The sequence below is a fragment of the Natronomonas sp. genome (assembly GCF_047616845.1).
Taxonomy (GTDB): domain Archaea; phylum Halobacteriota; class Halobacteria; order Halobacteriales; family Haloarculaceae; genus Natronomonas.
On the sequence record NZ_JBLGBY010000002.1, the window covers coordinates 1 to 55259 of the forward strand.

Sequence of the window (55259 nt, forward strand, 5' to 3'; positions counted from 1 at the left end):
TCGGCGACGCCCGTGCGCGTGCTGATGAACTGTACGAGTACGCCTTCCTGCCGCCGAGCGTGACCAACGACGAACTGAACGAGCAGATTGAACCGGCGACCGAGGAGTTCGCCGATGCCGAATTCGATTTCACCGAATGGCTCGACGAGGGCGCGGACGCCCCCCGCACTGCCGAACCCACGGCACCCGAGCCGGTCGAAACGGCCGAGACTGCCGAAACAGTGATGATCGACCCTGCAGGCTTCGAGTTCGACGATTGGGTTCGAGCCGGCGACACGGAACTCGACCTGATCGAACCGGAGCCGGAAGCCGACGAGTCTGTCGAAACGGACGTCCCCGACGCTCCAGACCAGCCGTCACCGTCCATCCCACGACCCAAACTCGGCATCAGCGTCCACCCCGCCAAGGCCGCTACGTTCGCGCTGTTCCTCGCTGTCGTGGCGCTGTCGGCGCTTTCCGCCTCCGGAATCCTGCCTACGCTCGGCCCCGCTGCCGGCCTCTGAACGAGGCCTCTTCGTTTTGGCTCCACTCCGCACCAGGAATCATAGGCTACCCGACTGCCACTGCATCCCCGTCTCGGACGCACGGCTCCTTCGATACCCCCTGTGAGTCGCTCGTGTCTTTGCACGACCTGATACTGCCATTTGATATCGTCACATACGATTTATTTGCTGCCATCCGGCACGCCTTCTCCACCCCGTTTCGCTGCCAGCAAAGCGGTTCGCGCCGGATGTCGCGGTTTCGAGTGCTCGCGACCCGTGCCATCCGTCGCGAGACCCTGTTCTAGCGTTGCGCCGAGGCCATCGAGCACCGCGGCACGGTCGGTGCGAACGGTTTCCTGCGGGAACTGCGCGATGGTCTCGCTTGCGGCATCGAGGGCTTCACCCTCCGGGACGACCCGGTGAGCCCAGTCTTTCGCGGTCGCAGGGGCGAGCTCCCGGCCGGTGAGTATCAGCTCCAGTGCCCGCCCGAGGCCGACGACGTGAGGCAGTCGTTGCGTTCCGCCGTCGACGAGTGGCACGCCGAACCGCCGCTCGAAACAGCCGAAGGTGGCCGCCTCGCTTGCGACGCGCAGGTCACACCACAGCGCCATCTCCAGGCCGCCGGCAACACAGTGCCCCTCGATGGCCGCGATGGTGGGTTTCGACACGCGCGTCCGCGTGAAGCCGAGCCACCCCTCCGGGCGGTCTTCGAGATCCATCGCTTTCAGATCCGCACCCGCTGAAAAGGTACCTTCGCTGCCTGTCAGAACGCCGACGACCGCATCATCGTCCTCGTTGAACCGCTCCCAGGCGTCGCCGAGTGTTTCGGCGGTTGCGTTGTCGATGGCGTTGCGTCGCCCCGGGCGGTCGACCGTGATTACGGCGACTCCGTTCTCGATGTCGTATTCTACCGTCATAGCTGTCGAGTCGGTCGATTTCTGTATAAATGAGATGCCTGGCGAATATGCGGTAAACCGCATAGTACGATATCAAAACAGCTGGCAATACGAAACGCGGTCGCTCTTCATGTCAGTTCACACGTCGAGAATCCGCCGTCTCAGCCGAGCTGCTCGCCGACGATGCGGTCGGCGTGGTCGATAAACGCTTCTTCCTCCCCCGTCGGGATGGTCGCGCCGGCAGCGACGTCGTGGCCGCCGCCATCCCCACCGACTGCTTGGGAAGCCTCCCGCATCACGACCGACAAATCGAGCCCTCGGCTCACGAGCGGGCCCGTGCCGCGTCCGGACACCTTCGTCTCCGTGTCGTTCTTGCGAGCGAACGCGATGATGGGGATATCGCGGCTGACGCCGTCGGCGCCCATCGACATGCCGGCGATGATGCCGACGATGGTTTCGCGGATCTCTTCGCCAGCGTCGAACCACTGGAGGTGGTCTTCGGTCGTGACGCCGTGGGTTTCGACCCACTCGATGCCCTCCGAGAGGTTCCGGCGGTGGTTCCGGAGGAGCTCCCGCGCCTGGTCGAGCGCCGCCGTCCGGTTACCGAGACAGACTGCGAGTCCGACGTCGGCTCGTTCGTACCGTGCGGTGGCGTTCAGAAGCGTCGAGAACTCGCTTGCATCCCGGAGTTCGGTGCCTTGCGATTCCTCCGTGAGGATGTAGGTCGTACTAACGAGGCGGTCGATCTTGAACGCCGGGACACCGCGGCTGATGGCGTGTTGGACGAGGGCGCTCGCGACGGTTTGGCGCTCGTCGTCTGTCAGGTCGACCCAGCGTTTCCAGGCGTCGTCAGCGCGACACGCCACGTCGAGGCCATCGAGGAACGAGATGGTGCCACGCTTGTCGTTCGTGATGCCCGGTATCCGAACGTCGGTAGCGTATTCGAGCAGTTTCGGGATGGGGCGGGTCTGCTTGCCATACACTGCGAGGTCTTTGATCTCCTCCAGAACGCCGGCGTCGACGCCCTCCTCGACGATACCTGCGTTGGCACCGTGGAGTTGGCCGCCCGAGGCCTGCATATCGCCGACGGCCCCGACCACGGCGAGGCCCGCGAGGTCGCGATTATCGAGGGGGTCGTCGGTATCCGACGCCTGTGCAAGCGCGCGTGCAAGGACGTACGCTGCACCCGCACCCGAAAGCTCCGAAGCCCCGTCGATGCCTTCCAGCAGCGGATTGAGATGATACGTCGTCTCCGGGTTGGCAGGCTGGTGATGGTCAGCGATTACGGGGATGAAATCGCCGGCCGATTCGTGTTCGGCGATGATATCCAGTTGGCCGCTGCCGAAGTCGGTGAAAAGCACCGTCTCGTATCCTCGCTCGGCGATGCCAGTGATCGATTCGGCGTCGAGCTGCTTTTCGAACACCGTTTCGAAGGGTATCTCGGCCCGTTCGAGCGCTGTCGAGGCGACAGCGGCGCTGGTCAGACCGTCGGCGTCGATGTGAGAGGCCAACAGCACGCGGTCTGCGTCCAGCAGTCGCTCGGCACACGCGTTCGCGCGGGCCTGCAGTTCCGGAACGGGCGCGTCGGCGGCAGCCATCGTGCGATTACTAACGCGCTTGTGGATTTAAACCTCCGCACCGGCGGCTCATACGGATTGTTGTAGTCGTTTCCCGGTGAACGCCGAGCCGTCCCGGCCGCTCGCCGGTAATTTGATACACAATCCGTATCAGAGCCTGTCGACGACCGCCGCTGCGAGCGCTTCGAACGAGGCGATGTCAGGAACGACGTCGACTTCGATGCCGCTGGCTTCGGCGGTCTCCCGCGTCGGCTCGCCGATAGCGCCGACGACGGCCCGGTTCAGCCCTTCGATGGCCTCGCTTCGGACGCCACGTTCGGCGGCGGCTGCGAGGAAGTGTTCGACCGTGAGCGAGGAGGTGAAGCAAGCGCCGCGGAGGTTACCTGCGGCAGCGACGGCCGCGGATTCGCCGGCACCGTCGGGACGAACGAGGCGGTACAGCACCGTCTCGTGGACGTACGCGCCCGCGTCGTTCAGCCCGTCGGTGAGCACGGGAGAGCCGTGGTCGGAGCGAGCCACCTCGACCCGCGCTCCGGGGACGGCGGCCCGCAGTTCGGTGACCAGCCCCGTCGAGGAGAACTCCTCCGGCAGCCGGTCGACGGGATAGCCCGCGGATTCGAGCGCTTCAGCCGTCGAGGAACCGATAGCGACGACTTCACCGCTCGGCTCCCAGCCGCCGTCGGCGGCCAACTCGACGCCCGTCTTGCTTGTCAGGATGGTGAACGCGGCATCTTCTCTGGGTGTCTCACCCGTGGGCTCGACAGCTAGCATCGGGTCGGAAAGCGGCTCAGCGCCGAGCTCGCGCATGATTTGCGTCGCTTCGGCCGCGCGCTCGTCGTCTGGCCGGAAGAACGCAACCGTCTCAACCATGGTCTCCGTCGCCCCCCTGAACCGCCGCCAGGCTGATTTGATATCGCAACATACGATTTATCACTCTCCGTTCCCGTCAGATGGGTCGTTCTCCAGAAACGCCAGCACACGTTCGCGTGTGGCTGCAACACCGCCGATAACGGTGATTGCTGGTGGCTCGATGCCGTCCTCGTCACGGACATCGACGATGGTGTCGAGCGTGCCGAGTGCGACCTGCTGATTCGGCCAGGTCGCGCGTTCGACGAGCGCGACGGGTGTATCCGGCGCCATCCCCGCAGAGAGCAGCTCTCCGGTGTACATCGGCAGTTTACCGACGCCCATGAACACGACGAGCGTGCCGCCCGTCTCGGCCAGGGCGTGCCAGTCGATGGCCGACTCCTCCTTCGTCGGGTCTTCGTGGCCGGTGACGAACGTCACCGACGAAACATGGTCGCGGTGTGTAACCGGGATTCCGGCCACGCCAGCGCCTGCAATCGCGCTCGTGATTCCCGGGACGTACTCGAACGGTACCTCGTTGGCCGCGAGATGCTCGGCTTCCTCGCCCCCACGGCCGAAGACGAACGGGTCGCCACCCTTGAGCCGGACGACGGTTTTCCCCTGGCCAGCGAGTTCGACCAACCGCTGATTCGTGTACTCCTGCGGCGTCCACTCGCCGCCAGCGCGTTTGCCGACGTCTTCGCGTTTCTCCTCGGGGATCGAATCGAGGATCTTCGGGCCTGGAAGCTTGTCGTGGAGCACGACGTCGGCCTCTTCGATGAGTCGCTTGGCTTTCACCGTCAGCAGTTCGGGGTCGCCAGGGCCGCTGCCGACGAGATACACCTTCCCCGTCATGGGGCCTCCTTGCGGGCCTGCTGGACGAGTTCAGCGGCCCCCTCGTCGGCCAGTTCGTTGGCGAGCTTTCGGGCGGCTTCGGGGTGGCGCTCCACCGGCAGGTCACGCGTCGTCGAGATCTCCTCAGTGCCGTCCTGGGAGAGCACTCGCACCGTCGTGTGGACGTATTCGCCCTGGATGATCGCGTGCACGCCGATGGGGGCAACACAGCCGCCACCGAGCGTGCCCAGGACGGTTCGTTCGACGGTGGTTTCGACGCGCGTTCGCGGGTGGTCGAGTTCATGATGCAGCGTTTGAGCGACCTCACCGTCGAGGGCGGTGACGGCGATGGCTCCCTGGCCGGGCGCCGAGACGAAGGAGGCGGGCAGCCGCTCGTATTCGATCTTGTCGAGCAGTCCCATCCGTGCGAGCCCGGCCTCCGCAAGCACGATGGCGTCGAAGGCGGTGTCGTCCTCGCGGCCGAGTGCCTGCCGCTCGATCTCCGTGAGGTCGTCGAACCACTCGTCGACCGTCCGGCTGTAGGTGTCACCGTTTTCCTCGTCCTCTTCGGCTTCCATCCGGCGTTCGTGTTCGGCCTGCAACGACGGCGCGAGGAGTTTCTCCACGCGCGTGTCGACGTTCCCGCGGAGCGGCTTGACATCGAGGTCGGGGCGAGCAGTGAGCAGTTGGGCCTGTCGGCGCAGACTCGACGTTCCGACCGTCGCGCCCTCGGGCAGTTCGCCCAGCGTGAGGCCATCGGGCGTCACGAGCACGTCACCCGGCGCGGCCCGCTCGGGGACGCCCGCAACGATGAGGTCGTCCGGGAACTCCGTGGGCATGTCCTTCATCGAGTGGACGGCGGCGTCGACGTCGCCCTCGATGACCTTCTCGTCGAGGCTGCGGACGAACGCGCCGGTTTTGCCGAGCCGGTGTATCAGCTCGTCGCGCACCTGGTCGCCGGTGGTTTCCACCTCCACCAGTTCGACCGACCGCCGGCGGCTTTCGAGTGCGTCAGCCACCGTCCTGGCCTGGCGCAACGCGAGGTCAGACCCCCGAGTTGCGAGGCGAATCGTCTCTGTCATAGTCGTTGGTGCGTGGCGGCCGTTGAAACCCCCTTCGCCTCCGTCGGCCAGCAGTGACCGCTCGCATACCTCGATTGCTTATATACTGAATCAACTACCGATATATCAAATCGTCAGTATCGGGTTGCTTCGTGATATCCAGCGTCGCCACTGTTGTACCCGCGACAGTCGGTGGCCGCACAACTGCACCCAGAAGTTCACTTCTGTCGAGAAACGAGAGGCGTCAGGCGTGACTGCCGGTCTCGGCGCGCTCGCGAATGATGTCTTCCAGCTCTTCGGAGTCGTTGATGCTGTCGATCTCTTCGCGTTCGATGAGCGCCGTGCCTTCGACCGACTTCTGGCGAGCGCGGTCGACGACGTACACCGACCGCGTTCGCGTGACCTCCCCGACCGAGGACATGATACGGGCGCGTTTCTCTGCCGTGCGGTTGAAATCCGAGTGGCCAGTCAACATCTTCCGCTCGCGGGACTCGTCCTCGCTGACGGCCTTAAACGGCGCACGCAGTGTCGGATGTACCTCGAATCCGACTCGGGTAAGTACTGTGATCAGGTGTGCGTCGTCGGGGTCGGCCTCGGGTTCGTCGGGGTCGTCGATATCGTCGCGCACTTCGTCGGCCCCCTCGAGCACGTCGACGGGGGTGGCGAGCGGCTCGTCGAAGATGTCTTCGAGTTCGGCGGCAACCTCGACGCTCGCGTTCATGCCGTCTTCGTACTTCGAGACGGTGCGCCGGGAGACGCCGAGTTCGTTGGCGAGTTTGCCCAGCGACATTTCCTCGCTCGACCGGATATCCGACAGCAGGTCACCATCGATGTTGACGTAGAGGCCGCCCGGTGCGGCGTAGATAAGCGGCGGTACCTCCTCGATGAACAGATCCATCGCGGTGTCCGGCGAGAAGACAGGCACGCCGTGGCGGAAGTAGACGACGCCGGGTTTCAGCTCCTCGTTGCGGGTGCGAAGGCCGATGACAATCGGCGTCGCGTCGAGATACTCGCCGAGGCGGCGCATCTCGGCGCCTGTGTAGCCGTCGAAGGCGTCGATGTTGGCGAGCAGTTTCAACAGCAGTACGTCATCACCGCGTCGTGCTGCGATATCGAAGCTCTTCGGCCGGATGGCACACCGGTCGCTCACCGTGAAGCCAGCGTCCTCGAGCATCGCGGTGATGTTGCCGACCAGTGCAGACCGGGACATAGAGGTATGTAAGCGTTTCGCCGGTTAAAGGTGTTTCCCCGGTTCAAACCGGCGTCATCGGGCGGTTGTGCGGCCGCTCTGCGGGGTCAAACGTCCGACATTGACACCAACCGAAACCCCGTTACGCTGCCGCATCCTACCCGGGGTAGTGACCGTCATCGGGCTCGACGACACCGACTCCCGCGAGCGCGGGATGTGCACGACGTACGTCGCCGACGCCGTCGCACGGCGACTCGCCGATAGCGGCGCGTCCGTCGAGCGGGTGCTCCTCATTCGATGCAATCCCGCAGTCGAGCACAAGACGCGAGGCAACGCCGCCCTAGCGATTCACACCGACGCAGCGCCTGACGCCGCCCTCGAAACCGCGAGCGCCGTCATCGACGAGGCTGCTGAGACGGCTGACGACCGCACGAATCCCGGCTTGGTCGTCGCTCCCGGTGCTCCCGACGCCGTCCCGGAGCCGGTCGCGGCGTTCGCCCGTCAGGCAGTTCAGGGCCACCTCACTCGCGAGACGGCCCGAGAGCGCATTGACGATGCCGGATTCCACGCTCGGGGCTGGAAGAACGGACGCGGCGTCATCGGTGCGCTCGCCGCCGTTGGCGCCTGGAGCGCCTTCCAGGAGTGGACGTACGAACACATCACCTACCGTACTCCGGAGCGGTGGGGAACCGACCGAGACGTGGATTTCGACTCGGTTTTCGAGGCGGCTGACGCCCACTATCCGACAGTGTGGGACACGGTCGATAGAGCCAGCGGCGAAGCGGTCTGTGTGCCCCGAACACCTGGGCCCGTTCTCTTCGGTATTCGCGGTGACGACGCCACTGCCTGTCGTGCGGTCGCCGACCGTACCGAGAGCGAACCCGTCGACTGCGCCCGAACGTTCTTTACGAACCAGGGCACCGACGGACACCTTCGTGAGGGGAGCGTTTCGACTGCACGCGACGGCTATTCGTATTCCCTCAACGGTACGGTGTCATCCGACCCGGAGACCCGTCGCGGCGGCCACGTATTTTTCCAGTTGCGCGACGACGATGAGACGCTTCAGTGTGCGGCCTTCGAGCCGACGAAGCGGTTCCGAGACCGGGTGCGGAGCCTCCGTGAGGGTGACCGTCTCACCGTCTGTGGCGAGGTGTCCGACGGCACCCTCAAACTGGAGAAGTTTGCCGTCCGGAAGCTGAATCGCACGGAGTACGTGACGCCGACGTGTGCGGAGTGTGAACGGACGATGGAGTCCGCCGGTCGCGGGCAGGGCTATCGGTGTCGAGATTGCGGAACGACCGCCGACGGTCGCGTCGAGCGGACGCTTGACCGTGACCTCACAGGTGGCTGGTACGAGGTGCCTCCGCGGGCGCGTCGACACATCGCGAAACCGCTCGTGAGGGGCGGGTTCGACGCCATAACGCATCCCGAATCGTGACTGTGGTGTGTGAACGTTCGGCAGTATTTATTACGGATCGGTGATACATCGATATATGGCGAGCAGTTCAGCCAGTCGGGAGCGCATCGTCTGTTCGGCCTGTAAGCTGCCGTTCTACGCCGACGAGGAAACCTGTCCGTACTGCGGTGGGGACGTCGCAGAGGAGGGGGAGTCCCCCGCCGACGAGGGTGAGTTCGTGTTCGGCGGCCCCGGCGAAGATGAGAGACCGCGAACCACGTGTCCCACGTGTGGCCTTCCCCACTACGAGGATGCAGACGGCTGTCCGTACTGTTCGTACGCCGGGGGCGGACGGGCCACAGCACCGTCGGCGAGTAAGGAACCCGCGAGTCCAGAGCCCAGCGCCGACGAGCGAACCAGCCTGTTCGGCCGGCTCAAAAGCGCACTCGGCTTCTGAGTCCGCTCGGTCAGCCTTTCAACCCACTCCCCGACAGCGGCACGACCACGTCGTCGTCGGGGTCGATGATGCCCTGTTCGCGATACTCACGCAATGCGGCGGGTGCGACGGCACAGGTCGGTTCCGTGTAAAAGCCGGCGGCGTGCAGCGTCTCGAGCTCCGTCGCGACCGCCTCCTTCGAGAGGGCGATGGCGTCGCCATCCGTCGCCTCGATCGCATCGAGAATCTGCTGTTTCTGGATGGGGTCGCGAATCTGGATGCCATCGGCGACGGTGTTGTCACCGGCCATGGCTGACTCGCCGTGTAGCTCCGCCGCGATTGGTGCATAGCCGGCGGCCTGCGCGCCGAGGAGTGTCGGCAGGCTGTCGATCCACCCCGCCTCCCGGAGTGCGTGAAAGCCACGGTACGCGCCGAGGAACATCGTCCCGTGGCCGAGCGGCATCACGACGGCATCCGGCACCGACCAGTCCCGCTGGTGGGCGATTTCGCACGCCATCGTCGCCGTGCCCGCGAAGAAGGCGGGGCTCCACGCGTGGCTGGCGTACCAGGCGTCGCCCGTCTTGACGGCCTCGATGCAGGCGTCGGTCACGTCCTCGCGGCTCCCCTCGACGCGGACGACGTCTGCCCCGGCCCGGCGGATGGCCTTCACCTTCGATTCCTTGACGCCTGCGGGGACGTAGATTTCCGCTGAAATCCCGGCTCGCGCCGCGTACGTGGCGATGGCCGCGCCGGCGTTGCCCGACGAATCCTCGACGACCCGCTCGGCACCGACCTCGACGGCGCGTGAAAGCGTCGTCGTCGCGCCGCGGTCTTTGAACGACCCCGTCGGAAAGACGTACTCCAGTTTGAACGAGGCGTCCCACGTCGGCGCGTCGATGAGCGGGGTGTACCCTTCGCCGAGGGTGACGTGGCGGTCGACGGGGAGGAACTCCTCGAAGGCCCACAGCCCCTCGCGGGGGTCGATATCGGCTTCAGTCGGGTCGTCTGCTGCCGGGAGTGGTTGGGCGGCGAACCGAAGCGGTGACCCGCACTCACACCGCCACCGGTCGTCGTACGTCCGTCCGCAGTCCGGACAGCGAAGGCTCATACCGGAGCGACGGGCGCCGCTGGCGTGTTGGTTTCGGTGGCTGGCGAGCAGGCGGAACGTCGGCGCCGACGGCGGTGTTCCGCGCTCCCGCCAAGACCAGCCGTCGGCTGTCGGTCAGCGCACGGGCTGTCTGATTGCGTTTTCAGTGATAAACCGTCGGGCGGAGGGTGCGCTCGAAACCCAGTTAGAACGTGTCGATGTCCGTCCCCAGCGAACAGATATATTCGCCGGTCGCGACCTGCGGAAGCCGGCGGTGCCGCCAGAAGATACCATCCGAGTTGGCGGTGACCTCGTCCTTGACCGTGCCGAAGGGGTCGGTGATTTCGAACAGCGTGTCGCCGCGGGCGACCTCGTCCCCGAGCTCGACCGCGAACGAGACGAGGCCGCCAGAAGGGGCGCCGTACTGCTCGAAGCCGGTTGCCCGGGTCTGCGGCACCGGCTCGATGTCGCCGTCGAGGAAGCCGTAGTGGTGGAGGACGTTGAAGACGCCCTTGACTCCTTTCTGAATCGACTCCTCGTCCCAGCCGACGGCACCGCCGAGTTCGGGGTCGATGGTCGGAATACCCTCATCGGGTGCGGCGCGGGCGAGCTGGCCGTCCGGCCCTTTCTGGTCGAGGATGTGCCCGCAGCCGAACACCTTCGCCAGCTGGAGGCAGTCCCGGTGGAGTCGATGTCTCGGGCCACAACGCACACGCGTTTCGTTTATCATACACGAGGTCGACCCCTGATGGAGGTCGAGCACGAGGTCGGCCCGGCTTGCGGCCTCGAAGGTGGCCGCCGCAATGCGTTCGGAGGCGGTGCCCGACGTGTCGCCGGGGTATGTCCGATTGAGCTTCGTATCGTCTATTGGGTTGCGGTGTTCGGCGACCTGGAAGCCGTAGTAGTTGACGATGCCGACGATGAGGATCTCGCCGGCGATGTCGGTTGGGTCGAGTTGCGGAACGAGTCGCTGGACGACCCCGAGGCCGTTGAGTTCGTCCCCGTCCGAGACGGCCTGGATGTAGAGTGTCTTCCCGTCGCGGGCACCGTTGACGACCGCGACCGGAAGACCCACCTCGGAACCGTCACGTGCCTCGCCGACCGACAGTCGCCCCGTGTCCATCTCACCGGGGGCTGCGTTCGCCGTGCCGAGGGTAGTCATTACTACCAATCGTCTCCCGGGTGTTCTTAGGCCTACTGATACCCGCCGGCTTTTCCGTCTGTTCACACGATGCAGGAGCGGATTTCCGCGCTGAATCTGAACGGCTTATGTATCCGCCGCCGCTAGTCGGCCTGTGTCCGCCGACAGCCCCGATCGACCCGGTGTCGCCGCCATCGTCGCCGAACTGGAGGTGCGACGCCACGTCCGCACCGCCGTCGTCGTCGGCGTCGTGTTCGCACTGGCGGTGTTCGTCCTCTTTGCGTACCTTCCGGGCACCGACGAGTCGCTCCTCTACTGGACGGGCCTGACGTTCGTGCTCGCCTCCGCGGTCGTCGGCCTCGTGGCCACGGTGCTCGTCGGTCACGCGGCGTATCGCCGAACGCTAGAGGTCAACGACATCGACCCCGGACGCCGCTCGCCGACGACGCTCGCCATCGCGTTCGGCCTGCTCGGCTGGGTGCTCGTCCCGGTGGTCGTGACGCTCGCCTTCGAGCGCCCGAACGAGGGCTTTCGGCTCGTCGTCGCGCTTCTCACGAGCGGCTTCGTCGTCCTCGTCGTCGGCGCTCTGGGGCTGAAACTTACGACAGCACTGTCGCTGACCCACGAGTGGCGCCCGTTCGATGCCGCCGTCGGGGCGGTCGCCTATACCGCACTCGTCGCCGGGCCGGCACTCGGCTGTCCTTCGGGTGGGTTCTGTCTCGGAACGCCGAACACGCTGGTCGCCGCGACCGTGGGCGTCGACCCGGCCGCTGTCGCGCCCGCATACGCGCTTGTCGCGCTCGGTGGGGGCTTGCTCGTCGGTATCGCGCTGGGATTCCGGTCGGTGACGCCGCCGAACGCGTTCTTCGCCGGTATCGTCGCGACGGTTGCCACACTTCCGGTTGTCGCGGCAGCCACCGGTTCCCCCGAAACCGTCCGGTCGACGGCGCTGTATCTCCCGATTCTTTTGGGTGGCGTTGCCGCGCTCGGAAGCGCTATCGTCGTCGCTGTCCGCGACGCATCGGACGCCGAGTGACCGTTCGTCCACCGAAACCGGGCCGCTGCGTCTCGCTTACGCGAACGATAACCCTTTTCTCCCGGGCATAGAAATCAGTAGCACATGTCCGACGAGCTCAAGAAAGGGCTGGAGGGTGTCCTAGTCGCCGAGTCGTCGCTGAGCTATATCGACGGCGACGAGGGCAAACTGGTTTACCGTGGCTACACGATCGACGATCTCGCACGAAACGCGAGTTTCGAGGAAGTCGTCTACCTGCTGTGGCACGGCGAACTGCCGACCGCCGACGAACTCGAGGCGTTCAAAGCATCGATGGCCGAGGAACGGCATCTCGACGACGGCGTCCACCGACTCGTCCGCGACCTCGCGGAAGCCGACGAGGAGCCGATGGCCGCACTGCGCACGATCGTCTCGAATCTCTCGGCGTACGACCCCGACACCGGCGTCGACCCGACCGACGAGGATGCGAACCTCCGGAAGGGTCGCCGTATCATCGCGAAGATTCCGACCGCGCTGGCGGCGTTCTCCCGTATCCGAAACGGCAACGACCCCGTCGAACCCGATGCTGACCTCGACCACGCCGCGAATTTCCTGTACATGCTCAACGACGAGGTGCCGGGCGATGTCCTCGCCGAGACGTTCGACATGGCACTCGTGTTGCATGCAGACCACGGCCTGAACGCGTCGACGTTCTCCGCGATGGTCACGTCCTCGACGCTCGCTGACCTGCACGCCTCCGTCACTTCGGCGGTCGGTGCGCTCTCCGGTAGCCTCCACGGCGGCGCCAACCAGGACGTCATGGAGATGCTCAAAGAGGTCGACGACTCCGACAAAGACCCCCTGCAGTGGGTCACCGACGCTCTCGAAAACGGCCGCCGAGTCCCCGGGTTCGGGCACCGCGTATACAACGTCAAAGACCCCCGTGCCCGCATTCTCTCGGAGAAATCCAAGGCACTCGGCGAAGCCGGCGACATGAAGTGGTACGAATACTCCCGTACCATCGAGGATTACCTGACCGAACAGAAGGGCCTGGCGCCGAACGTGGACTTCTACTCGGCGTCGACGTACTACCAGATGGGCATCCCGGTCGACATCTACACGCCCATCTTCGCAATGAGCCGCGTCGGCGGCTGGATTGCCCACGTCCTCGAACAGTACGACGACAACCGACTGATTCGGCCGCGTGCCCGCTACGTTGGCCCGAACGACCAGACGGTCACGCCGATCGACGAACGGTAACCGCTCGTTCTCCGACCTCTTCCAGCAGCTCCGCAGAGCAGTCTTCTGACGACCTCGCCGACGCCGGCCGTGTAAGACGAGCCTCCCGACTCCGCTGACCGGTGGGGCTTTCCGTTGCCGGCGTGTAGTTCGAGCCAATGACTGAGGAGTACGGTCTGCTCGAAGTTGAGGACGACGAGCAGCCCGGTGACGAGTGGGAGGAACTCGATGTCGCCGACACGGAAGCCGACCGCATCGCCCGTCGGCAAGACCGCGAGTTCCTCGAGTTCCGCAAGCGCATCAAGAACACCGAACAGTTCAAAGTCGAAGCGTCGGTGTTCGACGACGCGACTCTTGGTGCACTCTACAAGCTCGTTCAGGACGGCTACATCGATGCCTTCGGCGGCCCGATTTCGACCGGCAAGGAAGCGAACGTCTACACCGCTTTGGCGCCGGACGGCGAGGTGGCGGTGAAAGTGTACCGCATCAACGCCTCCGACTTCCGGCAGATGCGTCCGTATCTCGACGGCGACCCGCGGTTCGAGGGCATCGGCTCCGACAAGAAGAAAGTCGTCGTCGCGTGGACGAAAAAGGAGTTCGCGAACCTCGAACGCGCACGTAAGGGTGGGGTTCGCGTCCCTCACCCCATCGCCGTCGAACGGAACGTCCTCGTGATGGAGTATCTCGGTGGCGACACACAGCGCGCCCAGCGGCTCAACGAAGTCCACGTCGAGAACCCCGAAACCGCCTTCGAGGTCGTCCGAGAGTACACCCGCCGGCTGTATCGGGCGGGCCTCGTTCACGGCGATCTCTCGGAGTACAACATCGTCGTCCACGACGGCGAGCTCTGCTTTCTCGACCTCGGCCAGGCTGTCACCGTTCATCACCCGAACAGCCGGGAGTTCTTAGAGCGGGACTGTCACAACGTCGCGGCGTTCTTCCGGCGGCAGGGTGTCGACGTGAGCGACGCCGAACTGCTCGACTACGTCACCGAACCGGAGCCGCTTCCCTCCGGCGAGTAATCAGGTGTCGTACGCGTGGGCTTCGAGCGTCTCCATCGGGACGGTGTCCAGCACTGATTCGTTCGTCGCCGCCAGGATGACCGGCGGGACGGTCGTCTCCGGAATGTGTCGATCCCGGACGGCTTCCAGCGTTTCGACCCATCGCGGCACGCAGAGACACCAGCGGTCGCCGGGCTCCAGGCCGGGAAACTGAAGCTCCGGCCGCGGTGTCACGAGGTCGTTGCCGCGCTCTTTGCTGAACTCGAGGAACTCGTCGGTCATGACTGCACAGAGTTCGTGGCGGCCCATGTCCTGGTCGTGACACGAGCAGTGGCCATCGCGTTCGAAGCCGGTCATTGGGTCGGTGCTGCACGGCTCGAGCTCGCCGCCGAGGACGTTCCGTTCGGGCATACCTGGTGGTCGGACGCCGACCCCAAAAGCCCGGCCGTCCGAACCTGCCCGAGGCTTCTTTTCGGAGGCGCCGGTAGCGTCGTCTATGCAGATCGGAATCCTCTCTGACACCCACGACAACGTCCCGGCCACCCAGGCTGCGATGGACATCTTCGAGGACGTCGGCTGCGAGGTCGTCATCCACTGCGGTGATTTCGTCGCGCCGCCGCTCGTTCGGCATCTGGAACGGGACGGAATCGACGTTCACGCTGTCCGTGGCAACAACGATGGCGAGCGTGAGGGCCTCCTCTCGGCGTTCGAAACGCTGGAAGGTGGCGCGCTTCACGGCCGCTTCGCGGAACTGACGCTTGACGGCCGCGAGTTCGCGGTGCTCCACGGCGAGGAGAAACCCATCATCGAATCGCTGCTGGAAAGCAGCGAGTACGACTACGTCGTCCACGGCCACTGGCACGTCCGAGAACACCGCGAAGAAGGCGGGACGACGCTCGTCAACCCCGGAGCCCATTTCCCGACGGTGCCGAACGAACACCGCACGGTGGCCGTTGTGGATACGGACAGCGATACCGTCGCGTTCCACGACGTGACCGAGATGCCATGAGCGTCGAGGTTCGCGACGCGACGACGGACGACACGGACGACATCGTCGACGTCGCCCGAGATTCGTGGTATGCAGCGTACGGTGGGTTCCTGAAGCCGGAGACAATCGAGCAAGCGCTCGGGGAATACTACGATCCAGACCTCCTCGAAACCGCGGTCGAACACGATGACATCGCATTCTACATTGCGGAAGCCGACGGCGAAATTGTCGGCTTCGCCAGCGCCGAACAGACGTGGTCTGACGAGGTGGAACTCCACACCATCTACGTCCATCCAGACCGGTGGGGAGAGGGGGTCGGCTCGGCGCTGTTCGAGCGCGTCGAGAACTGGGCACGCGAGCAGGGCGTCGACCGCATCGTCTGTGCCGCCTTCTCCGACAACGCCGTCGGAATCGGCTTCTTCGAGGCGACTGGCTTCCGCCGCGGCACCGAAGCGAAGGGCGAAGTGGCGGGAGAGTTCCACCCCGAACACGAGTTCGAATACGAGCTGTAGCGGCGCCGAATGCGGTGATGTGTGGGGGTTGTGTGCGTGCCCCTCTGCGAACGCTTAAACCGCTTCATGACGAACTAGCGGTATGAAACACGTTACAGTCCCGGACGACCGTATTGGCGTCCTTATCGGTGAAGGGGGTGAGACGATGCGAGAGATCGAATCCCGCGCCGAAGTTCGTCTGGATATCGACTCGGAGACGGGATCGGTGAAAGTAGAGACCGTCGGCGACCCGATTCTCGGCCTGAAAGGCCCGGACATCGTGAAGGCGATCGGCCGCGGCTTCGCGCCCGAAGACGCGATGCGACTCCTCGATGACGATATGCAGCTGTTCGATCTCGTCGACATCGACTCAGCCACGCGGAACAAGAACGACCTCCAAAGACAGAAGGGCCGACTCATCGGCGAGAGCGGTCGCACGCGCGAACTGATGGAGGAACTCAGTGGTGCTGACGTCGTCATCTACGGTACGACGCTCGGTATCATCGGTTCCCCCGAACAGGTTGACACCGTCCGCAGCGCCGCCGAGATGATCCTCGACGGTGCGCCTCACGGCGCCGTCTACTCGTTCCTCGAGCGACGCCACAACGAGATGAAGGCAAACGACATCGAATACCACCAGTTCACCGGCTGAATCGACGTTTTAGAACGGCGCGTCGACGTCGCTGACGCTCGATTTTTGCTCCGCCCCTGCCTCCGTAGCCTCGGCCGGGTCGGCGTTGAGCGTCTCCGCGAGTTCGCCCCGTTCTTCGAGCTCCGCGAGAATGTCGCTGCCGCCGACGAACTCACCGTCCACGAACGTCTGGGGGATGGTCTCCCAGCCGCTTTCTTCGTCGAGCGCATCGCGGAAGGCCTCTAAGTTCTGCAGCGTGTCGACGACTTCGACGTCGTCGCGGTACTTCTGGATGAGGCCGAGCGCGCGCTTCGAGTAGCCACACTGCGGCATCAGCTCGTCACCCTTCATGAAGAGGACGATTTCGTTGTTCTCGATTGCCTCGGCCATGCGAGCCTGTACCTCCTCGTCGTCCAGTTCCGGAGCGTTCGGGTCGAAAGTCATCGTACTACAGATATTCGCCCGCGCCAATAGGTGTTGGGCCGGTCGCTTACCGTTCGGTGAGCATATCGGCCGCCTTCTCGGCGATCATCATCGTCGGCGCGTTCGTGTTCCCGCCGATGAGCGTGGGCATTACGGACGCGTCGGCGACTCGAAGGCCGTCGACGCCATGCACACGGAGTTCGTCGTCGACGACCGCCATGTCGTCATCGCCCATCTTACACGTCCCGACCGGGTGATAGACGGTGTGTGCCGTCTCGCGGATGTGTTCGGCGATCTCCTCGTCGCTGTCGACGCCTTCGCCGGGCCAGACTTCCTCCCCCCGAACGTCGTCGAAGGGGTCGGCCTGAAGTATCTCACGGCCCCGGCGGACACCCTCGATGAGTACCTCCATGTCGCGGTCGGCGTCGAGGTAGTTCGGGTCGATGGTCGGGTCGTCGAAGGGGTCGGCCGAATCGAGCGTGATGCGACCGCGGCTCTCCGGGCGGAGCTGGGTGGCCCCGAGCGAGAGGCCGTGGCCCTCTTCGGGGTTGTCGAAGCCGTGCCGCATGAAGTACCCCGGCGCGAAGTGAAACTGGAGGTCGGGGGCCGGCAGGTCGTCTGTCGTCCGGAGGAATCCGCCGGTCTCGGCGACGTTCGAGGTGAGTGGCCCACGCTTCAGGACGAAGTATTTCAGCAGGTCACGGATTCGGCCGGCATCATCGAGCGTTCCCGAAAGCTCCGACTCGTAGATAACGAACGTGAACAGGTGGTCCTGGAGATTGCGCCCGACGCCGGGGAGGCCGGTCTGGACTTCGATGTCGTGTTCGGCTAGGTGTTCTGGGTCGCCGACGCCGGAGAGCATGAGCAACTGCGGTGTGTTGACGGCGCCGCCGGAGAGGACGACCTCTTCGATGGCTTCGGAGTGCAACTGCTGGCCGTCCTGTTCGTACTCGACGCCGGTCGCACGGTCACCGTCAAAGCGGACTTCCGTGGCGTGGGCGCCCGTCTCGACGGTGAGGTTCGGGCGGTCGAGCGCCGGCTTCAGGTAGGCGGTCGCGGCGCTGTGGCGTTTGCCCCGCTTTTGGGTCAGATGATAGCGGCCGAGCCCCTCCTGTTCGGCGCCGTTGAAATCATCGTTTCGGGAGTAGCCCGCCTCGACACCCGCTTCGACGAACGTTTCGGAGATGTCGTTCGGCGACCGCGGGTTCGAGACGTGGAGCGGCCCGTCGGTGCCGTGGTACTCCCCGTCACCAGGGGCGAACGTCTCGTTGCGTTTGAAGTACGGCAGGATGTCGTCGTACGACCAGCCGTCGTTGCCCAGCGAGGCCCAGTGGTCGTAGTCGTAGGGGTGGCCCCGAATGTAGATCATCGCGTTGATGGAACTCGACCCACCGAGCGTGCGCCCGCGCGGCCAGTAGAGTTCGCGGTCGTTCATCTCCGATTGGGGCTCGGTGTAATACTCCCAGTCGTAGTCGGTTTTGAAAAGCTCCGGGAACGCCGCCGGGATGTCGATTTCGCGTTTCTCGTCCGGCTCTCCTGCCTCCAGAAGTAGCACGGACGTGTCCGGGTCTTCGGTCAATCGGGCGGCCAGAACACAGCCTGCGGAGCCGGCCCCGACAACGACGTAGTCGTACGCCGCGGTCTTGGTTGCCATTGATAGCCACACTCACGGGTGCCACATAAATCGTTGGACGGCGTCGGAGCCGCCGAAGCGCAGATTGATTACATATATATCTTCGCCCGAACCGGCTCGAAGCCCCATCGGACGCCCTTCTGGTGGTTTTGGCTCTCTCCGTTCAGCAACTTTTATATAGAACCACAGACAATCATTCAGACGACTATGGCACAACAGATGGGCAACCAGCCGATGATTGTTCTCTCGGAGGAGAGCCAGCGCACCTCCGGGCAGGACGCGCAGTCGATGAACATCACCGCCGGCAAGGCGGTCGCCGAGTCCGTACGGACGACACTCGGCCCGAAAGGCATGGACAAGATGCTCGTCGACTCGACGGGCAACGTCGTCGTCACGAACGACGGCGTCACCATCCTCAAAGAGATGGACATCGAGCACCCGGCGGCCAACATGATCGTCGAGGTCGCCGAAACGCAGGAAGAAGAAGTCGGTGACGGGACGACCACCTCCGTCGTCATCGCCGGTGAACTCCTCTCGAAGGCCGAAGACCTCCTCGAACAGGACATCCACGCCACCATCCTCGCACAGGGATACCGACAGGCCGCTGCCGAGGCCAAGGAGATTCTCGGTGACATCGCTATCGATGTCGACGAGGGCGACACCGATATCCTCGAATCCATCGCCGCGACGGCGATGACCGGCAAAGGCGCCGAAGCGTCGAAAGACCTCCTCGCCGAGCGCGTCGTCGACGCCGTGCGCGCGGTCGCCGACGACGGCGATGTCGACACGGACAACATCAAAATCGAGAAGGTCGTCGGCGGTGCCGTCGACGAATCCGAGCTCGTCGAGGGCGTCATCGTGGGCAAAGAGCGCGTCCACGACAACATGCCCTACGCCGCAGAGGACGCCGATATCGCCCTCCTCGACGCGCCCATCGAGGTCAAGGAAACCGAAATCGACGCCGAAGTCAACGTCACTGACCCCGACCAGCTCGAGCAGTTCCTCGAGCAGGAGGAACGGCAGCTCCGCGAGATGGTCGACACGCTCAAAGAGGTCGGCGCAGACGTCGTCTTCTGCCAGAAAGGCATCGACGACATGGCCCAGCATTACCTCGCACAGGAAGGCATCATCGCCGTCCGCCGCGCGAAGAAATCCGATATGAAGGCGCTGGCCCGAGCGACGGGCGGCCGTGTCGTCTCCAACATCGACGACGTCACCGCCGACGACCTCGGCTTCGCCGGCTCCGTCTCCCAGAAAGCCATCGCTGGCGACGAGAAGCTCTTCGTCGAGGACGTCGACGAGGCCCGCGCGGTCACGCTCATCCTCCGCGGCGGCACCGAGCACGTCGTCGACGAGGTTGAACGCGCAATCGAGGACAGTCTCGGCGTCGTCCGCACCACGCTCGAGGAGGGCAAAGTCCTCCCCGGCGGCGGTGCCCCCGAGACCGCGCTCGCCCTCGGCCTGCGTGACTACGCCGACTCCGTCGGTGGCCGCGAGCAGCTCGCTGTCGAAGCGTTCGCCGACGCCGTCGACGTCATCCCGCGCACGCTCGCGGAGAACGCCGGCCTCGACCCCATCGACTCGCTCGTCGACCTCCGCAGCCAGCACGCGGATGGCAACAACGCTGCCGGCCTCGACGCTTACAGCGGCGACGTCATCGACATGGAGGAGGAAGGCGTTGTCGAGCCGCTCCGTGTCAAGACGCAGGCTATCGAGTCCGCGACCGAAGCGGCTGTCATGATCCTCCGCATCGACGATGTCATCGCGGCTGGTGACCTCAAGGGCGGCGGCACCGACCAGAACGACGAGCCTGAAGGCGGCCCCGGTGGCGCGCCCGGCGGCATGGGCGGCGGCATGGGCGGTATGGGCGGCGGCATGGGCGGCATGATGTAAACCCACGTTTTTGCACGCTCCGGCGGTTCGGCGCGTTCCGCGCCGAACACGCCTCACGCGTGGCGGCTTCGCCGCCACGGCATCCGGCGGCGGCCTGTGGCCGCCGCCCGCGGCAAAAACGTGGGGAAAATATGCGCGCGTGCTCCTTTGGCGGCCTCCGGCCGCCTCAGTCCGCGCGCGCTACCGGACGTCGGCGCCGTTCGGCCGTTCCGAGACGCTCCCTCCGGTCGCGTCTCGCGCGCCTCGTCCGGGGAACCGCGAGCGCTTCGCGCTCGCGGATGCTCGCCCCCACCGTCCACTGCTTCCGTTCCGCTTCGCACCGCCTCCCGACCAACGTTTTCTTTTTATTTCCCGTCCAGCGACGGCGCTGTCAGCCGCTCTGATGGCGGCTCTCGCTCGACGTGGATACACTCGATACAGAAACGGCGACGACGCCAGGCCGCCGGGCATCTCGGACAGTGCGCACCCGACCACAGAAACACCCTCTCGGGCACGGCCGGTCGGCTACCCCTACCAGGGTTCGTCTTTCAGGCCGAGCGCGTACGCGATCATGTTCGTCCCGACGTGCAACACCGGCGTGAGAACGAGCACGGCGATGATGACCGGTACGGTGAACGTCGCGAAGAACCACTCGGAGGCGACGAGCGCCGTCAATACCAGGGCGATGACAACGAAATCCAGCTGGTCGATGCCGGGGAGGGAGGCCCCACGCTCACGCCCCGTCCGGCGCTTGAGGAAGGATGCGAGGATGTCGCCGAACATCGCGCCGAACGCGAGCGTAACGGCGACGACGAGTGGGAACTCCGGGACGCCGACGCCGGTGGCGCTCTCGAAGACGGGCTGGGATCGGTCGAGCACTAACGCGACGGCGATACCTGCAGCGGTGCCGAAGGTGGTTCCGTGCCAGGTCTTCCCGTCGCCGAGCACACGCTTGCCGTCCCAGGTTCGGCCGCCGTCGATCGGTCGGCCGCCGCCGGCCAGCACGGCGACGTTGTTCGGGATGTACGCGGGCAACATCGCCCACACGGCGATGACGACCGTCTCGACAACCATACCCGGCCTGCGAACGGTGGCGATAAAAGAGCGGGGGATTCGGGTGTGCTGAGGGGTACGCTCTTTGTCCGCCCGGCCGTATTTGCGACCATGATACCGCCAATCGCTCGGCGGTTCGTCGCCGGTGAGTCGGCCGCGACTGCGATGGAGCACGCACGGCAACTCAACGACGACGACGTCGGGGCGATACTCAATCTGCTCGGGGAACATTACCACGACTCGGCACCCGCAAACGAGGATACCGAGACGTACTGCTCGCTGCTCGCGGAGCTCGGTTCGACCGACCTCGATGCCTGCATCTCGGTCAAGCCCTCACAGCTCGGCCTCGATGTCGGTGACGGGCGCTTCCGGGAGAACCTCGAACGGATTGTCGAGGCCGCCGCCGAACATCAGCAGTTCGTCTGGCTAGATATGGAAGACCACACGACGACCGATGCGACCCTCGATGCCTTCGAAGCGCAGGTACAGACCTATCCCGCGATTGGTCTCTGCCTGCAGGCGAACCTGAAACGCACGCCGGCCGACATCGAGCGGCTCGCCGGACTGCCCGGCAAGGTTCGGTTGGTGAAAGGCGCCTACGAGGAACCGCCTTCCGTCGCGTATACCAACAAGGCGCGCGTGGACGAAGCGTATCGGGACGACCTCGCGTTGGCGTTCCGGGAGTTCGACGCCGGTATCGCCGTCGGCAGCCACGACCCCGCGATGATCTCGCTTGCGGCCGACCTCCACGAGAAGCACGGCACGCCGTACGAAGTGCAGATGCTCATGGGCGTTCGCGAGGACGCCCAGCGGGAACTGGCTGCCGACGGCGTGCCCGTCTACCAGTACGCACCGTACGGCGACCGCTGGCTGCGCTACTTCTACCGGCGTGTTATGGAGCGTAAGGAGAACGCACTGTTCGCGCTCCGGGCCATCGTCAACGGCTAAGTGGGGTCAGTCGTCGGTGCCGTCTTCGGCCCGCGAAACCGGTGATTCCTCGCTAACATCGATATGGATACCGCGATCGCGGTTCTCGCCGAAGCCGGCACTGAGGATTCGTGTGAGTGCGTCTTCGACGTTCTCGTCGATCTCGGTGTAATCGTCCGGCGACACCTCGATGACGTAGCCGGTGGTGATGTTCGGCGCGGTCGGCAAGAAGAGCACGTCACGGCCATCGTCGGTCGATTTGCCGGTCTTGAACGCGGTCATCCGCATCCCATTCCACGGCTCCACTTTCACCGGCGTCTGTAGGTCGTCGGGGCCGCTGACGGCCGTTTCGACGGCCATCTTCGAGGCGTTGTACACGACGCGGAGCCCCGGCAGTTGGTTCATGATGCTGTCGAGGCTATCCTCCAGCAGGTCACCGACGGTGGTGCGCATGAGATAGCCCACCGAGAGGACGAGCAGGGCGAACAGCACCAGCGTCACGACCACGCGCACGAGGACGGGTTGTCCCTGGAGGGCGTTGCTCAAGACGGGGAGGTTCGCGATCGACTGATAGATGAACGCGACGACGTACGCCGTTACGAGGAGGGGGACGAGGACGATAAGTCCACTCGCAATGTCACGTTTCCACGAGGACGGCAGCATTCGTTCGTACATTTACCTGCCGTGTATTCAGGGCTTCGACCGACAGGCGCCCTCACAGCCGAACCGGAGCGGGAGCCACGTCCGCCCGTCAGTCCGTCTGTACGCTTCCACGTTCTGCGAGCATCGAGGCCGCCCGCTCCGCCCAGCCGCCGAAATGGAAGCACCCGACGACGACGAGCGCCATCCAGACGTACGTGAGGCCGATACCGACGTAAGCCCCGACGGCACCGTAGCCGAGGACGACACCGACCACGTAGGTGAACCCCAGCATGAAAAGCAGCATCCCCGACGTGCGGGCGACGAACGGCACGCGGGTTTCGCTGGCGCCCGCGAACGCGCCCTGCAGGACGGAGAACGTCACCAGGAACACCGCCGTCAGGCCGTACACGCGGGCGAAATCGGTTGCTGCAGCGACGGTTGCGATGTCGTCTGTGAACAACGCGACGAGCGGTTCGGCGGCGGCCGCGAGGACGACACCGAACGTGCCGACCGTCAGTACCCCGAGGCCGACGGTCGCCCAACCTTGGAACCGGGCCAACTCGGCGTCGCCTTCGCCGAGCGACTGCCCGACGATGATGCTTGCCCCGACGTTGAACCCGCGTGACAGTGGCCCCGTGACCTGCTGGTAGAGCCGGCGGCCGATATGGAAGCCGGCGTTGACCTCCGTTCCGAAGCCGAGCAGGATGGCGTTCAGCGGGAACTCCGCGAGCGTCGAGACGAGCCCTTCGGCGACCGACGGGGCGCTGACCTGTACCAGCTGCTTCGTGATGACGAGGTCGGTGGGGCGAGCAAGACCGGCATCGGCCCACCCCGTCGCGAGTGCGCCCACGAGCACGAGCGCGGTGAAGACGTTCGCGCCGGCCGTCGCGATGCCGACGCCGACGATGGAGAGCCGCGGCGCGCCGAGCAGGCCGAGGCCGAGGGTGAATGAGCCAGCGATATTGAGGCCATTGGCGACGATATTGACGTACATCGGTGTCCGCGTATCGCCGGTTCCCTGGAGTGCGCGCGCGGCGATGAGCGCGACGTGGCGTGCCGGGGCCGTCACCAGTACGATGGCGAGATACGTGCCGCCGAGTCGAGCGACTTCCGCCGGCGCGCCGAGCAAGGCGATTGCCTCTTCTCCGAGGAGGACGCCGAAGACGGCGAACGGGACGCCGATGAGTGCCCCGAGGACGAGCGCCTGTGAGATCGCCTCGTTGCGGTTGGCGGTCGCGCGGCTGCCCGTATCCTGTGAGGACAGCGCAATCGCGCCGCTGCCCATCCCGAGGCCGACCCAGAGCGGGAAACGAGCATACAGGTCTGCGAGGCCGATCGCGGCGACCGCGACGGGGGAGAACAACGCGGTGACGAGGATGTCGACGGTGCGCATCAGTGTCCGGGTGGTCTGTTCGACCATCACCGGCCACGAAAGCGAGAGGACGCGACGCCATACCGACACGAGCCGCTCACGCATCGGTCGGTGTTCTCCCTGCGCCGATTTGACCCTTCTTGTATCGGCGAGTCGAACAGGGTGTATGGACGCCTTCGTCTACGGCACGCTCCGTGACCCAGCGCGTGCCCGCGAGCTGCTCGGCCACGCCGATTTCGGCCCTGACGTACGGCTGGTCGGCCTCCAGCGAGTCGAAGGGGAGTACCCGACGCTGGCGCCGGGCGGTGAAACCGACGGCCGAGTGCTGCGGCTCACCGGCGACGACCTCGCGGCGCTTGACGCCTACGAAGGGGTCGACCGGGGACTCTACGTCCGCGTCCGGATTCCGGCCGACGACGGCGCCCTCTGGACGTACGTCGGCCGGGACGCCCTCGGCGTGGACATCGAGTGGCCCGGTGACGGCTCCTTCGAAGCGCGCGTCAGGCGATACGTCAAGGGGAACGACGTGCGCGTGGAGCTGTCGTAGCGAACAGGCGGAACATGTAGCTCAGATTCGACAGCCCGTGTTCCGCATCGCGGAAGGGATCCGCTTGCAACCGCCTCGGCGGACTGCCATCGCTTGTCAGGTCACGGGCCGTCTGGACTCGTCTTGATATATAAAACCGAGCAGGCGTCGGAGTCGAAATCAGAACGAGACGTTCGTCTCCATGCCATCGGTCGCTTCCTCGAGGCCGTCGTCCATCACGTCGGCGGTAAGCTGTCCGGTCAGGTCGGCGTCACCGAGAGCGTCTTCGAACTCGCTCCGGAAGCGGTCGCTGACGCGCTGGATTTCCGCTCGGGTTTCGAGCACGCGGCGATAGCGACGCACCGTCGAGGGTGTCACGTCGAGTCGGGTCGCTATCTCGTCGACTGGTTCGTCCGCTTCCAGTTGCGCTTCGAGCTCGTCCAACTCGAACGGCGCGTCCGTATCCGTCTCACGGACGAGATGGAGGTCGAGCCGGGCGTCGAACACCTCGTCCGCCGAGATATCGAGCGTATCGGCAAGCGAAGCATCGCCGCCCCCGTGATAGAACTCCATGACGAGCGTCGTGAGTTCCTCGTCGGATAACGTGGTGGTGAACTCGAAGCGCTCGCGCATGCTGGCGACAACCTCAGCGAGGCGCTCCGGGGAGTCCTCCCGCTCGGCCAGCGAGCCACGGGCTTCGGCCTGCTGTTCCGTGACGGTCTCTTCGTCGGTCACGTCGACGAAGATATCCCTGAGAGCCTCGGTTCGTTCGTCCATGTGGACATCGTAGTACCACCCCTATGCATATATATCTGTACTCGCTGTGCCGGCAAGCGACACAATCAAGGCGGTTGATGCGGACTGGCGCCCATGAGCAGTACCTCGACAGCCGACGTCGACCTCGTCGGTGAGGAGATGGCACTGAACGTCGCACGAACGGCGCTTTTCGCAGCGCTCATGGGCGCGTTCGCGTACGTGTCCTTCCCGTATCCCCTCTCCCCGGCCCCGATTACGCTACAGGTGCTCGGGGTCTTCCTCGCCGGATTGATGCTCGGCCCGGTGTGGGGCGGCGCGGCGATGGTGTTGTACCTCCTCGCGGGCGCGCTCGGTGCCCCCGTCTTCTCGATGGGTACCGCTGGTATCGGTGAATTGCTTGGCCCGACCGGTGGATACCTGTTTTCGTACCCGATTGCGGCGGCTCTCGCCGGCGTCATCGCCCACGGCGGACTCGGGATGCGGCCGCTGGCTGATGCGTCCACCACCCGACTCGTCGGCGCGATGTCCGCGGCCGTCCTCGTCATCTACGGACTCGGCGTGCCGTTCCTCTGGTACAACCTCGACATGACGCTCCGAACCGCGGTCGTCACCGGCGCGGTCGTGTTCGTTCCCGCGGAAGCGGTGAAGATGGCGGCTGCGATCGGCATCATCCGGAGTGACGCGATTCGCGCCGAATGATAACCGTCCGCGACCTCGTCCACCGATACGGCGAGACAGCCGCCCTCGACGGCGTTTCGCTCACGCTCGACGACGGCGAGTTCGTCATCATCGCGGGCGCTAACGGCTCCGGCAAGACCACGCTCGTCCGGCATTTCAACGGCCTCCTCGCGCCGGACGAGGGCGAGATTCTGGTCGACGGCCGCTCGGTCGCGGCGAACCCGGTCGCGGCTCGAACGACTGTTGGCATGGTGTTTCAACACCCACGGGACTGTTTCGTCGCCGCGACAGTCGGCGCCGACGTCGCATTCGGCCCGGAGAACCTCGGGCTTCCACGCGCCGAAATCGACGACCGAGTCTCGACGGCGCTCGAGGCGGTCGATATGGCGGGCCGACGCGAGGATCGAATCGATACCCTCTCCGGCGGCGAACAGGCACGGGTCGCAATCGCGGGCGCGCTCGCGATGGAACCCGACCACCTCGTGCTCGACGAACCGTTCGCCGGCCTCGATTGGCCCGCCAGAAACGCGGTGCTCGAACACCTCGATGACCTGTCGGCGAACGGAACGGGTATCATCGTCGTCACGCACGACCTCCGAGACGTCCTTGAGCGTGCCGACCGCGTTATCGCGCTCGTCGACGGCCGAATCGCCATCGATGACGCACCATCAGCCGTCGGTGACCGCCTCGCTGCGGTCGACGTTCGGCCGTGCTGACGTACGAGCCGGGGTCGTCGCCGGCCCATCGTCTCGACCCGCGGTCGAAACTCGCTGTCCAGTTGGCGTTCGCGGTGGCCGCCTTCGCTTACACGACGCCGCGGGGGCTGGCCGTCCTGACCGTGTTTACGCTGGGTGTCCTCGCAGTGGCAAAGACGGTGCCACAGCGCGTCCTCTGGGAGTACCGCTTCGTCTTCCCGTTCCTGCTTGCGGCGCCCATACTCGACGGCGTTACGTGGGGGGCGCCGTGGTTCGTCATCGAGGACGCGATTGCGCCGCTTCTGGCTGGCTGGCGCGTCCTGCTCGTGTTGCTCGTGGCGGCCGCCTACGTCAGAACGACGCCGGTGCGGGAGTCTCGGGCGGCTGTCCAGCGGCTCATCCCGGGCAACCCCGGGCAGTTCCTCGGGATGGGAGTCGCGTTCGTCTTTCGGCTGCTGCCCGTCCTGCTGTCCGATATTGCCCGGATTCGGGACGTGCACAAGGCACGACTGGGAACCGAACGGTCGGTTTCCGACCGGATGCAGTTTCTCACGATTGCGGCGTTCAACCGAGCGTTCGACCGTGCAGACCGCTTCGCGCTCGCGTTGCAGGCCCGGTGTTTCTCGTGGAACCCGACGCTTCCGGCGTTGCGCCTCTCGCGGCTCGACGCGGTAGCGTTCGTCGTCGCCGCGGCACTCCTTGGGGCTGCCCTGATTTCGGCCGTTTAATCGGCCGACCCGACGCGAATATTTGCTGTCCAGCGACCGTCTCGCGACTTTGTGTAACAAAACTTAAGCGGATACGCTACCCCGTCTTTCCGTATGCTACCGGCACTTCCGCTACAGGCAGGGAGTGAGGCCACTCGCGAGACGTTCTGGCTCATCGGGCCAGTCCAGAAGGTGGTCTTCTACTTCCTGGCGACCCTGACGATTCTCGTCACCGCTATCGGCATCTATCAGCGCTTCGCGCGCTACGCCGACGGCACCGACGACTGGTTCGACCGTCTCGATGACCTCCCGAACCGCGTCGTCAGCGCGGCCAAGGTCGTCGCCTCGAACGAGAAACAGTTCAACCGCGACCTGGTCGGCGGCCTGATGCACGCGTTCATCCTCTGGGGCTTCCTGACGCTGCTCATCGCGACAACCATCCTGTTCATCGACATGGACATCTACCGGATCGCGACGGGCGATTCCTTCTGGGTCGGTGACTTCTATCTCTCCTACCAGCTGGTCACCGACGCACTCGGCCTCCTGTTCATCATCGGGCTCGGCGTCGCGCTGTGGCGGCGCTACGTCACCCGCAACGACCGTCTGTGGGGCAAACACACGAACTGGGAGGACGCCTTCCTCGTGTGGTCGCTGTTCCTCATCGGCATCGGCGGCTTCCTGCTTGAGGGACTCCGCATCCTCGGCACCGGCACCGGCGAGTCCGTCAGTTTCGCCGGGACAGCGGTCGCGCTCGGCCTCGGAGGTATCGGCATGGACGCCTCGATGGCCCAGGCCGTCTACCCGCTTGCCTGGTGGTCACACACCCTGCTCGCGTTCGTCTTCATTGCCTCGATCCCGTACGCCAAGCCGTTCCACATGGTTTCGTCGTTCGCCAACATCGTCGCCCGCGACGAGAAGGCCGGCGCACGCCTTCCGGGCGTTCCCTCCGACCTCGATGCGACGAACGCCGAATCCATCGACGACTTCTCCTGGAAAGAGATGCTCGACCAGGACGCCTGTACGAAATGCGGCCGGTGTTCCTCGGTCTGTCCCGCGAACGCCTCCGGTCGCCCGCTCGACCCGCGTGACGTCATCCTCGACCTCAAGGAGTACCGCGAATCACTCGACGCCGGCGGTGAAACGAAGGATATCATCGCCGACGGTGGCGTTATCGACACGAAGACGATGGAGTCCTGTATGGCCTGTATGGCCTGCATGGACGCCTGCCCGGTCGAAATCGAGCACCTGAAATCCTTCACCCGGCTCAACCGCCAGCTCGCAGACCAAGGCGACATCCGCCCGACGATTCAGGACGTCTTCCAGAACGTCATGTCGAAAGGCAACACGTTCGGCGATTCGCCGAGCGACCGCGGCACCTGGACGGAGGAACTCGACTTCGAGGTTGCCGACGCCCGCGAGGAAAGCGTCGACTACCTCTGGTACGTCGGCGACTACCCGAGCTACGACGAGCGGAACAAGAAGGTCGCCCGCTCGCTGGCGAAGATCTTCGAACACGCCGACGTTGATGTCGGCATCCTCTATGAGGACGAAGTGTACGACGGCAACGACATCCGGCGCATCGGTGAGGAGTTCCTCTTCGTCGAGCAGGCCGGCACCCTCGTCGACACCTTCGAGGAGTGCGACTACGAGAAGATCGTCTGTACCGACCCCCACTCGTACAACACGTTCAAAAACGAGTATCCGGAGGTCGACTTCGAGGAGTTCGCCGACGACCCCATGATGGAGTTCGCCATCGAGGGCTACTGGAACGCCGACGGCGACGTCGAGGTGTACCACTGGACGCAGGCCGTCGAGGAACTGGTCGACGACGGCGCACTCGGCCTGTCCGGCACCGAACTCGACTACACGGTCACCTACCACGACCCCTGCCATCTGGGTCGGTTCAACGACGAGTACGAGGCGCCGCGTGAACTCGTCAGCGCGACGGGCTGTGACCTCCACGAGATGCCGCGCAACCGCGAGAACTCCTTCTGTTGCGGTGGCGGTGGTGGCGGCCTCTGGATGGACATCGAAGAGGAGACCAAGCCGAGCGAGGAGCGGCTTCGGGAGGCGCTCGAAGACACCGACGCCGGCAGCGCGATCGAGAAGTTCGTCGTCGCCTGTCCGATGTGCATGACGATGTACGAGGACGGCCGCAAGACCGGCGGCTTCGAGGAGAACATCGAAATCGTCGATATCGCCGAACTCATCGTCGAGGCGCTGGAAGCCAACGGCGCGACCATCTCGGCCACCGCCGAATCCGGCTCGGACGCCGCGCCCGCCGACGACTGACCGCGCTGCGTTCTTACGGCCGACCTTTTATTTGCGAAAACGAATCCAGACTCCCCCGTGCAGACATTCAGTGACCTCGCGACGGCGGCGTACTGTCCGCGAAAGCTCTACTACCGCCGACGGCAGGACGACTACGACGTTTCGGATGACGCCGAAGCCGTCCGAGCCCTTACTGCGCGCTACGAGGAACTACTCGATTCGTCGACGCCGCTTGCCGAGGAGCCCATTGCCGTCACGCCGACGCAGTATCGCTCGAACCTCGGCAGCGCGAAGGCACGCCTCGATTGCTGGTCGGCGCTCGTCGACCCACCGGAACGGAACGTCTTGCTGGAGGGGAAGGACTGCCGCGGAATCGCCCACAAACGCCTCGACGACCCGCTCGTTCCGACCGTCGTCTCGGCTGGCGAGCCACCAGAACAGGGCGTCTGGGAACCACAGGCGGTTCGCGCGACGGCAGCCGCGAAGGCCCTCGCCTGGGAGCACGAGACGCCCATCGAGCGCGCGTTCGTGGAGTATCCGGCATACGGCTTGATTCGAGAGGTGCGGCTCACAACGCGTCGAAAGGCGACGTATCGGCAGGCGCTCCGGACGGCCGAATCGATAGACGGGCCGCCGCCACGCCTCCGGAACGATTCGCGGTGTGCGCCCTGCGAGTATCGGGCCGAATGCGGGGTGAAAACGGCGTCGCTGCGCTCGCGGCTACCGTTCTGATACTGCCGGCTGTAATTCCGCACCGACCGTTCTCGAGATATTCGGATTGCGTGGGACTGGAACGCGGAGTCTCGGACGGTATCGCTTCAGATAGTTACAGCCGGCAGTATGAGCGGTCGGCAAGCCACGCCTCGATATCCGCCGCGCGTGCGCCGCGGCGAACGAGTTCGTTGTCCGAGACGTTGACGACGGTGCTCTCCGTGCCGGGCGTTTCGCCACCGTCGATGACGACCGCCTGCTCGCGGATGTCGGGGTCGATGTCCTCGACGTGGCGGGCGCTCGGCTGGCCGCTCCGGTTCGCGCTCGTGGCGGTTATCGGCCCGGTTCGCCGCGCGAGGTCGCGCGCGAGGTCGTGGTCGGGGACGCGAATCCCGACGCGGTCGCGTCCAGCCACGAGCACGTCGGGTACGCGGTCGTTCCGCTCTAAGAGGACGGTCACGGGCCCGGGGAGGAACCGCTCACAGAAGGCCCGCTCGCGGTCCGTAATGTGCGTGTAATCGGCCGCGACCGCCACGTCCGGGACGGCCATCGAGATGGGCTTGTTCCGCGGGCGCTGTTTCGCCTCGAAGACGCGCTCTATCGCTTCGGCGTCGAGCGCGTCCGCTGCCAGCCCGTACACCGTCTCGGTCGGGTAGACGACGAGGTCGCCACGGCGAATCGCTGCGACGGCCGCGGTGAGGGGCTCCTCGTCGGTCACAGGTCGTCGATAGCGTTCTCGATGTCGTCGTACGGCGGGAACTCCGGCCAGTCGGTGGCGACCCAGCCCGAATGGATGACGCGGTCTTGGTCGATGACGAAGACCGCCGGCCGAGGCTCGGAGATGCCGTTCATCCCGTCGAGTTCGTGGTCGATGCCGTACCTCTTGGCGACGCCGTTCTGCGGGTCGGAGAACAGTCGGAACTGCTCGACGTCCCACTCCTCGAGGAATCGGGAGTGTTCGTACGGCGTCGAGATGGAGAGGCCGACGATGTCGGCGTCGTACTCGTCCCAGCCGCGGTCGCGGATCTCCTGCCACATGTACGTGGCCGGGAAGTCGCCGTCCATCGGATGGAAGACGAGCACGACGGGCCCGTCATCGGCGAGCTCCGAGAGTGAAGCGTCCTCCCAGTACTCGTCGGTGACGAGCGGGCGGGTGAAATCCGGCGCTTTCTCGCCGATTTCGGGGTGGTCGGCCGACCCGAGCTCGACGACATCGAATCCGAGTTTCATTCGCCATCACCCGCGGCGCTCGCGGTGATGTGCTGTGGGTCGACTTCGCGCTCGCCGTACGTCTTCTCGAGGTATTTGACGATGTTCGCGCTCTCGCTCATCGTGACGCCGGTGCGTTCGTCGACGATTGCCGGAGCGGTTCGAGCGCCGGTGAGTCGCTTCACGATATCCCGCCGGGAGTGGCGGGCCTCGACGAACCGCGATTTGTAGTCGAGATCGAGGTCGTTCAGGACACGGACGACGCGCTCACAGAACGGGCACGCCTGTAATCGATACAGGGTAATCTGCGGTTCCGTCATGGAATGTCGTACGGGCGGTCATCGCCTAAGAGTGTCGCCTGTTGGTACCCGTGATACACGAGGTCAGGCGTCGCCTTCATGACAAGCCTTAATCCGGGTGACGGAGAAAACCGCACGTCCAAATGGGCTCTCTCGCGTGGTCTCTCGTCTTCATCGGGCTACAGGCTGCACCTGACCCGAACGAACTCCCGGTTAGCGACGTAACTATCGCCGCACTCGGAAGCGCCGCCGTCTTGGTGTTGCTCGCGCTGTCGGCGTTCTTCTCCTCGTCGGAGATCGCAATGTTCTCGTTGCCGCCCCACCGCGTCGACGCGCTCGTCTCCGACCGGCTTCCGGGTGCGGAGACGCTGAAAGACCTCAAAGACGACCCCCACCGACTGCTCGTCACCATCCTCGTGGGCAACAACATCGTCAACATCGCGATGTCATCCATCGCGACGGGGTTGCTCGCGCTGTACTTCCGGCAGTCGATTGCGGTCTTCATCGCCACGTTCGGCATCACGGCGCTCGTGTTGCTGTTCGGCGAGAGCGCGCCGAAATCCTACGCGGTCGAGAACACCGAATCGTGGGCGCTCCAAATCGCCAAGCCCCTGAAATTCGCCGAGTACATCCTGCTGCCGCTTATCGTCACGTTCGATTACCTGACCCGACAGGTCAACCGACTCACCGGCGGCCAATCGTCCATCGAATCGACGTACGTCACCCGCGAAGAGATACGCGACATCATCGAGACGGGCGAACGCGCCGGCGTGTTGGAGGAAGACGAACGCGAGATGCTCCAGCGTATCTTCCGGTTTACCAACACCATCGCAAAGGAGATCATGACCCCGCGGCTCGACATGGACGCCGTCTCGAAGGACGCCTCGGTCGAGGAGGCCATCCAGGCCTGCGTGCAGTCCAGCCACACGCGGCTGCCGGTGTACGACGGCAGTCTCGACAACATCCTCGGTATCGTCCACATCTCCGACCTCGTTCGCGACTACAACTACGGCGAGAACGACGTCGAACTCGAAGACCTCATCGAGGAGACCCTGCACGTCCCCGAATCGAAGAACGTCGACGAACTGCTCGCGGAGATGCGCGAAAGCCGTATGCACATGGTCGTCGTCGTCGACGAGTTCGGGACGACTGAGGGACTCGTCACGATGGAGGACATCACCGAAGAGATCGTCGGCGAGATCCTCCAGACGGGTGAAGAAGAGCCAATCGAATTCCTCGACGACCGAGAGGCCGTCGTCAAAGGCGAGGTCAACATCGACGAGGTCAACGAGGCGCTCGACATCGATATCCCGGAGGGTGAGGAGTTTGAGACGCTCGCGGGCTTCATCTTCAACCGCGCCGGCCGACTCGTCGAGGAGGGCGAGACAATCGAGTACGACGGCATCGAAATCTACGTCGAGCGCGTCGAGAACACACGCATCATGAAGGCCCGCATCGTTCGTACGGAGGAGTACGAGGCGCCGCCGGCGACCGAACGCACGGACGAGGAGTGACTGTCACGCGAGGGTCGTTACGACGGTGTAGAGGCCGAAACTGAGGACGCTCGCGCTGACGAGCGACCCGACCCAGGCGAGGACGGTATAGCCCATCTTCCCGCCGCTGACACCACCCGACCCAGCGGAGGCGCCGGCGCCGATGACCGCCGAGACGATGATCTCGTTGAATGAGATGGGCACGCCGAGCAGGATGGCGACCTGCGCGATGATGAACGAGGGGATGAGCGCGGCGATAGAGCGGCGCGGGCCGAGCGAGGAGTAATCCTGCGAGATGGCCTTAATCATCCGTGGGGCGGCCGTCCACGAGCCCAGGAGGAGGCCGAGGCCCCCACCGAAGAGGAGCGCGACGAGTGGGATAGAGATGCTCGACGTGTCGAAAAGCGGCAATAACGGGCCGAGTGCGAGTCCGACCTGGCTGCCACCCGCCGAGAAGGCAACGAGTGCGCCGAGCACGAGCAGGAAGTGTCGCTGGCCGCCGGCCTCGTCTTTGCGCATGTCGGCAGCGAGCGCGGCGGCGGCGACAGCCGCGACGAGCAGCGTGACTGCCACCTCGATGGGAAAGCTGTCTGCAACCGTCGCGGCGAGCGTGCTCGCCTCGCCCGGTGGCCCGAGGAGGACGAACTCGATGTTGGCGAGGATGGCGCCGACGACGCCAGCCAGCGCCGGTATCACGGCGAGTTCGGGCACCGACTCGTGTCGGAGGAGTTTCGCGGTGCCGTAGGCGACGCTGCCGCCGACGAACGGCGTCAGCATCCACACCGTGAGAATCTGTGTGTACTTCGGCCACGCGGGGGCGCCGCCCATCGCCAGGCCGGCGCCGACAACCGCGCCGGTGACGGTGAACGCCGTCGCGATTGGGTAGCCGGTGAAGATGCCGATGGCGACGAGGCCGGCAGCGATAGAGAGTGCGACGATTGCAGCGCCGGGCGAGAGCGTCGTTCCGACGACGAGTTCCCGGCCGACCGCTTCGGTCACGTTCGCACCCTGAAGGGTCGCGCCAAGCAGTCCAAGAATACCGACAAAAAAGCCCGCCCGCATCACGGAGATTGCGTTGGCACCGACCGCTGGCGCGAACGGGGTCGACCCCGAAGAGCCCGCGCCGATGGCCCACGCCATGAAGAGACTCGCGCCGCCGGCAGCCAGGAAGGTCAGGGCTGTAACCGCATCCATTGCCCAGCGGTACACCGTCCGGCCGTATAAATTCCCACAGGACGCACCCGCCGACGCGAAAGCCGTTTATCGTCTGCGTTCGGAGTGGCCGTGTGTCCGACGACGCGTATCTGACGCTCGCCGACCGCGCTCGGCCCCGGTTTACAGTTCAGGGCTCTGAGTTCATCGGCCACGCCGCGCCCGCGGAGAGCGTCGACGCAGCCGAGGCCTTCATCGAGGAAATCGAGGCCGAGTACGCGGATGCGACCCACAACGTCCCCGCCTATCGCGTCCGGGCAGACCCGTTCCGGGAGTATTCTTCGGACGACGGCGAACCCTCCGGCAGCGCGGGCAAGCCGATGCTCTCGGTGTTGCAGGGCCGCGAGCTTGAGAACGCCGTCGTCGTAGTGACGCGCTACTACGGCGGGACGAACCTCGGCGTCGGCGGCCTCGTGCGGGCGTACTCACAGGCGACGAAGGACGCCCTCAACGCCGCCGAGGTCATCGAGGAGCGCCCCCACGAGCAGTTTATCGCCACGGTCGAGTACGACGATTCGGGAACGCTCCGCGGGATTCTCGAAAGCGAGGCCGTCGAGTTCGACGCCGACTATGGGGAACGCGTTGCCTTCGACGTTCGCGTCCCGGTTGCGGAGACGGCGGCGATCCGCGACCGGCTCCGCAGTGCGACGAGTGGCCGCGTCGATATCGATGCCGGCGACCGTCAGCCGAACGTCTGACGCTTCGATAGGAACGAAACCCAAAGAGGGCGGCGACCTCCACGTGAAGCGAGGGGGTACAACGCGGTTCGGCTGGAAATAGTAGCGTGGTTCCGTCGTTCGTATCTCGACGTGAAACGGTGGATCGAGGCCTTCAGGTGCCGAACGCGCGGTCGCCGGCGTCTCCGACCCCAGGAACGATGTAGCCGTCCGCATCGAGCCGTTCGTCGATGCTGACCGTCAGCACGTCCGCGGCGGGGAACGATTCGTTGACGCGGACGAGGCCCGGCGGGGCGCTCACCGCGGAGAGGACGACGAGCCGTTCGGGCGCCCCTTTCTCCATGACCTCTTCCAAGACGGCGACCATCGTGCTCCCGGTCGCGAGCATCGGGTCGGCGACGATGACGGTGTCGTCCTCGTTGATGTCGGGCAGTTTCACGTAGTCGACGGTAATGGGGAACTCGCCGTCTTCGTCCATACCGGCTTCCTCGTCGCGGCCGGCGGAGATGACACCCTGTCGGGCGTGTGGGAACGCCTCGACGAGTCCCTCGACGAACGGTGTCGCCGCCCGGAGGACGTTGACGATGACGACGTTGTCGAGTCCTTTCACCATCTCGCCGGTCGTCTCGGCCAGCGGCGTCGTGATGGAGACGTACTCGGTTTCCATCATCCCGTCGATGATCTCGAACCCACAGAGGCGTCCGAGGTCGATGAGGCCGTTGCGGAACGCCACCTGGTCGGTTTCGTCCGACCGGAGTTCCGAGAGGGTGTGCTTGGCCAGTGCGTGCGTGATGACGTGGGCGTCATCACGATCCTCGATTGGCATACGGATACGCCGGGGGCCGCGGGCTTAAAAGCAGTTGTCGAAAGCGTGGCGCGAACGAAGTGAGCGCCACGGGGAGACGAGCGGCGAGTGAAGCGAGCCGCGAGTGGCGTGGCGTGGCGTGTAGTGTGATGAGGAAGTGAGCGCCACGGGGAGACGAGCGGCGAGCGAAGCGAGCCGCGAGTGGCGTGGCGTGGCGTGTAGTGTGATGAGGAAGTGAGCGCCACGGGGAGACGAGCGGCGAGTGAAGCGAGCCGCGAGTGGCGTGGCGTGTAGTGTGATGAGGAAGTGAGCGCCACGGGAAGACGAGCGGCGAGCGAAGCGAGCCGCGAGTGGTGCGTGCGCGGTATAAAAAACGAACATCACGAAACGACGAACGAGCGAGCGACAAGACGTAAGTCTTCGGCGCTCGTACAACTGGCAAATGGAGGTCGAAGAGAGCGTTTCCGGCTTCAAAGTGCGCGGAAGCTGGGGCGACGTCGTCGAGCACGGCGAGCGAATCACGCGCGCGCTTAAAGACCTCGACGAAGAGAACCATTCGGTTCCCGAAGAGCCCCTCGAGGGGTGGGACGAGTGGCGACCGAAGGCCCACGAACGGCTCGGCGAGGACGTCAGCCAGAAGACGGCCGAGCAGGCAAGCGTCGGCGAAGGCGAAGGCGAAAAGGCCGGCAAGGAGCCGGAAGAAGACCTCAAGCAGGCCGGCGAGAAACTCGCAGATTCCTACGAGAGCCTCGAAGAGCCCGGCGAGGCCGTCTCCGAGTGGCGCGAATCAATCAACTACGTCGCTCGCGCGGCCGATTCGGCAACACGGCGGGCCCTCCGGAAGGTCGAGGGTAGCGTCTACAAGAACGTGATGACGCAGGTGTCGCCGTACTACTTCGACAACGAACTCGCCAGCGCGAACCTCAGTCGTGCCGACACCGCCGACTACGTGTTCGAGGTCAACATCAACGACGACGACCTGAAGATTCGCGTGTCGAACAAACTCGCGGACTACGAGACATCGGTCGACCGCTGGCACGTCGACACGCCGAAGGAGACGAGCGTCGCCGAAGCTGTCGAGGGCCATGCACCGCCCGAGCAAGAGGAAGAAACCCACGGCGAATCGGAGCCGACGCAGAACTGAGGCCGTTACTCCAACTCGATTTTTCGGACGAACGGCAGCTCTCGAATCTCGTTTATCAGCTCGCCATCAAGCGGTTCGTCGGTGATGACGTACAGTTTCGGCTCGTCAGTGAACTCGGGGTCTTCGCTGATGGTCTGTCGGATAGAGATGTCGTTGTCGGCGAGGAGGCCGGTCACCGCCGCGACGATGCCGGGCTGGTCGGCGTCGCCGACGCGCACCGTGAGCACGGTCAAATCGAGCACGGGCGCTAAATCCATCAGCGACGGAATCGCGGAGATGTTCTGGAAGATGCGTCGGAGTTCTTCGTCCTCGAGGATGGCGTCGGTCGTCGCATCGACGACCCGTCGGTCGACGTCGATCTCCCGGGCGATTCCGGTGTTCGGAATCTCGATGCCACCGGAGACGACGCGACCCTCGTCGTTGACGGAGAAGCCGCGTTCGAGGAGCAGCCGGATGACAGCCTGCTGACTCGGGCTGTCCTCGAACTTCCGCATGATTTCGTCGAACATATTCGTCCGCTTGTGGGCAGGGGTGTTGTCAGTTACGCCGTAGACGTGCCCCGAAGCGATTGGACGGGCTTTTGCCGCGTGACCGTCCCTCCGGGTATGGAACTCTCCGAGATGTTCGCTCGGATGCCGTACAACACCGTCACGCCGACCATCGACATGTCGAAATCGACGTTACGGACGAGGATGGCACTGATATCGCGACCGCCTATGGGACGTACAAGACGGGCGGTGGCGATGGGCAGACGGCTTGGCGCGGCGAAGAGAGCGCCGAGTAACGACGAGGCTGTCGCTCGCTATCGGCGAGCGCTTGAAAAAGGGAATGCGGATTTTAGAAGTCGTCGCAGACCGGGATGCCGACGGTCTCGTAGTCGTCCATCGACGCGATGACGTCCGGCACGTCATCGAGTGAGACGGTTCGAGAGACGATCTTGCCGGGGTCGATCTTGCCTTGCTCCATCATCGAGAAGATCTCCTCGTACTCGTGGGGGGGCATGCCGTAGGAGCCGATGAACTCCTGTTCGCCCATGACGATGTTGTCGACGGGCAGCGAGACTTCGCCTTCCTCCTCGCTTGTGGTGAGGCCGATCTGGAGGTTCTGGCCGCCCTTCGCGAGCGACTTGACGGAGTTACGGCAGGTCTCGGCGACACCGAGGGCGTCGACGCTGATGTCGACGCCGCGACTGTTCGGCGTTTCGGCTTTGACGGCCTGCGGGACGTCCTGCACATCGCGGACGTCGATGGTCTTGTCGGCGCCGAGCTCCTCTGCTTTCAGGAGTTTGTCCTCGGAGAGGTCGACAGCGATGACGTTCGCGCCGAGGGCGTCAGCGATGTGGACGGCCGAGAGGCCGACACCACCACAGCCGTGGATGGCGATCCAGTCGCCGGCGGTGATGTCGACGCGGTGAACGAGGCCGTGGAACGCCGTTGCGAACCGGCAGCCGAGGCCGGCAACCTCGACGGGGTCGACGTTGTCAGGGAGTTTGACGACGTTGTGGTCGGCGTTGCGTACCGGGAACTCCTCGGCGAAGGCGCCGGGCTGGAAGGAGACGAACCCGAGCGGGATAGACCGCTCACAGATGTTCGCGCGGCCGTCCTTACAGAAGCGGCAGGTGCCGTCGCTGAGGTTGAACGGGACGCAGACGCGGTCGTCGACGCTGAAGTTCTGGACGTCCTCGCCGACCTCCTTGACACGGCCGACTGGCTCGTGGCCGAAAATCAGGCCGGGCGTCGGCATGACGCCGATCCAGTCCCAATCGCCCTGCCAGGCGTGCCAGTCCGACCGACAGATGCCGCAGGCCTCCGTCTCGACGACGATGCCGTCCGCATCGGGCTCAGGTCGGTCGACCGCCTCGACCTCCATCTTCTCTTTCGGTTCCTCGAACACGACGGCTCGCATGGTCTCTGACTCCTGCTCGGTGTCCGTTTTGCTCATGACGCGCGTACACTACTCTCCCACCCCTTTAGTCCTTACTTCGACATATTAATGCGCCTCAATTGGGAGGCCACCGGCTTATGCAATGGGTTACGTCGGCCGACAAGAATAGGCAACATAATCCGGCAATAGCCCATTTCCGGTCGCCATCTCGATTGGCGCGCGTTCACAAAGCCTCAATTGAGCGGCGCCGATGACCGACGGAACGACCCGGGACTGCCCTGCATAGCAGTTAAAGGGCTCCCTATCTAACCGTCGAGTATGAGTGACAACGAGGGGCGAAACGACCTCAGAATGCCCGACGAGGACGAGGTCTTCGCTGTCGTCACGAACATGCTCGGTGCGAACCGAGTGAAAGTGCGCTGTATGGATAGCACCGAGCGCACCGCCCGCATTCCGGGACGGATGCAGAAACGTATCTGGATTCGCGAGGACGACGTCGTGTTGGTCGAGCCGTGGGACTGGCAGGACGAGAAGGCCGACGTGGTATGGCGCTACGAGAAACAAGAGGCCGACCAGCTGCGCGAGGAAGGCCACATCCAGGAGAGCGTCTGACCGCCCCATCGTGTCTCCCGCCCGGCGTGAACGACCGAACCTGTTTTGCCACGCGCCCCGTAACGTGATTTCGTGACCGCGGTCGACGAGTGGGAGACGGCGCTGGAAGACGCTGGTGAACTCACGAGCGGCGCCGTCGACCGTATCATCGCAACCCACGGCGACCGCGGCGTCAAGGCCGTCGAGGCCGTCGGTGAACGGCGAATCAAGGAATACCGCGATTTCACGGTCGTCGTCGGCCACTCCGAGGAACACGTCGTCGAGAACGAGACCTGCGAGTGTGAGGACTCACGCTACAATCTCGACCCCGACGACCCCTCCGAACTCTGCTGGCACGTCATCGCGACGAAGATCGCCCGTCGCATCGACGCGCTCGACTACCACGATATGTGGTACTCAGAAGTGCGGGAATTCCTCTGAGGACTGTTTTCCGGATTCAAAGTACGCCGAGCCGAACCCCGAGGAACAGCGCGAGTCCGGCCAGCCACGTCTGAAAGAGCAGCGTGCCGAGCGCCGACAGCGCGATGAACGTCTTGTCGTCCATCTCCGCGAGCCCGGCGGGGACGGTGAGCATCCCGCGGCTGAAAAGCAGGGCGTTCGAGAGGGGGACGGCCAGCGGCCCCCAGCGGTCGAACCAGCCGTCGAACCGCGCTAGTTGTGGTTCGGAGACGCGGAACCACGTCTGTTCGAGCAGGTACTCCCGACCCGCACGCTTGGCGATGGTGAAGAGCGCGAACTGACCGATGGTGGCGCCAACGACGGCGACGCCGATGACGGTCACGATGCCAACGTAGTCGGTCGCACCGCCGGTCAAAAGCGTGATGGCGGCGGGCACGAGCGCCTCGCTGGGGGCGAAGTACAGCAACATCGCACCCTCCAACACGAGGATGAAAAGCAGGGCGCCGAAGCCGTATGTGCCGATGAGTTCGCGAGTGTACGCCGGGTCGGCGAACACCAGCAGATAGAGGCCGACGGCCGCGCACACGAGCGTCAGCGCGGCGGCCATATGGACGGCTCGTCGCTCGAGGAAGCGACGCAGACGCGAGGAGCCGGACGGGACGCCGAGCGACATTCACCTGTTTTTCAGGGCAGGCGACATATAAGTTCGACCCTTCTTCGGGCGGGAGCGACGCGCCTTTGCCGGACGGGGCCCGAGAAGCGATATGGAACTCACAGACCGTCCCCGACGGCTTCGCACGGACGGCGTCCGCTCGCTGGTCAGTGAGACGGACGTTCGGGCAGCCGACCTCATCGCGCCGGTATTCGTCGACGCGACGACGGATGAACGCGTCCCCATCGAGTCGATGCCGGGGCACGAACGCGTCCCCGTCTCCGAGAGCGCCGCGCGTGTCCGCGAGATCATGGAGACGGGCGTCGAGGCGGTGATGGTATTCGGCATCCCCGAATCGAAAGACGAGCGAGGATCGCAAGCGTGGGCTGAGGACGGCGTCGTCCAGCGTGCTGTCCGCCGTATCACAAACCAGACGGACGCCTACGTCATCACGGACATCTGTCTGTGTGAGTACACCGACCACGGCCACTGCGGCGTTCTCGAAGACGACGCACGGGATGACCCACGGCTGACGGTCGACAACGACGCGACGCTTGAGTTGCTCCAGCAGATTGCCGTCTCTCATGCCGATGCGGGCGCCGACATGGTCGCGCCCTCGAGCATGACCGACGGGATGGTTGGCGCTATCCGCGAGGCGCTGGATGGGGCGGGCTACGAGAACCTCCCGATTACGGCCTATGCCGCGAAGTACGAATCTGCCTTCTACGGGCCGTTCCGGGATGCGGCGGACGGGGCGCCGGCGTTCGGCGACCGCCGCCACTACCAGATGGATCCCGCCAACGCCCGCGAGGCGATGCGAGAGGTGCAACTGGACGTCGAACAGGGCGCGGACGTGTTGATGGTCAAGCCTGCGTTGCCGTATCTCGATATCGTCTCCGAGCTCCGCCGGGAGTTCGACCACCCTATCGCGGCCTACAACGTCAGCGGCGAGTACGCAATGTTGCACGCTGCGGCGGACAACGGCTGGCTCTCCCTGGAAGAGGCAGCCTCCGAATCGCTGCTGTCGATAAAGCGGGCCGGCGCCGACCTGATTCTGACCTACTTCGCTGAGGATATCGCCGAGCGGCTTTAAATATGCCCGCTCCGCGCGCGGCGCTGAACGGGCGCTATACGCCCGCATGGCAACATTTGCGACATACGTACGTTCAGAAATACTCGTTATTTCTCTCCGAACTCTGGACATCAAACGACCTTATACAGATAATATCGTACCCCAGAACCCACGACCGTTCACTTAGGTCGTCTGGAAATTACCAATTCCAACTCAAGGATTTATATAGGGCTATTCCATGAGGTTATTTCGTGAGCTGCAATACAAACATGGCGCAATTCAAAGAAAAGCTGGACGAACTTACAGGATGCGGTCGTAGTGTGGGTGTCGACGCATGATCGAGGCGCTCCCGATGCAGGTCGATCCGAGCGTCGTCGCCGAGGGGGTCAACTGGCTGTGGATCCTCGTGGTGACGTTCCTCATCTTCTTCATGCACGCGGGCTTTGCGATGCTGGAGGCCGGACAGGTGCGCTCGAAGAACGTCGCGAACCAGCTGACGAAGAACATGCTCACCTGGAGTGTGGGCGTCATCGTGTTCTTCCTGCTCGGTGCCGGCGTGTCGAGTCTGGTCGGTGAACTCACCGGCTCGGGCTCCTACGGTGCATTGAGCCAGTTCGGCGCCGGGAACTTCGGCTGGGTCAACTGGCTGTACGGCGCCGTCTTCGCGATGACGATGGCAACCATCGTTTCCGGGGCCGTCGCCGGCCGCGCGAAACTCCGCGCGTACGTGACGTACACGTTCCTCGTCGCCGCAGTCATCTACCCCGTCGTCACCGGCATGGTGTGGGGCGGTGGCTTCGTCGCCGAGCTCGGATTCCACGACTTCGCGGGCGGCATGATCGTCCACGGCGTCGGTGGTATCGCCGGCCTGACGGCCGCCTACATGCTCGGTGCCCGGATGGGTCGGTTCAATGATGACGGCTCCGTCAACGTCATCCCCGGTCACTCGATGACGTTTGCCGTCCTCGGGACGCTCATCCTGGCGTTCGGCTGGTACGGCTTCAACGTCGGTACCTCGGTCAACGTCTTCGCCGTCGAAGGCGGCGAACTCGTGTTGGGTGCCGGCTGGGATATCGTCGGTCGCGTCGCGTTGAACACCACGCTCGGGATGGCGATGGGCGCACTCGGTGCCGGCGCCGTCGCCCTCGCGAAAACGGGCAAAGTCGATACGCTGTACGTTGCGAACGGCATGCTTGCGGGTCTCGTCGGCGTGACCGGCACCGCCGACGTGCTGACGCCGATGGGCGGGCTGATGATCGGCCTGCTGTCCGGTGCACAGCTGCCCATCGTCTTCGAGTTCGTCGAGAAGCGGATGAACATCGACGATGTCTGTGCGGTGTTCCCGGTGCACGGAAGCGCCGGTGCGCTCGGTATCGTCCTGTTCCCGCTGTGGTCGACCGGTGGCTCCGCTATCGGCGGTGGCCTCGTCTCCGGTGGCCTCCTCTCCATCGAAGCGTCGATGTTCGTTCCGCAGATTCTCGGAACGGCCATCATCACGGTGTGGACGGTCGTCGCGACCGCGCTGGTGTGGGGCGTGTTCAAGGCTGTCGGCCAGGCACGCGTCAGCCCCGACCACGAGCTTGAAGGGCTCGACATCTCAGAGCACGGCACCAACACCTACCCCGAATTCGGCGGCGGCTCCGGCGGCCCGGCAGCCACCGACGGTGGCTTCGTCGAGGAAGACGGCATCGTCCGCCCCGACGGCGGCACCACAAACGAGGGCCAGATCAAGATGGTCATGGGCTTCGTTCGCCCCGACAAGCTCTCGGATGTCAAGAAAGGCCTCGCTGAGGTCGGTGCCCCCTCGCTGACGGTGACGAACGTCTCCGGCCGCGGCAGCCAGCCCGCAAAGAAGGGCCAGTGGCGCGGTGAGGAGTACAGCGTCGACCTCCACCAGAAGGTGAAGATCGAATGCGTCGTCGCGGATATCCCCGCAGCGGACGTCGCGGAGGCTATCCAGGGCGCAGCCAAAACCGGCGAGCCCGGCGACGGGAAGGTGTTCATCCTGCCGGTCGAGAACGCCTACCAGATCCGCACGGGCGAGGTTGGAACGAGCGCGGTCTAACGTGACCGCATCGCTCGACAGGCAGCTCGTCGCCGCGCTCTGTCGGGATGGCCGTGCGGACGTGCCGACGCTCGCAGACCGGACTGACGCGGTCGCAACGACGATGCAGAAACGCCTGCGAGCGCTCGAAGACGACGGCGTCATCGAGGGGCATTCGGCCCGGCTGAACTACGGCCAGCTCGGTTACACGACGGCCATCGTTCGGCTCGCGGTCGACCGCGACGTGCTGGACGATGTGACCACTCGACTCCGGGAACGCCCGGAGTTCGTCACCGTCTACCAGACGAGCGGGTCACGACCCGTCTTCGCTGTCGGCAAGTTCGAAACCGAGGCGGCCATCTCGACGTGTCTGCGCGAGCTGCATGCAGACCTCGACGTTCGTACCGTAGACGTCGACGTGGTTCGGTCGGTCGTCCGCGAGGGTGACTCCCCGCTGGTCGACTGACGATTTCTTCTTTTCGACGCGCCGCGTTCCACACAGCTGCACGGTCGTGCGGCTGTCTGCCGTGTATCCGAAGCAAAAGCGTGAATCGACTCGGGGTCAAGCCCCGAGGCGTTCGCGTGGACTCCCGTTCTATGCCTCCGAGGAGGCAGGGGGTACGTACTCCCCACTCACGTTCAGCGTCCCGCGATTCAAGCGCACATCTACGGGTGCGCCTCCGCCACCTGCATTCTGCCGACGACGGAGATACTGCAAACCGATGTTCTTTGCGGCGTTGTAATCCGCGTGATTCTCATACCCACACTGCTGGCATTCGAACGATTCGCCAGACCGATTGTCGTCGTGAGTGAAAGGCTGACGCAGCCAAAATGGACGGGAAAACCAGAACCGGGAGCGTCAGTCGTCCTCGGTGTCGGCCAGCTCCGGCGCGGCGTCGAACGGCGCCGTCGACTCCTCGTCAGTCATCGGTGGCTGCCTCCGCGGGCGGCGCAGCCTCCTCCTCGGCGAAGGGATACCACGCCTGCTTGCCGTCGTAGAGACAGGGGTCGTCGTAGTCCGTCTCTTCGGGCTCGCACAGATCGACGATGGGTTCGGTGCCCGTGCTGTCGACCCACTGGCGGAACGACTGGCCGTCGTCGCGGTGGGCGGCGAACGCCTCGACGAGGTTCTTGATGGCGCCGGGCGCCTCGTCGGCGGGCACGCGCTGCTGTACCCACTCGATGAAGCTCGGCTCCTCGCCGAGGCCGCCGCCGACGCCGATGTCGACGGCCTCGACCATCTCGCCGTCCTTCCGGGCGCGCATTCCCTGCAGGCCGATATCGGCGGTCATCGCCTGTCCGCAGTCGGCGGTACAGCCCGAGAAATGCATGTGGAGATGCTCGACATCGTCGGGCAGATCGACGTTGTCCCGGAGCCAGCGCAACATCCGAGCCATCCGGGCTTTCGTCTCTGTCAGCGCCAGCGAGCAAAACTCCGTGCCGGTACAGGCGATGGCGCCGCGCTGGAAGGGATTCGGCTCGGGTTTGTGCTTCGCCAACAGCGGCTCTTCCAGCAGTTCGTGCACCTTGCTTTTGGGCACGTCGACGATGAGAGGGTTCTGCCGGCGCGTCAGTCGGATCTCACCGGAGCCGTACTCCGTCGCGAGGTCGGCGAGTTCGATGACGTCCTGGGCCGCGAGGCGCCCAACAGCGACCGAGAGGCCGACGTACTGCTTGCCGTCGGCTTGCTCGCCCACGCCGACGTGGTCGGCGCGGCCAGCGTCCGCCGGGAGTCCGGCGTTGTACGTGTACTTCTCGCGGAAATCCTCGCCGGCCGTCTGCAGGGTGCCGACGCGGGCTTCGAGTTCCTCGCGAATCCACTCGACGCCGTGTTCGTCGACGAAGAAGCGCGCACGGTTCTTGTTGCGGTTGGTGCGGTTGCCGTCCTCGAAGTAGAGTTCGACGAACGCGCGGACGACTTGGTAGGCTTCGTCCTCGTCTTCGACGAACACGTCGAGCGGGCGGGCACGCCGGGGCTTTCGGCCACCGAGGCCACCGCCGACGCGGACGTTGAATCCTTTCACGGACTCGCCGTCGACCGTCTTTTCGGCCGGCTCCAGCCCGATGTCGTTGATCGAATCCTGGGCACACCCCTCGTGACACCCCGTCGCCGAGATGTTGAACTTCCGGGGCATGTTCGCCAGGTCGTCGTCGCCGCGCAGTTCCGACTGGAAGCGGTCGAGCAGCGGCTGGGTGTCGACGTACTCTTCGCCTTTGCCGGCCAGCGGGCAGCCGGTGATGTTCCGCATCGTGTCGCCACCCGCAGACCGGGAGGTGACACCGACCGATTCGAGTTTCTCCCAAATCTCGGGAACGTCCTCCAGCTTCAGCCAGTGGAGCTGGATGGATTGGCGGGTCGTCAGGTCGATGTAGCCGTTGCCGAACTCGGGGTTCTCGACGGGGCCGGTGGCGTATTCGCGAGCCACCTCGCCGATGGCGCGGAGCTGTCCCGGCTCCAACACGCCGTTTGCGTTCGTCAGCCGCAGCATGAAGTAGCTCTCCTGGCCGTCGCGCTGGTGGAAGAGCCCCCAGAACTTGAATCGGGAGAACCACGCAGCCTTCTCGTCGTCCGGTATCGAGTCGAACCCCTGCGCTGCGAACTCCAGAATCTTCTCGCGAACCTCGTCGCCGTAACAGCCCTCCTTGTATTCTTCTTTTTTGTGCATTCGCTACACCTTGGGGGACGTAGTTCGTGCTTCATCCAGCAATACGCTGAATTCCTTTTTGAATACGTTGTTCATTACGGCTGGAGGTACTATCTTTTTGAGTATAACAGTACGCCTGGACATCCATTCAGTATGTGTTCTGACTCCCCACCGTCCGTAACGAATAGTGGGGGATATGGAGAATATAAGTTGTATAATATGGGGAAAGAGCGACCGATTACTGAACGAGCGTCCGGCGTTCGAGCATATCGTCGGCCCGCTCGATTTCCTGGGCGGTGTTGCAGTTGCATACTGCACGCGGGCGAGCATCGACAGTCGTGGTTTCGAGCCGACCCAGCGCGTCCACGAGCCGCCGGGAGCCGCAGGCGAGCGTTTGCTCGCAGGCGCGACGCGCCGCATCGATGTGGTACGCTGCGCCGAGCGGCTCCGGCAGTGCCGCGTCGTCGGCCTCGACGAGCGCCGCGTCGGTATCGCCCGCTTCGAGCGCAGCGAGCAGCTCGGTCGCCGTCGCCCGGTCGAAGAAGGGCATATCGCAGGCGACGACGAGCGCCCGTTCGGCGGCGGTCACCCGAAGTGCGGTCGACAGCCCGGCCAGTGGCCCACGGTCGGGAACTGGGTCGACCGCGAACCGTGGAGCGAGGCCACCGAGCACCTCCGCAAGCGCGGGACGCTGGTCGGCTCGACAGCTGACGACGAGTTCCGAACCGGGCAGGTCGGCGACGGCGCGTCGACACATCGGCACGCCGCCGACCTCGACGAGTGCCTTATCGCCCTCGGGATAGCGCTGCGAGCGTCCACCCGCGATGACGACGATTGCCACGTCCAGGTGATCATCACGCTTGTCACCACCCCGAACGGGGCTCATACGCTCGCCTCCGCGAGTGCCTCGCGTTCGGTCTGGGACACTGGCACGACGCGCACCGCACACTGTTTGAAGTTCGGCTCCCCCGAGGGGTCGCGCGCCTTCGTCGTCAGTTCGTTCGTTCGCGGGTGATGTATTGGGAGCCAGGCGATCCCCTCGGGTACGGCCTCGTCGTGCTCGACGACGGCCGGAATCGACCCCCGGCGAGATTCGATATCCACCGGGTCGCCGTCCTCGGCCGGCGCGCTCTCGGGGTGGATGCGCACCGCCACATCTTCGGGGTCGGTCGACCGCGACCTGATTCCGGTGTTGTAGCCATCGTTCTCCCGGGCGGTCGTCAGCGTGAGCGGGTACGACTCCGAGACGGGTTCGGCGACGCCCTCGAAGGTCGCCGTGGAGAACTGCGCGTTCCCGGACGGCGTCGGGAACGACCACTGCTCGGAACCCTCGTCATAGTAGCGGTAGCCACCCTGACTCGCCGCACTCGGTGCCGGCCAGCGGACGGCGTGTTCGGCGTCCAGCCGCTCGTAGCTGATGCCCGAACAGTCGGCCACGGTGCCGCGGGTGAGCGCCGCGAACTCCTCGAAAAGCGCGGCGGGGTCATCCGACGGGAACAGCCCGGGTTCGATGGCGTTGCCGATGGTGGTGATGAGGTCGACGTCCGTGCGGACGCCCGAGGGCGCCTCGGTCACACGGCGAACCCTGGAGATGGTTCGCTCCATGTTCGTCGTCGTGCCCTCGCTTTCACCCCAGGTGGCCGCGGGCAACACCACGTCGGCCAGTTCCGTCGTCTCGGTGTGGAAGGCGTCCTGCACGACGAGGAACGACTCCTCGAGGGCCTCCCGTGCGGCCGTCGCGTCGGGCATCCCCGCTGCGGGGTTCGTCGCGACGGCGTAGATGGCTTCGACATCCGTGCCGACCGAATCGAGGATTCCGACCGGCCCGGGGCCGGGGTCGTCGGGCAACCGTTCGGCGGGCACCTCCCAAGCGCTCGCTACGTCCCTGCGGGCGGCGGGGTCGTCGAAGTCGCGGTGCCCTGGCCAGGTGCCCTTCGAGGAGCAGACGCGCGTCCCCATCGAGTTGGCTTGTCCCGTCAGCGAGAACGGGCCGCTTCCGGGGCCCATGTTGCCCGAGGCGAGACAGAGGTCGACCAGGGCCGCGGACGTGTCGGTGCCTTGGACGTGCTGATTGACGCCCATTCCCCAGTACAGAAGCGTGCGCGCATCGAGGGCGTCACACAGCAGGTCGATTTCATCGAGCGTAACGCCGGCCTCGGCCGCGGCGTCGCCCGCATCGGGTAGTGCCTCCGCGAGCGCGTCGAACCCGTCGGTGTGGGTCTCGATGAACTCACGGTCGACGTCCCCCCGAGCGACCAACCGCGCGAGCACGGCTCGGGCGAGCGCGAGGTCGGTTCCTGGCTCGGGCGCGATGTGGGTGTCGCCGGCGCGGGCAGTTTTCGTCTCGACGGGGTCGACGACGATGAGCTCGCTGCCGCCGTCGCCGTCGTCGTCGTCCGTCGCCGAGGCGTGTATCCACCGGAACATGACGGGGTGGGCGACTGCAGGGTTCGCCCCCCACACGAGATGGGTTTCGGCGTCGGGGATGTCGTCGTAGGTCGGCGGTGGGGCGTCGCTCCCGAACGCGTCGTAGTACGCCGAGACGGCACTGGCCATACACAACGTCGTGTTGGCGTCGTAGTGGCGCGTGCCGACGCCGCCGCGGGCGAGCTTTCCGAGCGCGTACGCGGCCTCGTTGGTCTGTTGGCCACTCCCGAGGACGGCGACGCTGTCGGGGTCGCTTGCTGCCCGTTTTCGGAGTTCGGTGACGGCTTCCCCGAGCGCGATGTCCCACGTCGTCGGCACGAGCTCGCCGTCACGGCGCACCAAGGGACGCGTGAGCCATTCCCCGCCCGGGTCGGTGCTCTCTCGCAGCCCGCGACCGCAGGCCAGCCCCTCGTTGGTCGGGTGTGCTTGATCGCCGCGGGCCACGTCGACACCGACGCCGATGTCGACGCCCTGGTGGACGTGGCCACAGCCGACCGCACATCGCATACAGGTGGTCGGTACCGGATCGGTCACGGCGCCTCACCACGGAGCATTTCAGACGAAAGGCTAGTAGAAAATGAACAGTCGTATTCGACGATCGGGAATCTATGACTGAATCCTGCCTTACACATTGGCTAGGCACATGAATCGTCACTGCAAAACAATACGTGTTGATGAATGGCCAACTCCAGGGGCTGTTGCCGGCTGCTCGTCCGGTTCTTAATGGGATATTACGTCATTAATCACGTATTCTGCCGGGCGAAGCGACGCTTGTCGATACTGATACGGATTGTTGTACCAAATTACCGGCGAGCGGTCGGTACGGCTCGGCGTTCGCCGGGAACTGACTACAACAATCTGTATGAGACGAGGAGTCGTGGGGCCCGACAAGGGCCCCCACAGAGGAACCGTGGTTGCCAGCCGTGTGGTTCTCGTTCCTGAGCGATACTGCACCGGAGACCGTCAGGTCTCACGGTACTGCCGACTACGGAATCACTCATCAATACCGTTCGGGATACGGCAATAGATGAACCAAAATGTGGAAAAGTAGGACGAATGTACTCTAATCTCGAGGATATCTGTCTTTTTGCGCCATCACCGACTCTGCTCGGCCATCCCTCCAGACGATAACCTCTTTCGGGGGGCAGGCCAAGCTTCTGGCATGAACCGCGACACTTCTCGCTCGCTGTACGACCGGGCGCTGTCCGTGCTACCGGGCGGCGTCAACTCCTCGGTTCGCGCGGCGCCGCAGCCGTACCCCACGTTCGTCGAGCGTGGCGAGGGCGGCCACGTTATCGACGCCGACGGCAACCGCTACATCGACTGGGTGCAGGGGCTTGGCCCGCTCCTTCTCGGCCACGACATGCCCGAGTCCGTCCAGGCTGCCGTCCAGTCGCGGGCGTCCGAGGGCCCGATGTACGGGATGCCGACCGAACTCGAGGTCGAACACGCCGAGTTCGTCTGCCGGCACGTTCCGAGCGTCGAGATGATCCGGTTCGTCAATTCGGGGACGGAGGCGACGGTGTCGGCCGTTCGACTCGCACGCGGCGTTACCGGACGCAACAAGATCGTCGTCATGCAGGGCGGCTACCACGGTGCCCAGGAGAACACGCTCGTCGAAGGCGATACCGACCACCCGAAGCCCTCCAGCGCTGGGATTCCGGGGTCGTTCGCCGAACATACGATTCCGATTCCGTTCAACGACCCCGACGCCGCCCGTCGGGCCTTCGAGGAACACGGCGACGACATCGCCGCCGTCCTCGTCGAGCCGGTGCAGGCGAACATGGGTATCGCCCACCCGCTCGAGGGCTACCACGAGACGCTGGAGGAACTCTGTGACGACTACGGTTCCCTCCTCATCTTCGACGAGGTCATCACCGGCTTCCGGGTCGGCGGCCTCCAGTGTGCACAGGGAAAACTCGGCGTCGACCCCGACATCACGACGTTCGGCAAGATCATCGGCGGTGGCTTCCCGGTCGGCGCCATCGGCGGCAAAACCGAATACATCGAGCAGTTCAGCCCGACGGGCGACGTCTTCCAGGCCGGCACCTTCTCGGGACATCCCGTGACGATGGCTGCGGGGCTGGAGACGCTGCAGTTCTGCGCCGAAAACGACGTCTACGACCACGTCAACGAACTGGGCCGCCAAATCCGAGCGGGCCTCACCGACATCCTCGCCGACCACGCCCCCGAATACACCGTCGTCGGCACCGACTCCATCTTTAAGGTGGTGTTCACCCGCTCGGACGACCCGCCACAGGACGACTGCTGTGCGAATGGCTGCCGGCAAGACTCCTCGTGTAGCCGGTTCGATTCCTGCCCCAAGCGCGGCACCGATGTCAAGAAGGCAGAGACGGAGCGGTACGCACGCCTGTTCCGACCCGAGATGGTCGAGCAGGGCGTCCTCGTTTCACAGAACCAGTTCGAGGCGAACTTCGTCTCCTACGGCCACACCGAAGACGATGTCGAGGAGACGCTCGAAGCGTACAAGGAGGCACTGTAGCGGCCGCTATCGACTGTTATACCGAAAAGGAGGTGTGAATTAGGCGCTAGCGCCGTAGGTCGCTTCAAGATACTCGACGATATCGTCGGATTCGGGCATCCCGTCGATGTCGTGTTCCTCGTCGATGATGACGGGCACGCCCGTCTGATCGCTGACTTCCTCGACCTCGTCGCGTTCGCCGTGTGCGCTCGGTACCTCGATGGTGTCGTATTCGAGACCGAGTTCGTCCAGCTTGTCGATGACCTTCGCACAGTACGGGCAGCCGGGGAGTTCGTAGAGGGTAATGTTTGCCATCGACCGACAGTAGGGCATCGGGGATAAAGAGCCCGACGGTGGTGTGTTCGGGGGCGACCAGACCGCAAAAGGGGTCATCGACCGAGCCGGCGTTCGAGCGCGTCGCGGACCCGCCGTCGGTTGGTGACGAGTTCGGCACCGCCCCATCCGAGCACGACGAGCAGGCCGAGGACGGTCGAGAGGAACGTCCACGACCCCATCCAGACGGGCCGGAACCACGGCTCGATGTGTGCATACCGGGTCGCGACCGCATCAGCCTGTGCGGCGACGGGCGTGTTCGCGCCGACGTCGGAGATGGCGTCCGCGACCCGGTACGTCGATTGTGGGCCGTCGTCACCGCCACCGGAGACGGTGAACGTGCCGGTCGTCTCCTGGTCGGCCATCGTCGGGCCGTTGCTGCCGCCCTGGCCCCGCTCGGCATCGTACGGTGCCCACGTGGCGTAGAACTCCCAGACGACCTCGCCCTTGGGCGTAATCTCGACGACGCGGTGGTTGAGCGTGTCCGTCACGAGCGTGTTCCCGTTCGGGAGGCGGTCAGCGTCGCGGGGCCAGTTGAACCCATCGACCGCCCAGACGCGCTCCCACTCACACTGCTCGGGCGGCGTGCCGGCGCCGAGCCGTGGGTCGGCTGCACCGCAGTCGCGTTCGTACTCGATGACGCGGTCGTTCTCGCTGTCGGCGACGAGAATCACCGGCGTCCCGTCCTCGCGTTCGAGGTAATCCGGATTGTGCTGTTCGTACAGCGTCGAGTGGTTGTCGTTCTCGCCGAGCCGCATGACGATGTCGTCGGTTTCGCGGTCGACGACGATGACCTGGTCGAAGTTCCGCGGCGAGGCGAGGACGTACCGCTCGCCGTCGCCGATGGGTTCCACGTCGTTGACGTGCGTCCAGTCGGCATTGAAGCCGCCGTCGGTGCTGTTCGGGTAGTGGTTGCGGAACAGCCACTCCCACTCCGTTTCGCCCGTGGTCGTGTTCTCGATGAAGAGGCGGTCGTTGCTCACCCCGGATTCGGTCGCTCGCATGTTGGCCACGAGGATGCGGTCGTCGTCCAGTCGGTGGATGGCGTGGGTGTCGTGGGCGCCGGGGAGTTCGTACGACCAGCCCGACTCCTGGCGTTCGGTGCCGTACTCGAAGGCGATGGTTCCGCCGGGATATGTCGACGTCACGAAGAGTCGCCCGTTCGACAGCGGGTCGATTTCGTAGAACCATGTGGCGCCGACAGCATCGCCGCCGAAGCGCCATTGGGGCTCTGCGGCGCCGTCAGCTGCGACCAGTCGGGCGGGTTTTTTTGAATTTCCGTAGCCGGCGGCGTGGAACCCCTGGATGCTGACGTAGGTCGATTGGTTCGCCGGCTCCTCGACGGTGCCGGGGCCGAGGCCGATGGTGTCAGGGTTGGCAGCCGCATACACCGCCGGGAGCAAAAGCAGCGCGACGAGCACCGCGAGCCCCGCACGGAGCAGCGTCCGGCGGGGGTAGTCGTCGACTCGCGGGAGGTTCATACCGACAGTCAGGCGGTGTGATATGAAGGCGTTGTGGTCGCGAGCGGTTAGAAGAACATCCCGCTCGTCTGGACGTAGAAGTAGATGATGAGCGCGACGGCGATGGCCCACTGCCCGGGGTTCACATCGTCGTGTTCGCCCATCGCCGCCTTGATGATTGGGTAGCTGATGATGCCCGCCGCCAGCCCGTTCGCGATGGAGTACGTCAGCGGCATCAGGGTGATGGTGAGGCCGCCGGAGACGGCCCACGCCGGGTCGTTCCAGTCGACGTCGAGGACACCCTGCAGCATGATGATACCGACGACGACCAACGCGAGGAACGAGGCGTGGGCGGGAATCGCGGCGATGAGCGGCACGAAGACGATGGAAACGAGGAACAGCACGCCGACGACGAGCGCTGTCAGCCCCGTTCGACCGCCTTCCTCGATGCCGGTCGAGGATTCGATGTAGGTCGTGACCGTCGAGGTGCCGAGCATCGCACCGACGGTCGTCCCGACGGCATCAGCCATCAGCGGCTTGTCCATGTCGGGAAGGTTCCCCTCCTCGTCGAGCATGCCGCCGAACTGTGAGACGCCGATGAGCGTGCCGGCGGTGTCGAAGAAGTCCACGAAGAAGAACGTGAAGACGACGAGCGCGAACGTCACTGGCTCGATATTACCGAGCCCATCGATGAAGGCGCCGACGAGCGGCGTGATGTCGTACTGTGCACCGACGAGCGTTTCGGGGGTCACCGTTCCGCGCTCGAAGACGCCAGCAAGCGTCAGTCCCCAGCTCGCAAGCGCCGTCGTGAGGATGCCGATGATGATGGAGCCCTTGATTCCGCGTGCCCACAGCATGAAGGTGAGCAAGAGTCCACCGAGTCCGAGCAGCGCGACGGGGTTTGCGGCGATGTCACCCAAGGCGACGAAGGTCGCTTCGTCGGCGACGACGACCTCCATCTCCTGGAGCCCGATGAAAAGCAGGAAGACACCGATACCGGCGCCGACGGAGAACTTCACCGGCTCCGGGAACAGCCGGATGATGTACTCACGGGCGCCGACGGCGGTGATGGCGATGAAGATGATTCCTTCGACGAAGACGGCTGCGAGCGCGGTCTGCCAGGGGACACCCAGTCCGAGCACGACCGTGAACGCGAAGAAGGCGTTCAGTCCCATACCGGGCGCCAGTCCGAACGGCCGATTTGCGTACAACGCCATGACGCCGATACCGACCGCAGAGGCCAGAATCGTCACGATGGCGATCATCTGGACGACCTCGAGGTACCCCCGGCCCGGAATCTGTATCGCCTCGGCGAGGATGAATCCGTTGACGACGATGATGTACGACATCGCCAGGAACGTCGTCACCCCGGCGACGACTTCGGTCGGTACGTCCGTATCGTTCTCGTCGAGTTCGAAGAACTCGGACAGTGAATCAGTCACGCCCATGTTTCACGTTCGGGCATACCACCGGACGGGTGCTTAATACTTGCCGTCTAATTTCGCCTCGTGTAGGCACGTACGTGAACATTGGCCACGTCCAACAGCGGCAGCATCAATCGCGCGTGACGAGCGCCCCGACGGGCGCGTTCGTGTGAGCGCGTGCCCGGTCGATGCCCTCATCACCGACGGCAATGAGCGCGAAGACACCCGTCACGTCAGCGTCCGCCGAGGCGGCGATATCCAAGAGTAGTTCCTGGGTCTCTCCCGAACGGATGAGGTCGTCGACGACGAGCACCGAATCGCCGGCATCGATGGCGTTGGCGGGGAGGTAGTAATCGATTTCGATGCCCGAGGAGAGCCGCTGGCGGGCCTCGATGAACTCCTCGACGGCCGTCTCGCGGGATTTCTTCGCG

At 64.8% G+C, this 55259-nt stretch carries 55 protein-coding genes and 2 pseudogenes (1 of these 57 running past the window's edge); 26 read left to right on the forward strand and 31 right to left on the reverse strand.

What is annotated here, in order from left to right; all coding sequences use genetic code 11:
- The coding region (locus ACI8UR_RS00530; protein ID WP_415087455.1) for a hypothetical protein at window positions 1-503 on the forward strand (503 nt) is incomplete at its 5' end.
- A gap of 161 nt (window positions 504-664) precedes the next feature.
- Here the strand turns inward: ACI8UR_RS00530 and ACI8UR_RS00535 are convergent.
- The 6 genes from ACI8UR_RS00535 to ACI8UR_RS00560 all read right to left on the reverse strand — a co-directional run bounded on the left by ACI8UR_RS00535 (window position 665) and on the right by ACI8UR_RS00560 (window position 6906).
- The gene (locus tag ACI8UR_RS00535; protein WP_411714152.1) at window positions 665-1399 is read right to left on the reverse strand and encodes an enoyl-CoA hydratase-related protein; all 735 of its coding nucleotides are present in this window, start codon (window positions 1397-1399) and stop codon (window positions 665-667) included.
- A gap of 140 nt (window positions 1400-1539) precedes the next feature.
- Window positions 1540-2976 (reverse strand): DHHA1 domain-containing protein, encoded by a 1437-nt coding sequence (locus ACI8UR_RS00540; RefSeq protein WP_411714151.1) that lies wholly within the window; start codon window positions 2974-2976, stop codon window positions 1540-1542.
- 129 nt (window positions 2977-3105) lie between these two features.
- Window positions 3106-3825 carry a uroporphyrinogen-III synthase gene (locus tag ACI8UR_RS00545; protein WP_411714150.1) on the reverse strand — a complete coding sequence of 240 codons (720 nt, stop codon included), beginning with the start codon at window positions 3823-3825 and terminating at the stop codon, window positions 3106-3108.
- 60 nt (window positions 3826-3885) lie between these two features.
- Complete coding sequence (cobA, locus tag ACI8UR_RS00550) at window positions 3886-4656, reverse strand: uroporphyrinogen-III C-methyltransferase (protein ID WP_411714149.1); 771 nt, start codon at window positions 4654-4656, stop codon at window positions 3886-3888.
- The gene (gene hemC, locus ACI8UR_RS00555) at window positions 4653-5717 is read right to left on the reverse strand and encodes a hydroxymethylbilane synthase (protein ID WP_411714148.1); all 1065 of its coding nucleotides are present in this window, start codon (window positions 5715-5717) and stop codon (window positions 4653-4655) included. Before hemC ends, cobA begins: the two co-directional genes overlap by 4 nt.
- 223 nt (window positions 5718-5940) lie before the next feature.
- Window positions 5941-6906: a transcriptional regulator gene (locus ACI8UR_RS00560; protein WP_411714147.1), complete on the reverse strand. Its 966-nt coding sequence runs from the start codon at window positions 6904-6906 to the stop codon at window positions 5941-5943.
- A 148-nt stretch (window positions 6907-7054) separates the two neighbouring features.
- Here ACI8UR_RS00560 and ACI8UR_RS00565 point away from each other — a divergent pair, with 148 nt between their 5' ends.
- Both ACI8UR_RS00565 and ACI8UR_RS00570 read left to right on the forward strand, forming a co-directional pair.
- Window positions 7055-8323 (forward strand): TiaS agmantine-binding domain-containing protein, encoded by a 1269-nt coding sequence (locus ACI8UR_RS00565; protein WP_411714146.1) that lies wholly within the window; start codon window positions 7055-7057, stop codon window positions 8321-8323.
- A gap of 55 nt (window positions 8324-8378) precedes the next feature.
- A complete protein-coding gene (locus ACI8UR_RS00570) occupies window positions 8379-8738 on the forward strand; it encodes a hypothetical protein (protein WP_411714145.1) in 360 nt (119 codons plus the stop codon).
- 10 nt (window positions 8739-8748) lie between these two features.
- Here ACI8UR_RS00570 and ACI8UR_RS00575 read toward each other — a convergent pair whose 3' ends face one another.
- Both ACI8UR_RS00575 and ACI8UR_RS00580 read right to left on the reverse strand, forming a co-directional pair.
- A complete protein-coding gene (locus ACI8UR_RS00575; protein WP_411714144.1) occupies window positions 8749-9825 on the reverse strand; it encodes a pyridoxal-phosphate dependent enzyme in 1077 nt (358 codons plus the stop codon).
- A gap of 184 nt (window positions 9826-10009) precedes the next feature.
- On the reverse strand, window positions 10010-10966 hold the full coding sequence (locus tag ACI8UR_RS00580) for a succinylglutamate desuccinylase/aspartoacylase family protein (protein ID WP_411714143.1): 957 nt from the start codon (window positions 10964-10966) through the stop codon (window positions 10010-10012).
- A gap of 133 nt (window positions 10967-11099) precedes the next feature.
- Between ACI8UR_RS00580 and ACI8UR_RS00585 the strand changes: the two genes are divergently transcribed.
- The 3 genes from ACI8UR_RS00585 (at window position 11100) to rio1 (ending at window position 14200) form a co-directional block, all read left to right on the forward strand.
- On the forward strand, window positions 11100-11981 hold the full coding sequence (locus ACI8UR_RS00585; RefSeq protein ID WP_411714142.1) for a hypothetical protein: 882 nt from the start codon (window positions 11100-11102) through the stop codon (window positions 11979-11981).
- Between the two features lie 84 nt (window positions 11982-12065).
- Window positions 12066-13199 carry a citrate synthase gene (citZ, locus tag ACI8UR_RS00590; protein ID WP_411714141.1) on the forward strand — a complete coding sequence of 378 codons (1134 nt, stop codon included), beginning with the start codon at window positions 12066-12068 and terminating at the stop codon, window positions 13197-13199.
- A 137-nt stretch (window positions 13200-13336) separates the two neighbouring features.
- Window positions 13337-14200 (forward strand): serine/threonine-protein kinase Rio1, encoded by an 864-nt coding sequence (gene rio1 / locus ACI8UR_RS00595; protein ID WP_411714140.1) that lies wholly within the window; start codon window positions 13337-13339, stop codon window positions 14198-14200.
- Here the strand turns inward: rio1 and ACI8UR_RS00600 are convergent, their stop codons facing one another.
- Window positions 14201-14590, reverse strand: a complete 390-nt coding sequence (locus tag ACI8UR_RS00600) for a DUF2237 family protein (RefSeq protein ID WP_411714139.1) — start codon at window positions 14588-14590, stop codon at window positions 14201-14203.
- 85 nt (window positions 14591-14675) lie between these two features.
- On the opposite strand from ACI8UR_RS00600, the gene ACI8UR_RS00605 reads away from it, so the two are divergent.
- The 3 genes from ACI8UR_RS00605 to ACI8UR_RS00615 all read left to right on the forward strand — a co-directional run bounded on the left by ACI8UR_RS00605 (window position 14676) and on the right by ACI8UR_RS00615 (window position 16310).
- Window positions 14676-15188 carry a metallophosphoesterase gene (locus ACI8UR_RS00605; protein ID WP_411714138.1) on the forward strand — a complete coding sequence of 171 codons (513 nt, stop codon included), beginning with the start codon at window positions 14676-14678 and terminating at the stop codon, window positions 15186-15188.
- The gene (locus ACI8UR_RS00610) at window positions 15185-15679 is read left to right on the forward strand and encodes a GNAT family N-acetyltransferase (RefSeq protein ID WP_411714137.1); all 495 of its coding nucleotides are present in this window, start codon (window positions 15185-15187) and stop codon (window positions 15677-15679) included. Before ACI8UR_RS00605 ends, ACI8UR_RS00610 begins: the two co-directional genes overlap by 4 nt.
- Before the next feature lie 82 nt (window positions 15680-15761).
- Complete coding sequence (locus tag ACI8UR_RS00615; RefSeq protein ID WP_411714136.1) at window positions 15762-16310, forward strand: KH domain-containing protein; 549 nt, start codon at window positions 15762-15764, stop codon at window positions 16308-16310.
- A gap of 81 nt (window positions 16311-16391) precedes the next feature.
- Here ACI8UR_RS00615 and ACI8UR_RS00620 read toward each other — a convergent pair.
- Window positions 16392-16733, reverse strand: a pseudogene (locus ACI8UR_RS00620) (glutaredoxin family protein); the annotation flags it as partial.
- A gap of 46 nt (window positions 16734-16779) precedes the next feature.
- A complete protein-coding gene (locus ACI8UR_RS00625; RefSeq protein ID WP_411714135.1) occupies window positions 16780-18366 on the reverse strand; it encodes a GMC family oxidoreductase in 1587 nt (528 codons plus the stop codon).
- Between the two features lie 198 nt (window positions 18367-18564).
- Between ACI8UR_RS00625 and thsA the strand changes: the two genes are divergently transcribed.
- Entirely contained in the window at window positions 18565-20238 is a 1674-nt protein-coding gene (thsA, locus tag ACI8UR_RS00630; RefSeq protein ID WP_411714167.1) for a thermosome subunit alpha, read from the forward strand.
- A gap of 510 nt (window positions 20239-20748) precedes the next feature.
- Here thsA and ACI8UR_RS00635 read toward each other — a convergent pair.
- Window positions 20749-21291: a CDP-2,3-bis-(O-geranylgeranyl)-sn-glycerol synthase gene (locus ACI8UR_RS00635; protein ID WP_415087457.1), complete on the reverse strand. Its 543-nt coding sequence runs from the start codon at window positions 21289-21291 to the stop codon at window positions 20749-20751.
- A 90-nt stretch (window positions 21292-21381) separates the two neighbouring features.
- Here ACI8UR_RS00635 and ACI8UR_RS00640 point away from each other — a divergent pair, with 90 nt between their 5' ends.
- Complete coding sequence (locus ACI8UR_RS00640; RefSeq protein WP_415087458.1) at window positions 21382-22218, forward strand: proline dehydrogenase family protein; 837 nt, start codon at window positions 21382-21384, stop codon at window positions 22216-22218.
- 6 nt (window positions 22219-22224) lie between these two features.
- On the opposite strand, the gene ACI8UR_RS00645 is transcribed toward ACI8UR_RS00640, so the two are convergent.
- Both ACI8UR_RS00645 and ACI8UR_RS00650 read right to left on the reverse strand, forming a co-directional pair.
- Window positions 22225-22860, reverse strand: a complete 636-nt coding sequence (locus ACI8UR_RS00645; protein ID WP_415087465.1) for a DUF502 domain-containing protein — start codon at window positions 22858-22860, stop codon at window positions 22225-22227.
- Between the two features lie 88 nt (window positions 22861-22948).
- The gene (locus ACI8UR_RS00650; protein ID WP_411715147.1) at window positions 22949-24316 is read right to left on the reverse strand and encodes an MATE family efflux transporter; all 1368 of its coding nucleotides are present in this window, start codon (window positions 24314-24316) and stop codon (window positions 22949-22951) included.
- A gap of 61 nt (window positions 24317-24377) precedes the next feature.
- Between ACI8UR_RS00650 and ACI8UR_RS00655 the strand changes: the two genes are divergently transcribed.
- Window positions 24378-24758 (forward strand): gamma-glutamylcyclotransferase, encoded by a 381-nt coding sequence (locus tag ACI8UR_RS00655; RefSeq protein WP_411715146.1) that lies wholly within the window; start codon window positions 24378-24380, stop codon window positions 24756-24758.
- 159 nt (window positions 24759-24917) lie between these two features.
- Here ACI8UR_RS00655 and ACI8UR_RS00660 read toward each other — a convergent pair whose 3' ends face one another.
- A complete protein-coding gene (locus ACI8UR_RS00660; RefSeq protein WP_411715145.1) occupies window positions 24918-25514 on the reverse strand; it encodes a conditioned medium-induced protein 4 in 597 nt (198 codons plus the stop codon).
- Window positions 25515-25607: 93 nt separating this feature from the next.
- Between ACI8UR_RS00660 and ACI8UR_RS00665 the strand changes: the two genes are divergently transcribed.
- From ACI8UR_RS00665 to ACI8UR_RS00685, 5 genes are all read left to right on the forward strand, one after another.
- Complete coding sequence (locus ACI8UR_RS00665) at window positions 25608-26192, forward strand: biotin transporter BioY (RefSeq protein ID WP_411715144.1); 585 nt, start codon at window positions 25608-25610, stop codon at window positions 26190-26192.
- The gene (locus ACI8UR_RS00670; RefSeq protein WP_411715143.1) at window positions 26189-26887 is read left to right on the forward strand and encodes an energy-coupling factor ABC transporter ATP-binding protein; all 699 of its coding nucleotides are present in this window, start codon (window positions 26189-26191) and stop codon (window positions 26885-26887) included. Before ACI8UR_RS00665 ends, ACI8UR_RS00670 begins: the two co-directional genes overlap by 4 nt.
- Window positions 26881-27594 carry an energy-coupling factor transporter transmembrane component T family protein gene (locus ACI8UR_RS00675; RefSeq protein ID WP_411715142.1) on the forward strand — a complete coding sequence of 238 codons (714 nt, stop codon included), beginning with the start codon at window positions 26881-26883 and terminating at the stop codon, window positions 27592-27594. Before ACI8UR_RS00670 ends, ACI8UR_RS00675 begins: the two co-directional genes overlap by 7 nt.
- A gap of 93 nt (window positions 27595-27687) precedes the next feature.
- Entirely contained in the window at window positions 27688-29865 is a 2178-nt protein-coding gene (locus tag ACI8UR_RS00680) for a (Fe-S)-binding protein (protein ID WP_411715141.1), read from the forward strand.
- Between the two features lie 57 nt (window positions 29866-29922).
- Window positions 29923-30576 carry a hypothetical protein gene (locus ACI8UR_RS00685; RefSeq protein WP_411715140.1) on the forward strand — a complete coding sequence of 218 codons (654 nt, stop codon included), beginning with the start codon at window positions 29923-29925 and terminating at the stop codon, window positions 30574-30576.
- A gap of 94 nt (window positions 30577-30670) precedes the next feature.
- Here the strand turns inward: ACI8UR_RS00685 and ACI8UR_RS00690 are convergent, their stop codons facing one another.
- The 3 genes from ACI8UR_RS00690 to ACI8UR_RS00700 are packed head-to-tail and all read right to left on the reverse strand — an operon-like array spanning window position 30671 to window position 32084.
- Window positions 30671-31273 carry an L-threonylcarbamoyladenylate synthase gene (locus ACI8UR_RS00690; protein ID WP_411715139.1) on the reverse strand — a complete coding sequence of 201 codons (603 nt, stop codon included), beginning with the start codon at window positions 31271-31273 and terminating at the stop codon, window positions 30671-30673.
- Complete coding sequence (locus ACI8UR_RS00695) at window positions 31270-31785, reverse strand: redoxin domain-containing protein (RefSeq protein WP_411715138.1); 516 nt, start codon at window positions 31783-31785, stop codon at window positions 31270-31272. The genes ACI8UR_RS00690 and ACI8UR_RS00695 overlap by 4 nt, the downstream gene beginning before the upstream one ends.
- On the reverse strand, window positions 31782-32084 hold the full coding sequence (locus ACI8UR_RS00700) for a glutathione S-transferase N-terminal domain-containing protein (RefSeq protein WP_411715137.1): 303 nt from the start codon (window positions 32082-32084) through the stop codon (window positions 31782-31784). Before ACI8UR_RS00700 ends, ACI8UR_RS00695 begins: the two co-directional genes overlap by 4 nt.
- A 122-nt stretch (window positions 32085-32206) precedes the next feature.
- Here ACI8UR_RS00700 and ACI8UR_RS00705 point away from each other — a divergent pair, with 122 nt between their 5' ends.
- Window positions 32207-33577 carry a hemolysin family protein gene (locus tag ACI8UR_RS00705; RefSeq protein WP_411715136.1) on the forward strand — a complete coding sequence of 457 codons (1371 nt, stop codon included), beginning with the start codon at window positions 32207-32209 and terminating at the stop codon, window positions 33575-33577.
- Between the two features lie 3 nt (window positions 33578-33580).
- Here the strand turns inward: ACI8UR_RS00705 and ACI8UR_RS00710 are convergent, their stop codons facing one another.
- A complete protein-coding gene (locus ACI8UR_RS00710; RefSeq protein WP_411715135.1) occupies window positions 33581-34750 on the reverse strand; it encodes an anion permease in 1170 nt (389 codons plus the stop codon).
- A 92-nt stretch (window positions 34751-34842) separates the two neighbouring features.
- On the opposite strand from ACI8UR_RS00710, the gene ACI8UR_RS00715 reads away from it, so the two are divergent.
- The gene (locus ACI8UR_RS00715) at window positions 34843-35466 is read left to right on the forward strand and encodes an IMPACT family protein (RefSeq protein ID WP_415087459.1); all 624 of its coding nucleotides are present in this window, start codon (window positions 34843-34845) and stop codon (window positions 35464-35466) included.
- Between the two features lie 133 nt (window positions 35467-35599).
- On the opposite strand, the gene upp is transcribed toward ACI8UR_RS00715, so the two are convergent.
- Window positions 35600-36271 carry a uracil phosphoribosyltransferase gene (upp, locus tag ACI8UR_RS00720; RefSeq protein WP_411715133.1) on the reverse strand — a complete coding sequence of 224 codons (672 nt, stop codon included), beginning with the start codon at window positions 36269-36271 and terminating at the stop codon, window positions 35600-35602.
- Between the two features lie 421 nt (window positions 36272-36692).
- Here upp and ACI8UR_RS00725 point away from each other — a divergent pair, with 421 nt between their 5' ends.
- Window positions 36693-37394: a DUF5828 family protein gene (locus ACI8UR_RS00725; protein ID WP_411716155.1), complete on the forward strand. Its 702-nt coding sequence runs from the start codon at window positions 36693-36695 to the stop codon at window positions 37392-37394.
- 5 nt (window positions 37395-37399) lie between these two features.
- On the opposite strand, the gene ACI8UR_RS00730 is transcribed toward ACI8UR_RS00725, so the two are convergent.
- Both ACI8UR_RS00730 and ACI8UR_RS00735 read right to left on the reverse strand, forming a co-directional pair.
- Window positions 37400-37903: an amino acid-binding protein gene (locus ACI8UR_RS00730; RefSeq protein ID WP_411716156.1), complete on the reverse strand. Its 504-nt coding sequence runs from the start codon at window positions 37901-37903 to the stop codon at window positions 37400-37402.
- Window positions 37904-38231: 328 nt separating this feature from the next.
- On the reverse strand, window positions 38232-39299 hold the full coding sequence (locus ACI8UR_RS00735; protein WP_411716162.1) for a zinc-dependent alcohol dehydrogenase family protein: 1068 nt from the start codon (window positions 39297-39299) through the stop codon (window positions 38232-38234).
- A gap of 297 nt (window positions 39300-39596) precedes the next feature.
- On the opposite strand from ACI8UR_RS00735, the gene eif1A reads away from it, so the two are divergent.
- Together eif1A and ACI8UR_RS00745 are read left to right on the forward strand one after the other, a co-directional pair.
- On the forward strand, window positions 39597-39890 hold the full coding sequence (eif1A, locus tag ACI8UR_RS00740) for a translation initiation factor eIF-1A (protein ID WP_411716157.1): 294 nt from the start codon (window positions 39597-39599) through the stop codon (window positions 39888-39890).
- 72 nt (window positions 39891-39962) lie between these two features.
- Complete coding sequence (locus ACI8UR_RS00745; protein ID WP_411716159.1) at window positions 39963-40310, forward strand: hypothetical protein; 348 nt, start codon at window positions 39963-39965, stop codon at window positions 40308-40310.
- Window positions 40311-40326: 16 nt separating this feature from the next.
- On the opposite strand, the gene ACI8UR_RS00750 is transcribed toward ACI8UR_RS00745, so the two are convergent.
- The gene (locus tag ACI8UR_RS00750; protein WP_411716160.1) at window positions 40327-40962 is read right to left on the reverse strand and encodes a DedA family protein; all 636 of its coding nucleotides are present in this window, start codon (window positions 40960-40962) and stop codon (window positions 40327-40329) included.
- 91 nt (window positions 40963-41053) lie between these two features.
- Between ACI8UR_RS00750 and hemB the strand changes: the two genes are divergently transcribed.
- From hemB to ACI8UR_RS00765, 3 genes are all read left to right on the forward strand, one after another.
- Window positions 41054-42034 carry a porphobilinogen synthase gene (gene hemB, locus ACI8UR_RS00755; protein WP_415087460.1) on the forward strand — a complete coding sequence of 327 codons (981 nt, stop codon included), beginning with the start codon at window positions 41054-41056 and terminating at the stop codon, window positions 42032-42034.
- A gap of 313 nt (window positions 42035-42347) precedes the next feature.
- Window positions 42348-44078 carry an ammonium transporter gene (locus ACI8UR_RS00760; protein ID WP_411713847.1) on the forward strand — a complete coding sequence of 577 codons (1731 nt, stop codon included), beginning with the start codon at window positions 42348-42350 and terminating at the stop codon, window positions 44076-44078.
- A 1-nt stretch (window position 44079) separates the two neighbouring features.
- A complete protein-coding gene (locus tag ACI8UR_RS00765; protein WP_411713846.1) occupies window positions 44080-44523 on the forward strand; it encodes an Lrp/AsnC family transcriptional regulator in 444 nt (147 codons plus the stop codon).
- 129 nt (window positions 44524-44652) lie between these two features.
- Here ACI8UR_RS00765 and ACI8UR_RS00770 read toward each other — a convergent pair.
- The 4 genes and pseudogenes from ACI8UR_RS00770 to nasA form a co-directional block, all read right to left on the reverse strand.
- A pseudogene (locus tag ACI8UR_RS00770) lies at window positions 44653-44871 on the reverse strand (zinc ribbon domain-containing protein); the annotation flags it as partial.
- Window positions 44872-44977: 106 nt separating this feature from the next.
- Window positions 44978-46723 (reverse strand): nitrite/sulfite reductase, encoded by a 1746-nt coding sequence (locus ACI8UR_RS00775; protein WP_415087461.1) that lies wholly within the window; start codon window positions 46721-46723, stop codon window positions 44978-44980.
- A 217-nt stretch (window positions 46724-46940) separates the two neighbouring features.
- Window positions 46941-47588, reverse strand: coding sequence for a molybdenum cofactor guanylyltransferase (locus ACI8UR_RS00780; RefSeq protein ID WP_411713844.1), 648 nt, complete (start codon window positions 47586-47588; stop codon window positions 46941-46943).
- Entirely contained in the window at window positions 47585-49636 is a 2052-nt protein-coding gene (gene nasA / locus ACI8UR_RS00785) for an assimilatory nitrate reductase NasA (RefSeq protein ID WP_411713843.1), read from the reverse strand. Before nasA ends, ACI8UR_RS00780 begins: the two co-directional genes overlap by 4 nt.
- Before the next feature lie 655 nt (window positions 49637-50291).
- Here nasA and hemL point away from each other — a divergent pair.
- A complete protein-coding gene (gene hemL, locus ACI8UR_RS00790) occupies window positions 50292-51632 on the forward strand; it encodes a glutamate-1-semialdehyde 2,1-aminomutase (RefSeq protein ID WP_411713842.1) in 1341 nt (446 codons plus the stop codon).
- Window positions 51633-51671: 39 nt separating this feature from the next.
- On the opposite strand, the gene ACI8UR_RS00795 is transcribed toward hemL, so the two are convergent.
- The 4 genes from ACI8UR_RS00795 to ACI8UR_RS00810 form a co-directional block, all read right to left on the reverse strand.
- Complete coding sequence (locus tag ACI8UR_RS00795) at window positions 51672-51926, reverse strand: glutaredoxin family protein (protein ID WP_411713841.1); 255 nt, start codon at window positions 51924-51926, stop codon at window positions 51672-51674.
- Between the two features lie 74 nt (window positions 51927-52000).
- The gene (locus ACI8UR_RS00800; protein ID WP_411713840.1) at window positions 52001-53425 is read right to left on the reverse strand and encodes an aryl-sulfate sulfotransferase; all 1425 of its coding nucleotides are present in this window, start codon (window positions 53423-53425) and stop codon (window positions 52001-52003) included.
- 47 nt (window positions 53426-53472) lie between these two features.
- Window positions 53473-54852 (reverse strand): NCS2 family permease, encoded by a 1380-nt coding sequence (locus ACI8UR_RS00805; protein WP_411713839.1) that lies wholly within the window; start codon window positions 54850-54852, stop codon window positions 53473-53475.
- 106 nt (window positions 54853-54958) lie between these two features.
- A protein-coding gene (locus ACI8UR_RS00810; RefSeq protein ID WP_411713838.1) for a phosphoribosyltransferase family protein crosses the window boundary here: on the reverse strand, window positions 54959-55259 show its 3' end. It continues 413 nt past the right edge of the window; the window shows 301 of its 714 coding nt (coding positions 414-714); its start codon lies beyond the right edge, outside the window; the stop codon is at window positions 54959-54961.

Coding starts and splice junctions, on each gene's coding strand:
- ACI8UR_RS00575 (WP_411714144.1), bottom strand. CDS start 9,825: ATGAGCCTTCGCTGTCCGGACTGCGGACGGACGTACGACGACCGGTGG.
- ACI8UR_RS00735 (WP_411716162.1), bottom strand. CDS start 39,299: ATGCGAGCCGTCGTGTTCGAGGAACCGAAAGAGAAGATGGAGGTCGAG.
- ACI8UR_RS00780 (WP_411713844.1), bottom strand. CDS start 47,588: ATGAGCCCCGTTCGGGGTGGTGACAAGCGTGATGATCACCTGGACGTG.
- citZ (WP_411714141.1), top strand. CDS start 12,066: ATGTCCGACGAGCTCAAGAAAGGGCTGGAGGGTGTCCTAGTCGCCGAG.
- upp (WP_411715133.1), bottom strand. CDS start 36,271: ATGCCAATCGAGGATCGTGATGACGCCCACGTCATCACGCACGCACTG.
- ACI8UR_RS00655 (WP_411715146.1), top strand. CDS start 24,378: ATGGACGCCTTCGTCTACGGCACGCTCCGTGACCCAGCGCGTGCCCGC.
- ACI8UR_RS00725 (WP_411716155.1), top strand. CDS start 36,693: ATGGAGGTCGAAGAGAGCGTTTCCGGCTTCAAAGTGCGCGGAAGCTGG.
- nasA (WP_411713843.1), bottom strand. CDS start 49,636: ATGCGATGTGCGGTCGGCTGTGGCCACGTCCACCAGGGCGTCGACATC.
- ACI8UR_RS00570 (WP_411714145.1), top strand. CDS start 8,379: ATGGCGAGCAGTTCAGCCAGTCGGGAGCGCATCGTCTGTTCGGCCTGT.
- ACI8UR_RS00645 (WP_415087465.1), bottom strand. CDS start 22,860: ATGCTGCCGTCCTCGTGGAAACGTGACATTGCGAGTGGACTTATCGTC.
- ACI8UR_RS00775 (WP_415087461.1), bottom strand. CDS start 46,723: ATGCACAAAAAAGAAGAATACAAGGAGGGCTGTTACGGCGACGAGGTT.
- ACI8UR_RS00730 (WP_411716156.1), bottom strand. CDS start 37,903: ATGTTCGACGAAATCATGCGGAAGTTCGAGGACAGCCCGAGTCAGCAG.
- ACI8UR_RS00750 (WP_411716160.1), bottom strand. CDS start 40,962: ATGTCGCTCGGCGTCCCGTCCGGCTCCTCGCGTCTGCGTCGCTTCCTC.
- ACI8UR_RS00535 (WP_411714152.1), bottom strand. CDS start 1,399: ATGACGGTAGAATACGACATCGAGAACGGAGTCGCCGTAATCACGGTC.
- ACI8UR_RS00805 (WP_411713839.1), bottom strand. CDS start 54,852: ATGGGCGTGACTGATTCACTGTCCGAGTTCTTCGAACTCGACGAGAAC.
- cobA (WP_411714149.1), bottom strand. CDS start 4,656: ATGACGGGGAAGGTGTATCTCGTCGGCAGCGGCCCTGGCGACCCCGAA.
- ACI8UR_RS00545 (WP_411714150.1), bottom strand. CDS start 3,825: ATGGTTGAGACGGTTGCGTTCTTCCGGCCAGACGACGAGCGCGCGGCC.
- hemL (WP_411713842.1), top strand. CDS start 50,292: ATGAACCGCGACACTTCTCGCTCGCTGTACGACCGGGCGCTGTCCGTG.
- ACI8UR_RS00610 (WP_411714137.1), top strand. CDS start 15,185: ATGAGCGTCGAGGTTCGCGACGCGACGACGGACGACACGGACGACATC.
- ACI8UR_RS00560 (WP_411714147.1), bottom strand. CDS start 6,906: ATGTCCCGGTCTGCACTGGTCGGCAACATCACCGCGATGCTCGAGGAC.
- ACI8UR_RS00540 (WP_411714151.1), bottom strand. CDS start 2,976: ATGGCTGCCGCCGACGCGCCCGTTCCGGAACTGCAGGCCCGCGCGAAC.
- rio1 (WP_411714140.1), top strand. CDS start 13,337: ATGACTGAGGAGTACGGTCTGCTCGAAGTTGAGGACGACGAGCAGCCC.
- ACI8UR_RS00700 (WP_411715137.1), bottom strand. CDS start 32,084: ATGACGGAACCGCAGATTACCCTGTATCGATTACAGGCGTGCCCGTTC.
- ACI8UR_RS00615 (WP_411714136.1), top strand. CDS start 15,762: ATGAAACACGTTACAGTCCCGGACGACCGTATTGGCGTCCTTATCGGT.
- ACI8UR_RS00580 (WP_411714143.1), bottom strand. CDS start 10,966: ATGACTACCCTCGGCACGGCGAACGCAGCCCCCGGTGAGATGGACACG.
- ACI8UR_RS00760 (WP_411713847.1), top strand. CDS start 42,348: ATGATCGAGGCGCTCCCGATGCAGGTCGATCCGAGCGTCGTCGCCGAG.
- ACI8UR_RS00710 (WP_411715135.1), bottom strand. CDS start 34,750: ATGGATGCGGTTACAGCCCTGACCTTCCTGGCTGCCGGCGGCGCGAGT.
- ACI8UR_RS00605 (WP_411714138.1), top strand. CDS start 14,676: ATGCAGATCGGAATCCTCTCTGACACCCACGACAACGTCCCGGCCACC.
- hemC (WP_411714148.1), bottom strand. CDS start 5,717: ATGACAGAGACGATTCGCCTCGCAACTCGGGGGTCTGACCTCGCGTTG.
- ACI8UR_RS00625 (WP_411714135.1), bottom strand. CDS start 18,366: ATGGCAACCAAGACCGCGGCGTACGACTACGTCGTTGTCGGGGCCGGC.
- ACI8UR_RS00600 (WP_411714139.1), bottom strand. CDS start 14,590: ATGCCCGAACGGAACGTCCTCGGCGGCGAGCTCGAGCCGTGCAGCACC.
- ACI8UR_RS00680 (WP_411715141.1), top strand. CDS start 27,688: ATGCTACCGGCACTTCCGCTACAGGCAGGGAGTGAGGCCACTCGCGAG.
- thsA (WP_411714167.1), top strand. CDS start 18,565: ATGGGCAACCAGCCGATGATTGTTCTCTCGGAGGAGAGCCAGCGCACC.
- ACI8UR_RS00795 (WP_411713841.1), bottom strand. CDS start 51,926: ATGGCAAACATTACCCTCTACGAACTCCCCGGCTGCCCGTACTGTGCG.
- ACI8UR_RS00695 (WP_411715138.1), bottom strand. CDS start 31,785: ATGAAACTCGGATTCGATGTCGTCGAGCTCGGGTCGGCCGACCACCCC.
- ACI8UR_RS00665 (WP_411715144.1), top strand. CDS start 25,608: ATGAGCAGTACCTCGACAGCCGACGTCGACCTCGTCGGTGAGGAGATG.
- ACI8UR_RS00800 (WP_411713840.1), bottom strand. CDS start 53,425: ATGAACCTCCCGCGAGTCGACGACTACCCCCGCCGGACGCTGCTCCGT.
- eif1A (WP_411716157.1), top strand. CDS start 39,597: ATGAGTGACAACGAGGGGCGAAACGACCTCAGAATGCCCGACGAGGAC.
- ACI8UR_RS00635 (WP_415087457.1), bottom strand. CDS start 21,291: ATGGTTGTCGAGACGGTCGTCATCGCCGTGTGGGCGATGTTGCCCGCG.
- ACI8UR_RS00670 (WP_411715143.1), top strand. CDS start 26,189: ATGATAACCGTCCGCGACCTCGTCCACCGATACGGCGAGACAGCCGCC.
- ACI8UR_RS00640 (WP_415087458.1), top strand. CDS start 21,382: ATGATACCGCCAATCGCTCGGCGGTTCGTCGCCGGTGAGTCGGCCGCG.
- ACI8UR_RS00705 (WP_411715136.1), top strand. CDS start 32,207: ATGGGCTCTCTCGCGTGGTCTCTCGTCTTCATCGGGCTACAGGCTGCA.
- hemB (WP_415087460.1), top strand. CDS start 41,054: ATGGAACTCACAGACCGTCCCCGACGGCTTCGCACGGACGGCGTCCGC.
- ACI8UR_RS00660 (WP_411715145.1), bottom strand. CDS start 25,514: ATGGACGAACGAACCGAGGCTCTCAGGGATATCTTCGTCGACGTGACC.
- ACI8UR_RS00650 (WP_411715147.1), bottom strand. CDS start 24,316: ATGCGTGAGCGGCTCGTGTCGGTATGGCGTCGCGTCCTCTCGCTTTCG.